Here is a 56,351-nt window from a genome sequence, read left to right on the forward strand (position 1 = left end):
GTCTGATGATCACCCCACCCAGCTCGCTCTCCCCCCCACCGCCCACCCCCAGCACCCGGAGCACCCCGCGCCGCCAACCGCGCCCGAGTCCCCCCCCCCCCCCGGGGGCGCGGGCTCGGGGGGTGCGGCGGGGCGCGGTCAGTCCTGTTGTTTGTGAACCACATCGACCAGTTCGTCGGGAGCGAACTCGACGACGCGGCGGACGCGCGAGTTGGCTACCGGGGCGAGGTCGACGATGATCGGGCCCGTCGGGGCATATTGGGCTATCGCGGTGATGCGGTCTTGGAGGTGGCCCCCGTCGGGGACGGGGACGCGGATGATGTCACCGACCGCCAGGGCTTCGGCGCGGAGTCGGCCGCCGGTGGCAGTCAAGTCGAGGGTGCCACAGCGGGTGTGGCCGACGGTGGCGCCGAGGCCGCGTTCGGCGATGGTCCACCAGACGGGTGCGTCGGGTTCTTCGGGTCCGATGCGCCTGTGCCAGGACAGGATTCGGTCGCGTTCGGCTTCGGCGTCGGCGCGGGTTTCGTGCAGGGACAGCTGACGGCGGACTGGGGCGTTGCGGGGACGGGTGGTGCCCGCGGCGCCGTCGACGACCAGGATCCAGCGCGCGCCGACGGCTTCGTCGCGGCGGGCGGTGACTCGTTTGGCCAGAGCCAAGCCCGGGGTGGCGCCGAGGCGGTCGGCGGCTTCCTCGATGCTCTCGACCAACCCCAGTGCGCGCAGCAGTTCGGCGACCGACAGTTCCGAGGTGGCCAGTTCCTGGGCGAGCGCGGGCATGGGGGTGCGTCTGCGCCAGCCGATGCGCGCGCAGTGCTCATGGCGGGTGAACCACAGGCCGCTGCGGGAGCGGCGGTGGTGGTCGATCACCACCGCCCACCAGTCCCATTCCGGCTCGGCGACAAGGCGTGTGCGGATCCAGCGTTCCCGTTCGGCGGTCGGTACCCGTTCCTCCGGTGGCACGAAATTGCGCAGTGCGGTGCGCACCGCCGATTCGGTGCGCCCCACCGTGATCGCCGTGCGGGCGAGATCGGCGCCCGCGCGCAGATCGTCGGCCAGTATTCGGTATTCCGATTCCCGCCAGGTGGTTCCGTGCTGGCGTGGCGGCCGCAGATCGCCGCTGTTCTCGTCACTCATCTCGTGTGCCCCCGTTCTCGCACCGCCCGGCCACACTCGCGTCCGGGCTGGTTGTGTGACACTTCGACGATACCGAGGGGGTATGACAGAAAACGGCTCTCTGCCAGCGGCTTTCCAGCAAACGGGGCTATCCGGTGTGCACGGCCTCGCGGCGGCCGAAGGCGTAATAGCCCGCGCACACCAGTGCCGCCCAGACCGCGCCGACGACCAGTGCGGTGCGTCCACCATCGGTCCACAGCAACAGAACCACGACCAAGCCGAGGAAACCCAGTGCGGCCCAGGTGGTTATGGGCGCACCGGGCAGCCGGTAGTCGCTACCGGGCAGTTCGCCCGCTCGGACCTTGGCGCGATACTTGATGTGGCACAACAGAATCACGCTCCACACGACGATGATGCCGACGGTGCTCACCGAGGTGATGTAGGCGAAGGCCTTGTCGGGCGAGATCAGGTTCACCAGCACGCCGATCACCATCGCGCCCGCCGAGGCGCAGATCCCGGTGAACGGCACCGATTGTTTGCTCAGGGTCGCGAATTTCGCGGGCGCTTCGTCGCGCAGAGCCAGGCTGCGCAACATCCGGCCGGTGGAGTAGATGCCGGAGTTGCACGACGACAGTGCCGCGGTGAGCAGCACGAAGTTGATGATGCCCGCGGCGGCGGGGATGCCGATCTGCTCGAACACCTCGACGAACGGGCTGCGGCCCGCGTGGAAGCTGCGCCAGCTCGCCACCGACATGATCACCACGAGCGCGCCGACGTAGAACAGCCCGATACGGAAGGGCAGGGTGTTGATCGCCTTGCGCAGGGTGGTCTTCGGGTCGCGGGCCTCCCCCGCCGTCACACCGACCAGTTCCACACCGACATAGGCGAATACGACGATCTGCAAGACCAGCAGGGTCTGGCCGAAGCCGTGCGGGAACATCCCACCGTCGGCCCACAGATTGGTCACCGTCGGATCGGCGGCATGGCCGAAACCGAAAACCAGTACGCCGATGCCGATCAGGATCATCGCGAGGATGGCGGTGACCTTGATCGCCGAGAACCAGAATTCGCCCTCGCCGAAGAACCGCACGGAGATCAGGTTCGCGGCGAACAGCACCGCGAGCACCACCAGCGCCGTCACCCACTGCGGGATGTCGAACCAGTACTGCACGTAGTGACCGGCCACGGTGATCTCGGCCATGCAGGTGGACACCCACACCGCCCAGTACGACCAGCCGGTCGCGAACCCGGCGAAACGACCGAGGAATTCGTGGGCGTACTCGGCGAAACTGCCCGAGACGGGGCGGTAGGTCAGCAGCTCGCCCAGCGCGCGCATGATGACGAAGATCGCCAGACCGGCGGCGAGGTAGGCCAGGATCAGCGACGGACCCGCCTGCTCGATCGCCGCACCGGAGCCGTAGAACAGGCCGGTGCCGATCGCACCGCCGATGGCGATCATCTGGATGGTGCGCGGGTTCAGGCCGCGCTCGTATCCCTCCGATCCGGCCGTCTGGGCGGGCGCCTCGGCGGCTTCCGTGGATAGGCCGGAGCCGTCAGCTGACATCGAACAGTCCTTCCGTCGCGTCGATCAGTCGTGCACGCTACCGCCCGGCTACCGTGGCCGGTGTCACCACCACCGGTGCGCGGAAATACCGGCGGCTCGGCGCGGGTTGGCTTCGATAGGGGTTGATACACATTCGAGGAGGCTCATGAGCGCCGTCACGCTGTCGGTTCTGGATCTGGCACCGGTGCAGTCCGATGCGACGGCGGGTGCGGCGTTGCACGCGACGACGCGGTTCGCCCAGCACGCCGAGGAACAGGGCTTTCGCCGATTCTGGGTGGCCGAGCATCACAACATGCCCGGCATCGCGAGTGCGGCGCCCGCGGTGGTGCTGGCGCATCTGGCCGCTTCCACCACACGGATCAGGGTCGGTTCGGGCGGGGTGATGTTGCCCAATCATCCGCCGCTGGTGGTCGCCGAACAGTTCGGCACGCTCGAGTCACTGCATCCCGGACGGATCGATCTCGGGATCGGCCGTGCGCCCGGCACCGATCCGGTGACCGCGCGCGCACTGCGCCGCAGTGCCGAAGGACTCGGCGGTGACGCGTTTCCCCAGGAGCTCACCGCGCTGATCGGGTTCTTCCGCGGCGCCGATCCGAACGGGATCGTGGCAAGCCCAGGACTCGGCGCGGAACCGGAGGTATGGCTGCTCGGTTCCAGTGGTTACAGCGCCCAGGTCGCCGCGGTGCTCGGTCTGCCGTTCGCGTTCGCCCACCACATCGCGCCGGACAACACCGTCGCCGCGCTGACGCTCTACCGCGACAATTTCCGGCCCTCGCAGACCCTGAGCGAGCCGTACACGATCGTGGCCGCCTCCGTGATCTGCGCCGATACCGACGCGGAGGCCGACCGCCTCGCCGCGCCGCGCGATCTCGCCTTCGCCAACTTGCGCTCGGGTCGTCCGCAGGCACTGGCCACGCCGGAGCAGGCCGCCGGCTTCCCCGGAAACGACGCCGAACGCCACTTCGCCGCCCAGCGCAGGGCCGGGCAGTTGCAGGGCTCGCCGGAGACGGTGCGTGCCCAGGCGGCGCACTTGCTCGACGCCACCTCCCCCGACGAGCTCATGCTCAACACCCTCGTCTACGACCTCGACGCCCGCATCCGCTCACTCGACCTGACGAAGAAGGCGATCGACGGCTGAGGGGTCCCGCCCGCTCAGCGCAGCCGGAATCCCCTGGCGGCCAAGGACTCCCGCAGACGGTGACGGCCGTTGAGGGAGGCCGCCGAGGCCAAGCGGGCCAGGGTGCGCTCGGTCCACGAGAACGGCAGACCCTGATCGGTGTAGATCTCGCCGATCCGCTGTTCGTACTCGGCGACCGGCTCGCGCTGGGCGGCCAGCTCGTAGGTCTCGTGGTGCAGCACCGCCGCCTGCGGTAGGCGCGGCTTGACCCTGGTGCCTTCCGCCGGGTCCGGGTGGCCGACAACCAGGCCGAAGACCGCGAAGACGTGATCGGGCAGATTCAGCTCGGCCGCCACCGCTTCCGGATCATTGCGCAACGCGCCGATGTAGACCGTGCCCAAGCCGAGAGATTCAGCGGCCACCACCGCGTTCTGCGCGGCGAGCGCGGCGTCGACGAAGCCCACGTAGCTGGATTCGAGGTAGTCGGCGCCCTCCAGCGGGGCGCCGTGATCGTCGGCGAGCTGACGCAGCCGGGCGAAGTCGGCCGTCCACACCAGCAGCACCGGCGCCTGCTCGATATGTGCCTGGCCACCCGCAATCGCGGCCAGCCTGGCCCGGCGCGCCGGATCACGCACCTCGATAACGCTCCACACCTGCAGGTTCGACGAGGTCGCCGCGGATTGCGCGGCCGACACCAACAGCCGAATCGTCTCCGGCGACACGGCGTCCGGAAGATAGCGGCGCACCGACTTGTGCGCGTGCAGTACCTCGAGCACCGGATTCCACTGGGCGGGAATCTCGGTGGCCTGGTCCGCGTAACGCTGCTGGACGGGGTGGGCGGGGCTCGGTGCGGTCTGCGTCATAGGAGACATCGTCGGACACCGCGCGGTCGGCGTCTGCGGTAACCCTCACCGTGAACCGAACGGCGGTCCCGATTCGACCGGTCGATACAGTGGATACGGGGAGCTCACCGACTGGTGGGACAAGAGAGTGCGTCATGGGCAAGGTGTTCGATCGGATCGACGACAAGCTGCGGGCATTCATCACCGAACAGCCGATGTTCTTCATCGGCACCGCGCCGTCGGTCGGCGGCCACGTCAACGTCTCTCCCAAGGGCTATCGCGACACCTTCGCCGTGATCGACGACCACACCGTCGCCTACCTCGATCTGTTCGGCAGCGGTTCGGAAACGATCGCCCACCTGCGCGACAACGGCCGGATCACCGTGATGTTCTGCTCGTTCACCCGCACCACCCGCATCCTCCGGCTCTTCGGCACCGGCCGGGTCGTCCGCCCCGACTCCGACGAATTCGACACGCTGCGTGAGCATTTCGGCACCGGACACCCGGGTATCCGTGCGGTGGTGACGATCTCGGTGGAACGCATCGCCGACTCGTGTGGCTGGTCGGTGCCCAAACTCGACCTCGTCGAGGAGCGCTTCATCCTCGACGAGGCCCACACCCGCCGCACCGATGCCGATTTCGCCCGTCGCATCGCCGGTGACAACGCCACCAGCATCGACGGGTTGCCCGCGCTGGAGCCGGACCATCCGGTGCCGTCCAGCGTTCGCCGCTGAGGTCAGGTCGCCGGTACCGAGGTCACCGCGATCGCGGGTTCGGACAGACTGCCCAGGTAGAGGGTGCCGTTGTGTTCGGCCACCGCGGTGACCAGGGCGTAGTCGGCGCCGTCGCGCTGCAGGTCGTGCACGATGGTGCCGTCGAAATCGAGCGCGAGCACCCAGACCGATCGGACGGGCGCGGGCGTCAGCCGATCCGGCAGCGCGTCGACGATTCGCCGCACGATGCCGGGGAGCGGGAAGAGCTTGTCCAGCAACGGGTTACGCGGCGAGACGATGCCGACCCAGACCAGTCCGTCGCTGCCGATCAGCATATTGTCCGGTGAGCCGGGCAGGTTCTCGGCGATGTAGTCCGTGGTACCGGCGCGCGGACCCGTCATCCAGTATCGCGTGATCCGGTAGGCGCCGGTCTCGGCGACCAGCACATTGGATCGGTCCGGGGCGAGCACCAGGCCGTTGGCGAACTGGAGACCGTCGACGAGCACCTCCAGGCGGCCGTCCGGATCGCGGCGTACCAGCTGTCCGCTGCCGGAATGTTCCAGAATGTCGGTCATCCACTCTTCGAACGGCCACCGCCGCGACGAGATCGTGAAGTAGATCGTGCCGTCGTCGTCGCGAATCACATTGCTGGGGAACGCGATCGGGACACCGTCGAGCTCACCGACGACGACTTCCAGGTCGGCGCCCGCCTCGGCCAGGCGAAGGATGCCTCGACCGGCGACGCAGATCAGCAGTGAGCCGTCCGCATCGGCGTGCATGCCCAGTGGCCGACCTCCGGCGTCCGCGATCCGCTCGACCGCGCCACCCGCCGGATCGACCCGCCAGATCGCGCCGTCGTCGGTCCCGGTGACAAGGTGGCCGTCGGGCAGCACCACGACGTCCTCCGGACCACTTCCCGGCAGCGGCAGCAGTCGGGTCGGCGGCATCGGCGGATCGCTGTGGGTCTGGCGCGCACGAGCGGTGGGGCGCGGCGGAGTCCAGCGGTGAGGGCGCATCTGCATTGCCCATTGCTATCACGACGAGCGTCGCCACGGGGCCGATGCGGGAACGGCCGCGACCAGGAGCCTGCGCCACGAGCCCACCGACGGCTAAAGTGCGGCGGTGAACACCGGATCCGCCAGCTCGCTGCTCGACCGTCTCCTCGCACCCCAGCCCGCGCCCGCCTGGTGGCTGGTGCTCGCCACCGCCGCGGTGGCGCTGATCCTGGTCGGGTATCGACCGCTGTGGCGGCTGACCAGAGCCGCGGTGACAGTGGCACACGAGGGCGGCCACGCGGTGGTCGCGCTGCTCACCGGACGCAGGCTGCACGCGATCACCCTGCACACCGATACATCGGGGCTGACGGTATCGAGCGGCAAACCGAGTGGGCCCGGCATGATTCTCACCGCGGCGGCCGGGTATCCGGCCCCCGCGCTGCTCGGGCTCGGCTATGCGGCACTGCTCGGGACCGGCCGGGTCACGGTGATGTTGTGGGCGACGCTGGTGATGCTGGCGGCGGTGCTGATCAAGGTGCGCAATATGTACGGGCTGCTCACGGTGGCGGTGCTCGGCGCGCTGGTGTTCGGGGTGTCCTGGTTCGGCAGCGATCTGCTGCAGGCCGCGTTCGCGTATCTGGCGGCGTGGTTCCTGCTGGCCGCCGCGGTACGGCCGGTCTTCGAACTGCAACGGAGTCGACGCCGTCAGCCCGGTCGCACGGATTCCGATGCGGACCAGCTGGCTCGGTTGACGCACCTGCCCGCGGTGCTGTGGGTGTTGTTCTTCACCGCGGTCTGCCTGGCGGCACTGGTCTTCGGCGCGATGCTGATGCTGGCGCCGGTCGAAGAGCTGCATCCGCTGCTTCAGCGGTGAGCGGCGATCCAGGCGTCGACGGCCTCGGAGACGAGCACGCTCGGCGGCTGTAGCGCGTTGAGGGTGACGCCCACTTCGTCGGATTGCAGCGGTTCGAGGGTGTCGAGCTGGGAATCCAGCAGGATCGTCGGCATGAAATGGCCGAGTCGGCCGGTCATCCGGCGCAGCAGTTCCTCGCGGGTGGCTGCCAGGTGCACGAAGTAGGTCTGCGGCGCCTTCGCGCGCAGGCGGTCACGGTAGACCCGCCGCAACGCCGAACAGGTCGCTACCCCACCGGTTTCCTGGTGTTCGGCGAGCCAGTCCGCGACGGTGTCGAGCCAGGGCAGCCGGTCCTCGTCGGTGAGCGGGATGCCCGCGGCCATCTTCTCGATATTGGCTTGCGGATGGAAGTCGTCACCTTCGGCGTACGGGACCTCGAGCCGGTCGGCGGTCAGCGCGCCGACCGTCGTCTTCCCGCATCCCGACACCCCCATCACCACGATGACAGGTTCGACCACAGCGACCTCCTCGTCGAAAAGAACTCCGCACAGCATGCCTGCGCATCCTGCTCGATCGAGGGTAGTGGGCGGCGAGTCTCCAGCGTCGATCAGGGAATCGGACGGTCGGTGGGCAGGTTGACGAAACTCGGCGCGGCGGGGTCGAGGCGAACGTGCTGGGGCTCGAGGCCGCTGGCGTTCAGCATCGGCCGGAACGGTAATGCCTTGGGCGCGTTGCCCGCGAAGACGTCGATGCGCAGCCGGTGTCCCGGTGCCAGTACCGCCTGGGTCGGGATGACGGCGACGTCGATCGCGGTGGGCGCGCCGGGTACCACCGGGAGCAGCCGGTCGACGGTGAGCGGGTTGAAGGGCGCGGTGAAGTCGCCGTTGATCGAGCGTGCGCTGCGGCGTTCGTCGACGGCCCGCATCGACGAGGTGAGCTGGCCGGTGGTGAGCACGGTCGAGGTCCCGTCGGGTGCCACGTCGTTGACGGTGACGTTCCAGAATCCGTCGGTGGCGTCATGGATCGTGTTGAGCCGCACGTTGATCGGGCCCGAGATGACCGTCTGTTCGGTCAGCGGGGCGCTGGTGAAGGTGAGGCCGTTGCGTTCGGCGATGCGGGAGTCCTTCGCACAGGTATCGAAGGCGGCCGTCATGCCCGCCGAGCCCTGCGCCGCGTCGCGCGAGCAGACTTGATTCAAACCTGGTGCCACGGTGAGCGTTTCGACACCGGCCGGTCCGGTGGCGCTGAGCGATCCATCGTGCAGACTGTCGTCGGTGCTGCCGCTGGGCGCGGCGGACAGGTAGACGCGGCGATGCGTGACGCCGGGCTGCGGGAACTCCTCCAGCGTAACCCAGCTACCGCCTTGCTGTTTCACCGTGACGGGCCCGAATCCTTCGACGCCGCTGTCGATGTCCTTGAGCCATTTGTCGAACCAGGCCCGCTGCAGCACGTCGAGGCGCGGGGGTGCGCCGGGAACACCGGTGCCTGCACCGGGATTGGCGTGATAGGTGTCGCCGACGACGAGCTGCTTGCGTCCGGCGGGCAGCGGGATCTGCTCGTAGAGCTTGGTCGCGCTGTTGGCGAAGATGTCGTGCCAGCCGCCGTAGACGAAGGTCGGCACCGTGACGTTCTCGGGGTGGCCCATGATCGCCTCGCGGAAGTCCGAGGTGTCGTCGAGTGCGCCGTCGAGCGCGGGCGGCATATTCGACAGCGACGGCGTGAGCAGCGACTGGGCGAGCAGGTCGAAATTGGTGGTCGGATCGGCGAGGCGGTCGTTGAACCAGGTCCAGTCGAAGCTGCCGTCGACCATGGAGGCCACGTCGGGAACGAGTTTGAGCTGGTTGACCGAGTTCAGCCACAGCGGCAGGAAGGTGGTGCCCACGCCGCCACCGGGGGCGACCACGTCACGCATGAGGTCGCTGCCCGGCTCGACCGGGAAGATCGCCTGCAACGCGGGCGGTGCGTTCTCGGCGGCGCGCAACTGGTTGATGCCGGAGTACGAGCCGCCACTCATCCCGATGCGGCCGTTCGACCACGGCTGCGTGGCCGCCCAGTCGATCACCTCGCGGGTGTCGAGCTGTTCGCGCGTTCCGAGGGTGTCCCATTTGCCCTGGGACATCCCGGTTCCGCGTACGTCGGCCACGACGACGGTGTAGCCGGCGCTGACGAGTTTGCGGTCGACGCCGAGCATGGTCTGGATCATGCCGCCGTCCAGTGCCTGCATGAGGTCACCGAAACCACTGATCGGGGTGGCGGACAGGTTCAGCCTGCGCACGATGTCGACGGCGGTGGACTGCAGGCCCGGAATCGCGGCAGCCTGTTCGATCAGCCCGGTCATGAGTTTCGAATAGGGGGTCAGGCTGACAATTGCCGGCAGCGGCTTCTGCTCGATCACGCCGGCGGCATCGGCGGGGCGGTAGACGTCGGCCTTGAGCACCACGCCGTCGCTCATCGTGATCTGGACGCCACGCTCCACCCGAACCTCGGGATAGGCGCCCGGCCCGTCGTGCAGGGCGGTCCACTTCGCGGCCGACGCGTCCGGTGGCTGACCACCGGCGGGACCACCGCCGCAGCCGAGCACGACGACCACCGCGACGATCGTCGCCAGCATCCGGACTAACCCATGTTCCGAGCCTTTACTCACCATGAATCGCTCCCGACCGGTTCGTCTCCAACGTTGACCAAGCCACCGCACGATCGGCGCGGAAACCATAACAGCGGTAACGAGCTGGTCAGGCGATCCTCGGCCCGCTCGGGCTGTCGCTGTGAACACGCGTTGTTCCAGTTCAGCGCGGTTCCGGGTTCCTTCTTCTTGTCGGTGACCGGTGGTTGACTTGCCTCGTGCCGGTGCGATTCGGGCCGGCCTTCATCCATCGCCGAGGAGGACGTTCGACATGCCGACACGCGACGAAGCTTGGCCGCAGGGAACTCCCTGCTGGATCGACTGTCAGGTGGACGACACCACCGCCGCCCGCGATTTCTACAGCACCCTGTTCGGCTGGGAGGTCCAGGACAGTCCCGCCGAAGCCGGTGGCTATCTCATGGCCACGCTCGACGGCCGACCGGCGGCGGGCATCGGCCCGAAACCGCAGGGCATGGAAACGATGCCGTCGGTGTGGACCACCTACTTCGCCGCGCAGCGCGCCGACGAGATCGCCGAACGCGTGAGCTCCTCGGGCGGGCAGGTGTTCATGCCACCGTTCGATGTGCTCGACGTGGGACGCATGTTCATCGCCGCCGACCCGGCAGGCGGGGTGTTCGGCGTGTGGGAAGCCAAGGCGCACAACGGTTCCGGCATATTCAACCAGAACGGCGCCTATTGCTGGAACGAACTGCACACCCCTGCCTACGATCAGGCGCACGAGTTCTACAACAAGGTGTTCGGCTGGCAGTACAACGAAATCGGCGACGGGGAGACCTTCACCTATTCCACCTTCGCACTGCCCGGTGAGAGCCGCGAGGTCGGCGGCATGATGGACGCCTCAGCGCTGAGCACCCCGCCCTACTGGCTCACCTGGATCCAGGTCGACGACGCCGACGGATCCCTGGCCAGGGCCACCGAACTGGGCGCCTCGGTGATCATGGGCCCCGACGACAGCCCGTTCGGCCGGATGGGCATCCTGGCCGCGCCACAGGGCGAGGTGTTCGGCGTGATCGATCCGGCCAAGGCGGTCGGCGAGGTACCCACCGGGTCCTGACATCGTCACGGGGTGACGATGGCGAAGTTCGGGTCCGGCTTGTCGATCAGGCCGGGCAGCTTCGCCAGGGCGGTGACGTCGCCATCGATGGCGATGTCACCGCTCGCGACGCCCTTGCGCAGGTCGGCGCCGCCGACCAGGGTGGCGATCAGGGTCCGGCGGGTGAGGGTGATCGTCGCGTCGGGCGCAGGCAGCGCGTCATCGGGGAACCGGTCGTGGTGCACGAGTACGCCGTTGCGCAGTTCCACGCGGTGAACGCGGTTGTCCTCGTCGGTGATCCGCCAGTCCGTGCTCATCCGGGCATCCCAGGCTTTCGGACCGTCGATGCGCAACGACACCGCGTCGAACACCTGCTCCACGCTCAGCGCGGCGGCCATCGCCGCGGAGTTGGCCGTGGTCGGCGTGCCGAAGGAACCATGGCGCAGTTCGTGGGCGCCGCTGAGATAGAAGTTGCGCCAGGTGGCGTTCTCCGCGCCGTAGGCGAGTTGTTCGAAAGCGGCGGCCTGCAAGTCTTTTGCCGTCTTGTTGGCCGGATCGGCGAAGATCACGTAGTTCACCAGCTGCACGACCCAGCGGAAGTCGGCGGCATCGTAGGCCTTCTGCGCGGTCCGCAGTGCCGCGTCGGCACCGCCCATCGCCTCGACGTGGCGTCGGGCGTTCTCCACCGGCGGGTGTTCCCACAGGTGTGCCGGGTTGCCGTCGAACCAGCCCATGTACCGCTGGTACACCGCCTTGACGTTGTGGCTCACCGAGCCGTAGTACCCGTGCGTCGACCACGACGCGGTGAGCGCGGGTGGCATCCGCAGCATTTCGGCGATCTCGGCGCCTACGTACCCCTGGTTCAGCAGTCGCAGCGTCTGATCGTTGAGGTAGCCGTACATGTCGCGCTGTAGCGACAGGAACTCCACGATCCGATCGGTACCCCAGACCGGCCAGTGGTGCGAGGAGAACACCAGATCGGACCGGCGCGCGTAGCGGTTGATCGAATCGGTGAGATATTTCGACCAGACATGCGGGTCGCGGACCAGCGCGCCGCGCAGGGTGACGATGTTGTGCATGGTGTGGGTGGCGTTCTCGGCCATACACAGAATGCGCCGGTCGGGGAAGTAGAAGTTCATCTCCGAGGGCGCTTCGGTGCCCGGGGTCAGCTGGAAGACCATCCGCACACCGTCGACCGTCTCTTCCTGGTCGGTGCGGGTGACGTGCACGGTGGGCGGGATCAGGCTGATCGTGCCGACCGAAGTGGTCTGTCCCAGACCGGATCCCACCTGACCTTTCGGGCCGCGGGGCAAGGCGGCGCCATACATGTAGGCGGCACGACGGGCCATCGCCGTGCCCGTGTAGATGTTCTCGGCGACGGCGTGTTCCATGAACCCCGAGGGCGCGATCACCGGGCAGCGTCCGGCCGCGACGTCCTGCGGGGTGATGACGCCGTAGCTGCCGCCGAAGTGGTCGACATGGGAGTGGGAGTAGATCAGGCCGGTGACCGCCGGTCACCGCGATGTTCGCGATAGAGCCTCAGGCCGGCGGCTGCGGTCTCCGCGGAAACCAGCGGATCGATGACGACCACGCCGGTCTCGCCTTCGATCAACGTCATGTTCGACAGGTCGAGACCACGGATCTGATAGAAGCCCGGCGCGATCTCGTAGAGGCCCTGCTTGACGGTGAGCTGGGACTGGCGCCACAGGCTCGGGTTCACCGACTGCGGACAGGACCCGGCGAGGAAGTCGTAGGAGTCGTTGTCCCACACCACTTTCCCTGACTGATCGGTGACCCTGCCGGGTTCGAGGGAGGCGATCCAGCCGCGGTCGGCATCGGCGAAGTCGGCGGTGTCGCCGAAGGGCAGCGTGTCGGCCAGCGCGCGGTTGGCATCCAGGATGGCCTCGGTCGGCTCGGTCTGAGTGCTCGACGGGGTGACTCCACTCGGTTGGTCACCACATCCGGTGACGGTCGCGCCGACCGCGACCGCGGCGGCAGCGCCGACCCCGACACCCAGCATCCCGCGCCGCGACAGCTCGCCGCGACCCCTGTGTGCACTGTTCACCGCTACTCCTTCGTTCCACGACCGTCCGACCCGGACAACTATTGCAGACTAACTGCAATATCTGTGCTACCTCTGAGCAATCGGAATTGTCGGCAGCGCGGCCAGCTGGATATCGAGCAGCAGCCGATCCTCTGGATCGGTCAGATCGATGCCCAGCACCGTCTCCACCCGCCGCAGCCGGTAGCGCAGCGTGTTCGGATGCACGCGTAGCGCGGCCGCGGCGGCACGCACCTCACCGTGTGCCCGCAGAAACGCCTGCACCGATACGCGCAGGTCGGCGGCGTGGGTTCGGTCGTAGGCGTCGAGGGCGGCCAGGCGCGGATCGTGCAGGCGCGGACGCTCGCGAATCAGCTCCATGATCTCGGCCAGCAGCACCGCGGTCCTGGCGTCGGCCAGCGTGGCGACCCGGCTGCCCGCGAGATCGGCGACCGGGCTGTCCAGCACCCGGTCGACCTCGGCGCGCGCGCCCGCGACCGCGGTGAGACCGGCGACCGGCGCCGCGATCGCGGCCCGCACGACCAGTTCGCGCGTCTGCTCGAGCTGGGTGACCAGCTTGCGCACCCACGAGCCGACGCTGCGCTCGGAGTGGTAGGCGGGCAGCAGGACATAGACCCGCTCACCGATCGACTCGGTGACCGAATCATCACGGAAAGCACTGGCGTGCAACCGGATCAAGCCACTCGACGCGGCCGGCCCCGCGGCGGGCCCCACCGGCGCGAAGCCGATCACCGCGGCGGGACCGGTCGTCGGCAGGTTCAGCGCGGCGGCGACCGAGGGCACGTCGACGCCGTCACCGTGCGCGCCGAACAACCTGCGAACCAGCAACGCCTCGGTGGAGGGCGCGTCCAGCCGCCGCGCGATGATCCTGGCCGCCACCGCCGACGCGCCACGCAACACCTGCGCCGCGTCAGGGCGCAACTCTCCCGCGCCCTGCTGCAACCAGATGGTCCCGAGCATTCTCGATTGCGCGCCTTCCCCACGCCGGATGCCGACGACGAGCCTGCGGCGAATATCGAGCTCGGGATGTTCCGGCACGTCGACGACCTCGTCACCGCGCCGCACCCGGTCGAATACACCCCATTCACGCAGGATCCGCAGGTAGTCGCTCGGGCCTTCCCGGCCGAGGATGGACTGGATGCGCAGCTGGTCGGCCGACGCGTCGGAGGCCGAGTAGGCCAGGACGTGCGACTGGGGGTCTTCGATCGAGACCATGCCGCCGGTTTCCCTGGCCAGCACCTGAGCCAGGCCGAACAGGTCGGTGTCGGGGGCGAGCAGGTCGTGCTCGTCGGAGGCGGCGCGCTGACCGGGTGAGCGGGCCAGCATCCGGCGGATCAGCGAGAAGACCTGGTCCCAGCGCGCCTGCCGGTGGACGTGCACCAGCGCGATTCCCGCGGCATGGGCGGCGGCGCGCACCGCGGGCGAGTCGTTGGCGCTCTTGGTCATCAGCACTCGCGGGCGCTGAGCGGGGTCGCGGTCGACGACCTCGCGCAACCAGCGCGCGGTCGCGGCGGCATCGACGCCGACGAGCAGATACACCTCGGGCAACGCACCCTCGTCGTCGAGGTGTTCGGGCAGGTCGGCAGGCTCGGCCAACGCCACCGTCCGCACCGCGACCTCGTGGCCCGCGGGCGCGTCGACGAGGGTGGCGACCGTGTGGTCGAGAGCGGTCAGCAACTCGCGCAGCGTTGTGGCCCCGTCAGCCATCGAGCACCTCCATGTTGGTCGATCGGACAAAGGATCGCGCCGATCTTCATCCGATCAGACGATTATGACTGCTCCCGATCGGTGTTGACTACGTCACATCCCGCCATCCCTCACGACGCAGGAGCCGCACTCATGGACGCCATCGCGACCACCCCACCACCGGTCAACGAACCCGTCGGCACCTTCGCTCCGGGCAGCCCGGAACGTAGTCGCCTACAGACCGCGCTCGCCGAGTTGTCCGCCTCCCCCACCGAGATCGCCCACGTGATCGGCGGCCGCCACCTGCCCGGCGACGGCCCCGCGTTCGACGTGGTCCAACCGCATCGCCACGCCGCCGTCCTCGGCACCCTGCACGACGCGAGCACCACCGAAACCGCCGCCGCGGTCGAGGCCGCCTGTGCCGCGGCGCCCGCCTGGCAGGCGATGTCGTTCGACGATCGAGCCGCGATCTTCCTGCGCGCCGCCGACCTGCTCTCCGGGCCGTGGCGCGCGAAGATCGCGGCCGCGACGATGCTCGGGCAATCCAAGTCCGCCTATCAGGCCGAGATCGACGCGCCGTGCGAACTGATCGACTTCTGGCGGTTCAATGTCTCGTTCGCCCGCGAGATCCTCGCCGGGCAGCCGCTCTCCTCGCCGGGTGTGTGGAATCGGATGCAGTACCGCTCGCTCGAGGGGTTCGTCTACGCGGTGACGCCGTTCAACTTCAGCGCGATCGCGGGCAATCTGCCCACCGCGCCCGCGCTGATGGGCAACACCGTGGTGTGGAAGCCCGCAAGGAGCCAGTCCGTTGCGGCCTATCTGACGATGCGGCTGCTCGAAGCCGCCGGACTGCCGCCCGGGGTGATCAACCTGGTCAACGGGGCGGGCCCGGTGATCTCCGATGTCGTGCTGGCCGACCCGCGGCTGGCCGGCGTGCATTTCACCGGGTCGACGGCCACGTTCCAGCACCTGTGGCGCGAGGTGGCACAGCGCCTGGACGGGTACCGCACGTATCCACGGCTGGTCGGCGAGACCGGCGGCAAGGACTTCGTGCTCGCGCACCCGTCGGCCGATCCGGCGGTGCTCACCACCGCGCTGGTGCGTGGCGCGTTCGACTACCAGGGCCAGAAGTGTTCGGCCGCCTCCCGCGCGTTCGTCCCACGTTCGGTGTGGGCGGCGATGTCGGAGGACCTGATCGAACGGACGTCGAACCTGCGCTACGGCGATGTCACCGACTTCACGAATTTCGGTGGGGCACTGATCGATCGACCCGCCTTCGACCGCAATACCGCCGCACTCGAGCGCGCCAAGGCGACACCGGGTCTGACCGTGGTGGCAGGCGGACACAGCGATGACAGCGTCGGGTGGTTCGTCGACCCGACCATCGTGGTCGGTGACGATCCGGCCGACGAGATCTTCCGCACCGAATACTTCGGCCCGATCCTGGCGGTGCACGTCTACGACGACAGCACCCCGACCGCGTTCGCCGATGCCATGGACCTCGTCGACAGCGGCAGCCCCTACGGCCTCACCGGCTCGGTGATCGCGCAGGACCGCACCGCGATCGCCGCGGCGACCGAGCGGCTCACCTTCGCCGCGGGCAACTTCTACATCAACGACAAACCGTCCGGAGCCGTCGTCGGCCAGCAGCCGTTCGGTGGCGGACGCGCGTCCGGCACCAACGACAAGGCGGGTTCCCCCCAGAACCTGCTGCGCTGGACCTCCGCGCGCACGATCAAGGAAACGTTCGTCCCGCCGACCGAGCACGGCTACCCCCACCAGGCACCGGAGGTCGGCTGATGTCTGCTCTGCTGCGTTCGACCATGCTCGCCGCCGCCCGCTCACCCCGGCTGGAACGCACCATCACCGGCCTGCCGGTCAGCCGGGCGGTGGTGGCTCGCTTCGTCGCGGGCACCACCACGGAGCAGGCGGTGCTCGCCACCGAAACCCTTTTGCGCTCAGGGCGTTTCGTCAGCATCGACTATCTGGGTGAGGACACCACCGACCTGGCCAGCGCCGAGGCGACCGTCGCGCAGTACCGGACCCTGATCGCCGCGCTCGGCGAACTCCCCCAGTCCGAGGTCGCGGCGGGAGCTGTTCGGCCACTGGAGGTTTCGGTGAAACTCTCCGCACTCGGACAGGCCCTGCCGCGCGACGGTCACGCCATCGCCCGCGAGCACGCCCGCCAGATCTGTGCCGCCGCCGAGGCCGCGGGGATCTGGGTCACCGTCGATGCCGAAGACCACACCACCACCGATTCGACGCTGTCGATCGTGCGCGAACTCCGCGCGGACTACCCGTGGCTGGGCACGGTGTTGCAGGCGTATCTGCGCCGCACCGAGGACGACTGCCGCGCCATGGCAGGTCCGGGGTCGCGAATCAGGCTGTGCAAAGGCGCCTATGACGAACCGGAGTCGGTCGCCTTCCGCGACAAGGCCGAGGTCGACGCGTCGTACCTGCGATGCCTCGGCGTGCTCACCGCGGGCGCGGGCTATCCGATGATCGCCTCGCACGACCCGGCGGTGATCACCGCGGCCGGGGTCGGCATGCAGTCCGCGCAGCGCAAGACCGAGGAGTACGAATACCAGATGCTGTTCGGCATTCGCGCCGACGAACAGCAGCGACTCGCCGCCGCGGGCAACCATGTCCGCGTGTATGTCCCCTACGGTGACCAGTGGTACGGGTACTTCATGCGCAGGCTGGCCGAAAGGCCCGCCAACCTCGGGTTCTTCCTGCGCGCACTGGTCGGCGCACGCGGAAGATAACCGGCTCGGCCGAACAATCATCGCCGCTGAACATTATTCACTCTCGACGCCCGCGATCGCGCGTGGCGGTGTACTCGGATGAGCCCACCGTGACGCGGCGGTGTGCGCCGATGGAAGGAAACGCGAATGTCTTTCGCAGAGCTGCGCACCCAGATGTTGCGCCGCAAACCCCTGATAGAGGTCGACGACGAGATCCCCAGTGACGAGCGCCTCGCCAAATCACTCGGGCTCTGGCAGCTCACCGCCATCGGCGTCGGCGGCATCATCGGCGCGGGCATCTTCACCCTGGCCGGCTCGGTCGCGCACTCGGTCACCGGTCCGGCGGTACTGATCTCGTTCCTGATCGCCGGTGTCGCCAGTGCCGCGGCAGCGCTGTGCTACGCCGAATTCGCGGGCATGGTCCCGAAAGCCGGTTCGGCCTACACCTACGGCTATGTCTCCCTCGGTGAGCTCGCGGGCTGGTTCATCGGCTGGGACCTGCTGCTCGAATACATCGCGGTGGCGGCGGTGGTCGCGATCGGGGTGTCCGGGTACTTCGGGTTCCTGCTCGATCAGGTCGGCCTGACCCTGCCGGAGTGGATGCTCGGCGCGCCCGATACCGGCGACGGCCGGGTGATCGACCTGTTCGCGGTGCTGTTCTGTCTCGGCACCGCATGGGTCCTCTCCCGCGGTATCGGCAGCGTCGGCCGATTCGAGACGGTCGCGGTCGGCATCAAGGTCGCGCTGGTAGTGCTCATCGTGGTACTCGGGGTGTTCCACATCGACAGCGCCAACTACGACCCGTATTTCCCGTTCGGCACGGGCGCGGTGTGGACCGGCGCGGCGACGGTGTTCTTCGCCGTTTTCGGTTATGACGCGATGAGCACCGCGGCCGAGGAATCCATCGACGGACGCAAGCACCTGCCCAAGGCGATCATCTACTCCCTTGCCATCGCGATGGTGCTCTACGTGCTGGCCACGCTCGTGCTCACCGGTATGCAGAAGTACACCGAGATCAGCCCCACCAGTGGGTTCTCCACCGCGTTCGAGTCGGTCGGGATGCCGGGCGTCGCCAATATCATCGCGGTCGGCGCGATCGTCGGCATCATCACCGTCGTGCTCACCTTCATGCTCGGCGTCACCCGGGTGTGGTTCGCGATGAGCCGCGACGGGCTGCTGCCCATCTGGTTCGCCAAGACCCACCCCACCCGCAAGGTGCCGACCAGGGTCACCTGGATCGTCGGCTTCGGCGCGGCGATCCTGGCCGGCGTGCTGCCGATCAACACCGTCGCCGAGCTCACCAATATCGGCATCCTGATGGCCTTCATCGTGGTGTGCATCTCGGTGATCGTGTTGCGGCGCACCAGGCCCGACGCCCCGCGCTCGTTCCGGCTGCCGCTGATGCCGGTGATCCCGCTGATCGGTATCGGCTTCTCGGCCTACCTGATCTGGTCGCTGCCGTGGGAGACCTGGGTGCGGTTCGCCGGGTGGCTTCTGGTCGGCCTGATCGTGTACTTCGCCTATTCGCGCAAGCACTCGCTGATGAACCGGGCCGCGCCGGAGCCGGGCAAGTAGGTCGTCGGCCGACTGTGCTGTGATGGGCCGATGAGATCGGAGCGGGACGCCGCGGCGGCGGGCGCGAGGCAGGCGCGCGCGCCGCGGCGGCGGGATCCGGCGAAAACGCGCGAAGCCATCATCGACGGGTTGCTCGCCGCCGTCACCGCGGGCGATTTCGCGCCGACCGCGCGCGCGATCGCCGCCAGAGCGGGCACCTCCGAACGCAGCGTGTTCGTGCACTTTCCGGACCGGGAAGCGTTGCTGGTGGCCGCGACCGAACGCCAGTCCGAAATGGTCGAGGCGTGCCTGGTGACCCCCGATCCGTCGGCGCCCGTGGCCGAGCGGATCACGATCGCGGTCCGGCAGAGCGCCGCGATCTTCGCCCTCCAGCGCGTGCCCCGCCTGCCCGGTCTCCAGGAATCCCGGTCGATCGCCGCGGTCGACGCGAGGATGCGGCGCACCGACGAACACATCCGCGCCGTCCTGGCCGCGCTGTTCGCACCCGAACTGTCCCGACCCGACGGTACGCACGACGACGTGCTCCTCGATCTGGTCGACGGCGCCCTCGGCTGGCCGATGCGCCACCATCTGCAGGATCGGCGCGGACTGCCGGGCGAGCAGGCGTCGGCGACGATCGAGCGGGCGGTGGGTGCGCTACTCGCTCAGCACTGACCCAGGCACGAGCACCCGCTTGAGGATCTTGCCGGTCTCCCCGCGCGGCAGCGCGGTCAGGAACGTGACGTCGCGCGGGACCGAGAATCGACTCAGGCGGTTGCGGATATAGGTCCGCACCATGTCCGAATCCAGTCCAGCCCCTTCGCGTTTCACCACGAACGCGGCCAGCCGCTGACCGAACTCCCGGTCGGGAACGCCGACGACCGCGACTTCGCTGATCTGGGGCAGGTGGGCGAGCGCCTCCTCGACCGGTCGCGGGAAGACGTTCTCACCACCGGAGATGATCATCTCGTCGTCACGGCCCGCCACGAACAGCCGCCCCGCGGCGTCGAGGTAACCGAGGTCGCCGGTATCGAGCATGCCGTCGGCCTCCTCCGGCGGCGCGGCGTTGACGTAGCCGTCGAAGAGCATGTGGTTGGCGACGAAGATGTGCCCGGTGGCGCCGACCGGCACCGGACGCAGGTCGGGACCGAGCACCGCGACCCGGGTGCCCAGCGGTGGGCGGCCCGCGGTCGTGGGCGATACCCGCAGGTCGTCAGGGGTGGCGACGCTGGCCCACGACACCTCGGTCGAGCCGTACACGTTGTAGAGCAGGTCGCCGTAGCTGTCCAGGAATCGCAGCACGGTGGCCCCGGCCAGCGGTGCACCACAGCTCACCACGAACCGCAGGCTCGACAGATCCAGGCCGGCCCGGACCTCGTCGGGCACCTCGAGCAGGCGTTCCACCATCGTCGGAACCACGATCAACGTGGTGATCCGGTGCTCGGCCACCGCGCGCAGGCAGTCCATCGCATCGAAACCGTCCGACAACACCACGGTCGCGCGCAGTGCCGTGCTGAGCTGCAACCCGGCCAGACCCCAGGTGTGGAACAGCGGCGCGGGAATGAGCAGGACCTCCTCCACGCGCAGCGGGATCCGCGAGAGCAGCGCGGCGATAGTGCCGAAACCCTTGGCATGCGGGCGGCGCGCGCCCTTCGGCGAACCGCTGGTGCCGGAGGTGAGCACGATCAGTCGGCCGGGATGCGTGGGGACCGGGAAGTCGTTGTGCGCCTGGGCGATCAAGTCGTCGACCGTCGTGCGATCCGGGTCCGGCGGGCAGTCGTCGGTGGTGTAGCGCGGGATCTCGCTGTGCAGGTAGCGGATCAGCGTTTCCAGCGCACCGTCGACGAAGACCGCGCTCAGGCGGTGCCGCTGCACGATCTCCTCGATGCGACGCCCCGACAATCCCGCGTTGAGCAATGCCACGTCGACGCCGAGTTTGCCCGCGGCGACCATGGTTTCGACCATGCCCGCGTGGTTGCGCGCCAGCAGACCGATGGCGTCACCCTTGCGCAGACCGATCGAGTACATCGCCGCGGCCAGCGCGGTGGATCGGGAGTCGACCTCGGCGAAGGTGCGATGCCCGCGCGCATCGATCAGCGCGAGCCGATCGGGTTCGTACGCCGCGCCCGCCGCGTAACCACCGGCCAGGTTGAAACCCCACTTCGACAGGGAGCGAAGCTGTCTCACGATCGACACCGGCTCGGGCCGCATCAGCCCGGTGGCCGCGATACTGCGCGCCACCCCGGCATTGCGGCGCACCATCGAACGCTCGGCATTGACCACCACCGAGGAACGGGTGCCCGCGATCGCGTCGGCGGTACGGCGCAGCCCCGCCTTCACCCAGTCGGTGACCAGCGAGTTGGCGCCCTGCTCGATCAGCGGATGGACACGCGCGGCGGCGAACAGGGTGATATCGAGCCGGGTCCGCTCCTGATCGCCACGCAAGCGGATCGCGGCGAAGCTGCCGAGCACCGGGCTACGCAGCTCGAAACTCTCGTACCAACGGCCGATGACGAGGATGAACTCGTGGGTCCTGATCCCGCCGCTCGCCGAGCCGACCCGCACCTGCCAGTGGACAGCACCGTCGGGGCGTTCCACCGGTTCACAACTGCCGATGCCGGTGAACATCCGTGGGTAACTCTGGGGATCGAGCAGCACATCCCACAACGCTTGTCGCGCGATGGTGAAATCCGCGCTCACATCGATGACGTCGTTGACCAAGCTCCGTGCTCTACTTCCCGTCGGCCTGTTCGACCCAGCTGGTCGGCGGGCAAAAATGGGCGCTGCGGTCGTTACCACCTCGCGGGTCGCCACGCTACCCGGCCGCGGCGCCCCTTCATCAAGAATCAGACAAAACCGGTGGTTCGGGACCGTTTCGGCCGGATTTTGGTTTGTGGGCTACACCTGCCGACATCGCCGATGTGAAACTATCCAATCGCTTGCACGCGCCCCGAGGATGCCGAAGTATTGCTGGCAGTACCGACCCGATCTGCAGGAGTCGCCGTGACACACGGCGCGACGAGCGAAGAGGTGTGGACATGACAGCGAGCTTTCCGAGCTCTCGGGACCCATTCGACGACATCTTCCAGCGGTTTTTCGGTTCCGGAATGTCATCCAAACCACCGGTACAACGCATCGACCTGGGCAGGTTGATGACCGACAACGCGAAGTTGCTGGTCGGCACGGCCCGTGAGGCGGCCAGGGAATGGGGCAACCCTGAAATCACTCCCGAACACCTGCTCTACGCGGCCACCGAGGCAGAACCCGGACGCAGCATCGTGGCCGAGCTCAGCCTGGATCCCGACCAGGTCGCCGAGCAGATGCAGGACTACCTCGACACCGGCGAACCCAGTGCCGACGACCTCGCCGACATCACGCTCGGCCCCGCTGCCAAGGTCGCGCTGCGCGCGGCTCAGCGGCAGGCGGCTCAGTCGGGCAGCAGCTACATCGGCCCGGAGCACATTCTGCTCGGCATCGCCTCGCTCCCGGACAGCGTCGCGGCGCAGGCGCTGGTCGCCGGGATCGCGGCCACTCAGAGCGGCGGTGTGCCCGCGCCGGGAACGCCGATGGCGACCGCGCCCTCGAAACGCAGGCAGCCGGAATCCGGCACACCCACCCTCGACGAATACGGTCGCGATCTCACCGCCGAAGCCCGCGAGGGCCTGATCGACCCGGTTGTCGGCCGCGCGGAGGAGATCGAGCAGACCATCGAGATCCTGTCGCGGCGGCGCAAGAACAACCCGGTGCTGATCGGTGATCCCGGGGTCGGTAAGACCGCCATCGTGGAGGGGCTGGCCCAGCGCATTGTCAACGGTGATGTGCCGGTGACCCTCGCCGACCGCCGCGTGATCGCGCTCGATGTCGGCTCGCTGGTGGCGGGCAGTAAGTACCGCGGCGAATTCGAGGAGCGGCTGACCAAGATCCTCGATGAGGTCCGCGCGCACAAAGACGAGCTGATCGTCTTCATCGACGAGTTGCACACCATCGTCGGCGCCGGTGGCGGCGGCGAGGGCTCGATGGACGCGGGCAATCTGCTCAAGCCCGCGCTGGCCCGCGGCGACCTGCACGTCGTCGGCGCGACCACCATCGACGAGTATCGCAAGCACATCGAGAAGGACGCGGCGCTGGAACGCCGGTTCCAGCCGGTGATGGTCTCGGAGCCTTCGGTGGCGGACACCATCGAGATCCTGCGCGGTCTGGCCGATGTGTACGAAGAACACCACCAGGTGCGCTACTCCGACGAATCGCTGGTCGCGGCCGCGCAGCTGTCGGATCGCTACATCACCGACCGGTTCATGCCCGACAAGGCGATCGACCTGATCGATCAGGCGGGTGCGCGGATCCGGCTGCGTTCGGGCACCCCCGATCCCGAGGTGAGGGCGCGGGACGAGGCGATCGCGCGGCTGTATCGCGAGAAGGACGCCGCGGTCGACAACGAGGACTACGAGAAGGCCAAGGCGATCAAGGCCGACATCGCTGCCGCCGAGGAGGAGCTCGAAGAGTCCGGTGCCACGTCCTCGGAGCCGATCGTCGACGTCGTCGACATCGCCGAGGTGATCTCCAAGCGCACCGGCATTCCGGTGGCCGATCTGACCGCCGAGGAGAAGCAGCGTCTGCTCCAGCTCGAGGACGTCCTGCACAAGCGGGTGATCGGGCAGAACGAGGCGATCGTGGCGGTCGCCGAGGCGGTGCGCAGGGCAAGGGCCGGGCTCAAGGATCCGAACCGGCCGATCGGGTCGTTCCTGTTCCTCGGCCCCACCGGTGTCGGTAAGACCGAGCTGGCCAAGGCCCTCGCGGAGGCGGTCTTCGGCGACGAGGACCGGCTGATCCGGTTCGACATGAGCGAGTTCCAGGAGAAGCACACGGTCTCGCGGCTGGTCGGCGCGCCGCCCGGATACGTCGGCTACGACGATGCCGCGCAGCTCACCGACAAGGTGCGGCGGCAGCCGTATTCGGTGATCCTGTTCGACGAGGTCGAGAAGGCGCACCCCGATGGGTTCAATGTGCTGCTGCAACTGCTCGACGACGGGCGCGTCACCGATTCCAAGGGCCGCACCGTCGATTTCAAGAACACGATCGTGATCATGACGTCCAATATCGGTTCGCACGTGATCCTCGACGCGCCTCCCGGCGACCTCGACGCGATCGTGCCGCAGCTCGAAGAGCTACTGCGCCAGCACTTCCGGCCCGAGTTCCTCAACCGGATCGACGAGCAGATCGTGTTCCATCGCCTCGACTCCGAGCAGCTGGAACAGATCGTCGAGCTGATCCTGGATCGCACCCGGCGCATGCTCGCCGCTCAGGACATCGAACTCGAGATCAGTCAGTCCGCGGTGGACTGGTTGGGCGAGCGGGGTTTTCAGCCCGAGTTCGGTGCACGGCCGTTGCGTCGCACCGTGCAGAAGGAGCTCGACAACCGGGTCTCGCGGTTGCTGCTCGACGGCGGGTTGGAACCGGGTGGCACGGTGAAAGTCGATACCGGCGACGACGATCTGGTCGTCACAGCGGTGCACCCGGCGGGCAAGCCCGAAACCAACGGGTCGGCGCCTGCGCCGAAGAAGGCGCCGAAGAAGCCCGCCAAGAAGGCCGCGGGCAAGAAGGGCGAGGGCAAGAAGCTCGCGTCGAAGTAGCGGATAGAAAGCGGTGGCCCGGTTCGCGCGAACCGGGCCACCGTTTTGTCGCCTGGGTCAGCCGCCGGTGACCACGCAGGATTCCCCGAAGCGGAAGCCCCGGCCGACTGTCACATTCGAGCTACTGGCGATGCCGTCCTGGACTGCGGTGAGCGCGTGGGCACCGGTGTAGGACGGCACCCAGTTGAACATGGCGACGCCGTCGGTCGGGGCGACAACGGCCAGGAGCGCGCCGTTGTCGTAGAAGGCGACAGGAACGATGCCGATGCTGAGCCTGGCCAGCAACTGATGGGTGCATCCGGTGCCGTAGTCGGTTGCCGAGCCGACGCTGAGGTTGGGTTTCACGGTCAGCTGCGAAACACCGGCCGAGGCGGCGGGAGCGCCGAGGGTCGTGGCCAGCATTGCCGTCCCGACGGCCGCGACGGCGATGGCGAATTTCCTGTCACTCATATCTCACGTCCTTGTGCTGCGGGGCCGACCGAACGCGAGGCCGGCGAGTCGGTCTCATCCTCACCCCATCGCGGGACCGATGGTGGGAGAACACACGAACCGTTTCGCCGACCTCGGTGCGCCGACTACACCCGAGACCAGAGTGCGGGAGTGTTCGGCGGTGTCCAGTTCGGGTCGTGCACCGTGTGCGCCTGCCTGCAGCGATAGGTTGTGCCCTGGTAGGTGACCTTGTCGCCGATGGCATAGGTGGCACCCTGACGCCACGGCGATCCGGAAGGGGCAGTCGTGGTCGTCGGGTGCTCGTGCCCGGGGGTGGTTGTCACCGGCGGTTTCGTGGTCGTGGCAGGGGGTTTCGTGGTCGTCGCGGGCGGAGCGGTGGTGGTCGGCCGGGAAGTAGTCGGCTTCGGGGTGGTCGTAGCCCCAGGTGTGCCGCCTACCTCGAGATCGACGCAGCTGTAGAACGCCGCCGCGGTATCACCGATATTCCATACCGCCCGCAATTTCTGCCTGCCGGAATAGTTCGACAAATCGACGGTATGGGTCACTTCCATGGACGGCTGTTCGTTTCGGCCGTCGAACACGGCAACCCTGGTATTTCCGATGAAGTATTCCCAATTCAGCGTGCGATGGTTCGCGGTGTTCTTCCACGTGAAACTCGCACGGCCGGAGACTTTCTGCGGTACCCAGCCCAGGCTGTCGTCATCGAGCTCGGGATATTTGTTCGCACTACAGTTGGTGAGCCCCTTCGGACCCTCCACACTCTGCGGTTCGTATTTCACCGCACCGCAGGGCACGAGGCCACGGGCGCATTGCTCCTGCCTGCTCGCCGGTCCGTTGATCCAGCCGTGCGCGGTGGCACTCCCGGCGGGGACCAGCGCGGTGACGATCGGCGCCAATGCCATTACTCCGGCGAAGAACAGAATTCGACTTCTCACTATCAATACTCCTTGGAAACGCACACGGAGGACGGCAGGGGCCGGCTTGCCGTCCGGGAAACATTTCGAGCGATGACACCGAACACTTCGATATCGAACTGTGACAAGGAGATTAGGGTGGCGAAGATCAACCGTCAACCGTCCTGGTAGCGAAAAATACCGCTACCGGCCGGTATTCGCGAACCGTCCCGCAGGTGTGCGAACTCAGCGAATGAAAACGTTTCAGACCAACCGGTTCCCACTCGGAGCAAATGGTGAGTTAATTGACCAGCTATCGCGGGTGCACAGATTTGCCAGCAGCTGACGATAGGTAGCCATGTTGGCAACAAGCCGCCTTACTATTCGAGCGCGGGCGCCGCCGGAGCGGGCCTGGCGAACATTGCGCGACTCCTCCGAAATCAGCTGGCGGCGCTCGGCGAATCAGCCGAGGAACGCGAGGATTCCGGCGGTGATGAGCTCGGCGTAGCGGGCCCGCCCCGCCGGGGTCTCGATGAGGGCGGCGTCGGTCGCCGAGCGCATGTTCCCGCATTCGACCAGGGCGCTCGGCCGTTCGGCCAGATTGAGTCCGGCCAGATCCGCCCGCGGATCCAGTCCCGCCGACCCCACATAGGTCGACGGCACCGCGCCACCGGAGACCATGGCATCGCGCAGCGCGGTGGCCAGTCGTGTCCCCGCCTCGGCCTGCACCGGGTTCAGCGGGGGTTCGGCATAGGCGATGTGGAATCCGTGCGCGCCCGCGCCGGTATTGCCGTCGGCGTGGATCGAGACCACCGCGTCGGCGCCCGACTGATTCGCGATGGCGGCGCGCTGGTCGACACACGGTCCGACGCCGGTGTCGTCGGAGCGCGTGAGGATCACCCGAATACCTTGTGCGGCGAGCGCGTCGCGCACCCGCAGGGTGACGTCCCAGGTGAACTCGTGCTCGGTGTAGCCACTGTCGGCCGAGGTACCGGTGGTGTTGCAGGCCTTCGTCCCACCGCGCCCGTCGGGCACCTGCGCGTTGATCTGCGCTAGATGGGTGGCGTTTCCCCCGTTGTGACCGGGATCGAGGACAACGGTGCGGTTCGCGGCAGTGGAAGTCGGCGGCACGACACTCTCCGAGGAAACGGCCGTCGCGGTCGGCATCGTCGGGTTCGCATCCGTGGACGCGCATCCGGCGAACAACGCTGTCGTCGCGAGCAGGCAGGCGGGCAGGAACAGACGGGGGCGCACTCCGACACCGTGCCACATCCCGTCCAGGTGGCGACTCCGCCCGTGCCGTGTCACACCCCGCGCCGATCGCCGCCCGACCGTGCCCTCGGGCGGACGCGGCACCGCCCCAGGAGACTTCAGCACCGCGAGGACCGGCGTCGAACCGTACTCAGGAGCGGGTAATGCGCAGGGGAAGAGTCGCGTGGCGGCGGGCGAACAGGCTGGGTACCCATCGTGGCGGTTCGACATCAATGAGGCTGAACCGCTCGGTGCGTTCGAGCAGCAGGGTGATCGCGGCGGTTGCTTCCAGTCGAGCCAGGGCGGACCCGATGCAGAAGTGGGCGCCCGCGCCGAACGCCACGTTGGCACGTCCACGCGGCCGGTTCAGGTCGACGATGTCCGGATCCGGGTAGGCGGCCGGATCGCGGTTGGCGGCTCCCCACAGCAGCAGCAAGTGGCTCCCCGCGGGCAGGTCGACGCCGTCGAGCTGGGTATCGGCCACGACGTGGCGGTGGTGGCCGCGGAAGGGCGACTCGAGACGTAACGCCTCGTCGAGGAACGAGGGAACGAGCTCAGGGCGTTCGCGCAGCCGGGTCTGTAGTTCGAGGTCGGTGGCGAGTAGTCGCGCCGCCGAGGCGATCAGGCCCGCGGTCGACTCCCCGCCCGCGCCGATCAGCTGCACCACGATCAGCACCGCCTGCTGTTCGTCGATCGTGCCCGCCGCCATCGCCGCAACGAGGACCTCGAGCAGCGTGCGCGGCGAATCCTGATCGGCCACTCGCTCTTTCGCACCGCTGATCGCCAGGTACGCGTAGTGGGCCAGCTCGGCCGCCGAGGTGATCAGCGCAGTCATCCGCCCGTCGGCGACGACACCGCCCAGCATCTCGGTGGAGTCGTAGGCCAGGCCGAGCAGTCTCGGCACATCAGCCCGTGGCAGACCGACGAGTTCGGCGATCAGCGCCAGCGGCAATCGATCGGCGACCCCGGTGGCCCAGTCGATCCGATCGCCGTCGAGTTCCTCCGCCCACAGCTGTTCGGTGAGTGCGGTGACGACCGGGCCCAGCGTGCGAATCCGTTTGGCCAGCGCCGGTCCGACGATGCCGCGGTGCGCGGCATGGACCTCGCCGTCGGCCGTGGCGAGCACGTGGACGCCCTGCCCTGTCGCGTCGAGGTCGAAGGTCGTCGGCGCCGCACCCGGCTGGGCGACGAGCACGCCGGTCAGATGCGAGGAGAAATCCGCCGGGCGGCGGGTCGCCTCGGCGACCGCCGCCCACGAGGCGACGAGGAAGAAGTCGGTACCGGGTACCCGGTAGACGGGCGCTTCCTCGCGCAGAGTGCGATACATCGGGTAGGGATCGTCGAGCACCGCCGCGTCGAACAGGTCGATCGCTCCGAGGTCCGTGGTCATGGCCGCCGCCTTTCCTGGTCAGGCTGTCGGCGCACACCGTGCATCGCCGAGAAGCACCCGGTCAATGTCTGTCTCAGTGTGAGACGGCATGACGATGTTGTCGTCGTCGGAGCGACCCACACACTTCTTCGAAAACCCCCTCTGCCTAGCTGGATTCGACTAGACAGATGTCATCGAACGTCTCACTCTGAGACAGACCCTGCTGGAGGATTCGCCGATGACCGACCATGCGGACTGGTTGACCGGCGGTGACCGACGCACCATCGCGGTCGACCGCATCGAACGCGCCGCCCTCGCGCTGTTCCTCGAACGCGGCATCGACAACGTCACCGCTGAGGACATCGCCGCGGCCGCCGGCTGCTCACGCGCGACGCTGTATCGGTACGTCGGCGGCAAACCACAACTGGTGCGCGCGGTGATGGTCAGGGCCGCCGCGTCCGTCGTCGCGCGCGTCGAGGCGGTCGTCGACTCGGTCCCGCCCGGCCGACGACCCGTCGAAGCCATCCTGGCCGCTGTCGCCGCGATTCGCGCCGATCCGGTGCTGCGCCAGTGGCTGATCCGGCACCGCTCCCCCGATACCGACGAATTCCTCGCCGGCGCACCGGAACTCGGTCACATCGCGACCGCGCTGACCAGGATCGCCCCCGACGACGAGGCCGCGGGCTGGGTCGTGCGCGTCGTCCTGTCGCTGCTCACCTGGCCGCTGCCCGACGCCGCGGCGGAACGTCACCTGGTCGAACGATTCGTCGGGCCCACCCTCCGTGCGGGCTGACTCCCCCGTTCGGTCTGCGCGACCTCGACCTGTTGCGCGCGATTCAGCCGCGGTGGTGGCGAGTCTCGTAGGCAACGCGCTCGACTTCGGCCCGACGGCGTTCGGCCTCGTTCGCCAGCTCGGGATCGAAGCCATGGCTGACCAGGCGGTGCCGCCGGTACACGTAGGCCAGCGCCACGGTGAAGTAGACCAGCGGCAGGTACAGCAGCGCCAGCATCGACAGCCCTATCCACAGCGGGCCCGGCACCAGCAGGAACAGGCACAGCACGGGAAGCACGGGCAGCAGGAAGCGCATCAGGTATCGGCGGGTCGCGCCGGGGCCGGTGAGGTCGGCCAGCACCCAGTCCGCCATCGAGGGCGGCAGGGTGCCGCCGGTGATGTAGCGAAAGCGCTGCCAGAGATTCGGGGTCGAGGTGCTCATTACTTCTCCCTCACGTCGGATGCGCGTCGCGCGGCCGCGTTCACTCGGCCGAGGACATCGCGCAGTTCTTCGAGATCCGCCAGGCTCACGCCGAGGCGTGCCACGACGGCGGGCGGGATCCGCTCGGCCTGTTCACGCAGGTCACGGCCCACCTCGGTGAGGTCGATGTGCAGCGTGCGCTCGTCGTGCGGATCGCGGCGGCGGGTGATGAGACCGGCGGATTCGAGCCGCTTGAGCAGCGGTGACAACGTCGCGGAGTCGAGCTGGATCGCCTCGGCGACGGCCTTCACCGACATCGGCGCCTCACCCCACAGGGCGAGCATCACCAGGTACTGCGGATGGGTCAGGCCGAGCGGTTCGAGCAGCGGCCGGTAGACCGCCAGCACCGATCGATTGGCCACCGCCAGGGCGAAGCACACCTGCCGGTCGAGCTGCAACGGGTCTTCGAGCTCCTGCATCGTCCACCACCTTCCTTAGCCCACACACTATTACGCCACTAATAGTTAGTGCAATAACTATTAGTGGCGTCACAGATGGACGGGAGGACGGTGCGGGTCAGTCCTCGTCGACGACCAGCGGCTCACCGGCGGCGGCGCGGCGCACCTTCTCGCGGCCGTTGTCCTCCTCGGTACGGCCCTGACGCCAGTAGCCCGTGAAGGTGATCGCGCGCTTGTCGACGCCACGGTCGCGGACGAGATTGCGCCGGGTGAGCTTCACCAACTCGGCCTCACCCGAGATCCACGCGTAAGGCGCGCCAGCGGGGAGCTCGGCGGCGCAGACCGCGTCGACCACCGCGTCGCCGTGCGGGCGATCGCCGCGATGCACCCACTCGATCCGCACGTCGCCGCGGGTCTCGAACCGCTGCTCGTCGGCCGGGCCGTCGATCTCGATGAACGCTCGCACCAGCGCACCCACGTCGAGGCGCTCGATGATCGCGCCGATCGCCGGAATCGCGGTCTCGTCACCGACGAGCAGCTGCCAGCCGGGATCGCCGGACGGGGCATAGAGAGCGTGCGGCGGGCAGAGCAGGCCGATCTCGTCGCCCGGCGCCGCGGTCGAAGCCCAGTCCGAGGCGGGGCCCGCGTGCTCGGCATGCAAGGCGAAGTCGATGTCGAGCTCGCCGAGTTCGGGCCGCTGCGCGCGGATCGTGTAGGTGCGCATCGACGGGCGGACCTCGTCAGGCATCGCGAGATACCGCTGGTACCAACTCATTACGCTGTCGGAGTCGTCCAGCGGCGGCGGCACGACGGGACGCGGCTGACCCGGGAGCGGGAAGAAGAGCTTGGTGTACTGGTCGGGCCCGATGTCGGCGAGGGCGGCCGGATCCTGGCAGCCGAGGGTGATCCGCACCATGCGCGGCGTCAGCCGTACCGCGCGACGAACCACCAGCGGCGCGTAGACCATGGTCGGTCGGTTCACAATCCCAGTCGTCATTAGGCAAGGCTAACCTACAAGCGAGCCGGAATGCATGCCCTAATCGACGGCGAGACCGGAGATGAGCTGCTCGACCACCGCTCGGATAGCGACGATATCCCCCGGGTCCTCGGAGTTCGCCAGGTATTGCGCCGCCTCGTCCAGCGCACCGACCACCACCAGCGCCAGCGGCCGCACCGGCTGCTTCCTGATCCGACCGGCGGCCATGGCACCGGCCATCGCGTTCTCCACCAGGCCGATGGTGTGCCGAAGTTCGATCTCGCGCCACCGGCTCCACCCGAGCACCGCGGGCGCGTCGAGCAGCGCGATCCGCCGCACCTCGGTCGCGGTCGAGGCCTGCAACCACGCCAGGCAGCCCACGATCAGGCTCGCGATCGGATCCTCGGCACGCGCCTCGGCAACAGCAGTGGCGATGACCTCGACCAGGCTGCGCTCGAGATCCTCGAACACCGCCTCGAACAGATCCCGCTTCTCACTGAACTGGTGATAGAGCGCGCCGCGACTGACCCCGGCGGCCTCGGCCACCGCGATCGTACTCACCGCGCCATAACCGAACCGCCCGAACAGCTCTCGCCCGGCACGGATCACCGCGGCACGTGTCGAGGCCGAGCGTTCGGCTTGGGTCCGGCGATCAGGGTTCATGGCGACGTCGAAGTCTAGGGCAGGACGACGGCCGCGGCGGATTCGAGGCCCTTCGCCCCTTGACCGGCCACACCCGATTCGGGAACATACAGTCATCCTGTTTGTATATTGGAAGGGCTTGGCGACCATGTCCGATGCCACCAAGGATCTGTTCGAGCGCTATCACGCCTGCTGGGCCGAGCGCGACCCCGACCGGATCGCCGCACTACACACGCCCGATTCGGTCTTCCACCTGCACTCCGGGGGCGCACCCGCGCACGGGCGGGCCGAGATCCGCACCGCCGCCGCGGCGAACTTCGCCCTCGTCCCCGACCTGACCTTCACCCAGGTCGACCTGCGCGTCGGCGACGACTTCTGGGTGGTGCGATGGAAGCTGTCCGGCACCTCCGTCACCGGCCGCACCGTCGATGTCGATATCGCGGACATGGTGACTGTCGAGGACGGCGCGGTCAAGGAGAAGCACACCTACGTCGACGGCGTGGCCATGCAGGCCGCGCTGAGCGTGCCCTCCGAGATCGCCTGAGCCACAGCGCGTTCGCCGGTGTCATGGCATCGGCAGCGGCGGTGTCTTCGGGAATCTCACGGGCAACGCCGCGAGCGACCGATGGAACGGGCCCGGCCGCCACACCAGGTCCTCGACGGGCACGGCCAGGGCCAATTCCGGGAGGGCATCGAGCAATTGGTCGATGGCGTCCTGCACGATCAGGTACGCCACCGGCTTTGCCGGACAGCCGTGCGGACCCGCGCTCCAGGCCAGGTGCGCCCGGTTGTCGACGACATCACGCCCGGCGATCGCCGGATCGTTGTTGCACGCCGACATGCTGATGACGACCGGTTCGTGCGCGGGCAGCCAGGTGTTGTCGACCAGGATCGGCTGACGAGGGTAGGTCATGCAGAAGTTGGCCAGTGGCGGGTCGGTGAACAGCACCTCGTCGAGCGCGTCGCGGGTGGACAGGCTGCCGCCGAGCACATTGCCCGCGAACCGGTCGTCGGTGAGCATCAGCCGCAACGTGTTGACCACCAGGTTCAGCATGGGCTCGATGCCCGCGCCGTAGAGCACCAGCAGCTGATGCACCATTTCCTCGTCGGACAGGGCGGCATGGTGCTGGAGCAGACGGGTCGCGACATCGTCACCGGGCTCGCGCTGACGCAGCCCCACCAGATCCGCCAATGCCGAGGCGAGCAGGTTGTTGCCCGCCTCGGCGTCGTCACCTTCGAAGATCTGCGCCATCCCGGTGGCGACCTGCTGCCCGATCTCGGGGGTGCACCCGAGCATCGAGTTCAGCGCCTGGAACACCAGCGGAAACGCGTACTGGCTCAACAGGTCCGCGGATCCGGTCACGCAGAAGCTGTTGATCAGCGGGATAGCGAACTGCTCGACGGTGCTGTGCATCGCGTACAGATCGACCCCGGCGATCCCGGCGACATTGGCCTGCCGGTACCGGGTGTGCTCGGCGCCGGTCGTGCGCAGCGCGGCAGGCCGGAACTGCAGCATCGGCAGCACCGGGCAGTCCAGCGGGATGTCGCGTTCCCACATGCGTGGGTCGGCCGGGAAGTGCTCCGGGTCGTTGAGGATGCGCACGGCGGTGTGATAGCCGATCACCAGCGTGGCCCGGATGCCCGGCGACAACTCCACCGGCACCACGGAGCCGAACCGGCTCCGCATCCGTTGGTAGGCCGCCTGCGGATCGGCGGCGAACTCGGGTGCCCACATCGCCACCCGCTCGTCGGCGGCGATATCGACCGTCATGACGCTGTTGCTTCCTGTCTGCGAAAGAGGTATTCCGCCAACGTGATCAGTGCGCGCAGACCCTGGTCACGGCGACGTGCGTCGAGCGCGATCACCGGGGTCTCGGGGGCGAGGTCGAGTGCCTCGCGCACCTCCTCGAGCGGGTAGCGCCGGAAACCCTCGAATTCGTTCACCGCCACCGCGTACGGCACGCCACGCTGTTCCAGCGCCGAGAGCACGTCGTCGGCCTTCTCGATGCGCCGGGTGTCGACGAGCACCAGCGCACCGAGGGCACCGCGAGCCAGTTCCTCCCACAGCGGGGCGAACCGTTCCTGACCCGGCGTGCCGAACAGATACAGCGCCAGCTGGGGATTCAGGGTGATGCGGCCGAAATCCAGTGCGACAGTGGTGGATACCTTGGTGCCAAGCCCGGCCATGTCGTCGACGCCGATGCTGGCCTCGGTGATCGTTTCTTCGGTGCGCAGTGGCCTGATCTCGGACACTCCGCACACGAAGGTGGTTTTGCCGACACCGAAATTGCCTGCGACCAGGATCTTCACCGACCGTGTCACGGTTTCCGCGACGTAGTCGACCTCATCCCGCAATGGCGCGGAGGCCATGCAGCACCTCCTTGATCAGTGCGAGTTCCGGCTTCACCTGTGCCGGGGTGGGGCAGTGCAGGTGGCCGCTGTCGAGCAGATCGGACACGATGATCTTCACGACGGAGGCGGGCAGGTCGAGATAGGCCGACAGTTCGGCGATCGACAGCGCGCCGCGGCGGCTGGTGAGTGCCAGCAGGCGGCGCTCGTCGGGGCGGTGGTCGGGACGCGCGTCGTCGGCGGACCGGACCAGCGTCACCAGATCCAGGTCATGCGCGGCACGCACCCGCCCGCCGGTGCGCACATAGGACCGCACCAGGTCGGGATCGCGCCTGCCGCGGCTCAATTCCTCCCGCCTAGGCGGGGCGCGCTACCGATCTCGTGTCCGACGCGCGAAGCCAGTTCGTTCATCCGATGCGCCACCAGCGCGACATCGACATCGGCGGTGGTCGCGACGCCGAGCAGCGCGCCCGCTCCGGCGGCGGTGATCATGATCATGCCCTCGTCGTACTCGGTCATGTTCTGGCGCACCGTATTCGACGGGCCGCCACAGAATTCACCGAGCGCCTTACCGAGCGAGCGCAGGCCCGAGGCGGCCGCGGCGAACCGTTCGGCGTCGTCTTTGACCACGCCACGGGAGTGGGCGATGCGCAGTCCGTCTTCGGACAGCAGGACCGCGAAGCGGACGCCGGGGATCTCGAGATCCTCGAGCAGCCACGCCAATCGGTTGGTGCTATCGGCTACCGGTGTGCTCATCGGCTGTTCCTTCCGTGGTTCGCTCGGCCGCAGCGGCACGACCGCTGCGGGATCCGCTGCGCCAGGCAGCGGCGAGGTCGGGACGCGCCTGCCCCGACTCGATCGTTACCCCCGCCGAATCCGGGGCAACCGGTCTGCGGCGGCGCTTGGGCAGCCCGCCGCTGGTGATCTCGTGGACATCGGCACCGGGCGATTCGATCTCGGCGACCGGTACGGGAATATGGGCGGGCGCGGCGAGTTCGGGCTCGGGCAGCCGCGGCGCGTCCCCGCTCACCAGCAGCGCCGACGGTACATACACCATGGCCCGCATGCCACCGAAGATATTGGGCCCGTCGACGTGTACGGAGAATCCGTAGCGCCGGGCGAGCGCGGCGATGCCGGGGAAGCCGACCTTCGGCGCGGGACCGAGATCGTGGATGTCGACCGGGCGTTCGCCGCTGAGCACCAGGCGCGCGTCCTCGAGCTGCTCGGGGCTCATGCGCATGCCCGCGTCGTCGATGATCACGGTGACGCCGTGATGGCCCTCCTGGAAACCGATCTCGACGAACGACGACGGCGGCGAGTAGCGCAGCGCGTTGTCGAGCAGGGTCGCCATGGTGTGCACGAGCGGTTCGACCGCGCGGCTGATCACGATCCGGTCGGACTGCGACGCCCGCACGCGCAGGAATTCCCTGACCCGCCCGGTGGCGCCGCCCGCCACATCGGTGAGCGACTGTTGTGGCCATCGACGACCGGGCAGACCGCCGGAGACGATCACATAGGACTGCGCCTGCCGGATCATCTGCTGCACGGTGTGGTCGATCCGGGTGAGCGTTTCGTAGATCGCGTCGTCGCGATGTTCGCGCAGCGCCGCACTGACGACCTGGCCGAGGTCGGTGCCGAGGCTCACCACCGAGGTGCCGAACGAGCGCACCGCGGCGCTGGTAGCCGCCCGCGACGACGCCGAGAGCTCACCGCGGGTCTGCTCCTGCGCGGCCTGAATATCGCTCACGCGGCGTTGCTCGACATAGCGTTCGACCATCGCCCTGGTTTCCTCGGTGACCACACGCAGATCTTCGGCATGGCCCGTGGCGATCCACTGCAGCGCTTGGCCGAACTGCGAATCACCGAGTTCCACCGGCAGATCCACGACGACCGACGGGATCTCGTGTCGGCGCACGGCAGTGGTGATCGCGGGCAGTGTGGTCTGCGCCAGCTGCATCAAGGCGTTCTCGCAGGCGATGCGCTCACGGATGGCGGCATCGGCCCGCTGCCGCTGTCGGCGCTCGTTCCGCATGGCAAACACACTGACCGCGATCGCGAGCAGTAACAGCGGCGCACCGATGACAAGCAACAGCACCGCGATTCCTGAGTTCATCAGATCTTTCGTCGTCCTCGACCACACGGCACTGTTGCCGGTGGCCCTCGCCGGCCGGCCCGCCGAGGCATTCGCCTTCTACCGCGGGGTGATTTCGGATACCCGATTCACACGCCCCGCTTCCAGCGACTCGCACACATTAGCAGCACGCATAACGATCGCGACACGGATCATCCTGTCAGACATCATAATTCCCGCTCGAAACAGGCCACACTACTGGACGGCTGATCTATTCTGGTTCGCTATGTCTCGAGCCGCCGCTTGTGGAACCCCGGGTACCGGATAACATCCCCGGCGTGGCGAAACTGAAGCTCTCCGTCGATGTCCCCGTCCCGCCGGACCAGTCATGGGCGCACGCGTCCGACCTTCCGCACCTCGGCGATTGGCTGTCCATTCACGAGGCGTGGCGCGGCACGCTGCCCGAGGAACTGACGCCGGGCACCGTCCTCGTCGGCATCGCCAGCGTGAAGGGCTTCCGCAACAAGGTCACCTGGACCGTGCGCACCGCCGAGCCGCCGCGCGAACTCGCCCTCAGCGGCAAGGGCATGGGTGGCACCAAGTTCGGCCTCAGCCTGCGCGTCGAACCGAGCAGCATCGGTTCCAAGGTGATCCTCGACATCGAACTGGGCGGCGCACCGCTGTTCGGCCCCATCGGCTCGAGCATCGCCAAGGCGTTGCGCGGCGATATCGAACGCTCGCTCGAGACGTTCGTCAAGCTCTACGGTTGAGATCGCGTATTCCCGTGTAAACAGCGTTCCGCTGAGTGGTGCGCGAAAGCCCGGACGAAACATGGCGTTGGCGTCCGGGCTTTCGGGTGGCAGGGGTCAGATCATCATCGAGGCTTCGGCATCGACCGGAGCCTTGGGTTTGTTGCGGGGTAGGAAGAACGCGGGGACCAGGGTCAGCGCTGCGAGGATCACGGTGACCCAGTAGGTGTTGCTGAACGCTTTCGCTGCCAGCTCGAGTCCCTGCTCGATGACCGACGGCGGAATCTGCGCGGCGAGGTCGGGCCTGGCGGTGGCTCCGATCGCGGCCTTCGCCTCCGGATGATCGTTGAGCTGGGCGGCCAGCACGACCGACATCGTCGCCGTGCCGATCGACGCCGCGGTCTGGTTGACGATGTTCATCAGGGTCGAACCGCGTGCGACCTGTGCGTGCGAGAGCGTCTGGATGGCGGCGGTCATCACCGGCATCATGGTGGCGCCCATGCCGAGACCCATCACGAACAGCGCGCCACCGATCAGCAGGTACGAGGTGTCGGCGCCCAGCTGCGTGAACCCGGCGAGGCCGATGGTGATGAAGGTGATGCCGAACATGACGATCTTGCCGGGGCCGATCTTGTCGACCAGGAATCCCGCGATCGGCATCGTCAGCATGGCGCCGATACCCTGTGGCGCCATGAGCAAGCCGGAGTCGAACGCCGTTTCACCCCGTACCTGTTGCAGGTAGTTCGGCAGCAGGAAACCGGCGCCGAAGAACGCCGTCGCGAACAGCGACATGGTCAGCACGGAGTAGCGCAGCGACGGGTTGGAGAACAGCCGCAGGTCGATCAGCGGATGCTCGGTGCGCAGCGCGTGGAACACGAACGCCACCAACAGCGCAGCGCCGATGATCGCCGGAATCAGCACGCGCGCGGCCATGACGGTGCCCTTCTCCGGAATGGAGGAGACACCGAACAGGAACAGCGCCAGGCCCGGCGAGGCCAGCAGCATACCGACGAAGTCGAACGACTCCGACGGCTTGGGCTTGTCGGGAGCGAACACGACATAGGCCAGGATCAGCGCGATGATGCCGAGCGGCAGATTGATCAGGAAGATCCAGTGCCAGCTGAAGGCGTCGATGAGCCAGCCACCGAGGATGGGGCCACAGATCGGGCCGAGCAGCATGGGCACGCCGAGCACCGCCATCACGCGACCGATCCGCTGCGGGCCCGCGGCGTGGGTCATGATCGTCATGCCCAGTGGCATCAGCATGCCGCCGCCGATGCCCTGGATGACGCGGAACGCCACCAGCGACTCGATACTCCACGCCATCGAACACAGCACCGACCCGATGATGAAGAAGGTCAGCGCCGCCATATAGAGGCGTTTGGTGCCGAAGCGGTCAGCGGCCCACCCCGTCATCGGGATGACCGAGGCCAGCGCCAAGGTGTAGCCGGTCATGGTCCAGGCGACGACCTCGACGGAGGCGTTGAAGTCCTGCATGAAGGTCGGGATCGCCACGGTGACGACGGTGATGTCGAGAATCGACATCACCGCACCGAGGACGACGACACCCGCCACCTTCAGCACGGCGGCATCCAACTTGTCGGGAGTGCGATCGGGCGCGGCGGCGCCGATATCCGGAGGTTTCGTCACCGGTTAACCCAAGCACTTTTCGGTACCGAAGACCAGTGAAATCTACTGTTCGTAATCCCGGCGCCGTCGATACCGAGACCTCGGTGTCACACCCGCGTGATCGTCGCCGCCTCGCTCGCCACGAGCGCCGCCTCGGTCGCGGCGCGCGAGGCGGGCAGCATCGGCAGTCGAACGGCCGCGCTGGAGATCTGGCCACGCTCGGCGAGTACCGCCTTGATGACGGTGGGGTTGGGCTCGGCGAACAGGGCCGCGGCGAGTGCGTCGAGGCTGTTACCGATGGCGCGGGCACGGACGACGTCACCGGCGTGCCAGGCCTCGATGAGATCGGCGTATCCGCGTGGCGCGATGTTGGCCGCAGCCGGGATCGCGCCGTGTGCGCCGAGGGCGAGCAGGGCAGAGGCGAATCGGTCGTCGCCGCTGAGCACCGTCGCCGGAGTCTGTGCGGCCATCAATTCGACACTGGCCGCGTCGATTCCGCCTACGGCGTGCTTGAAGCCGGCGATATTCGGTGTGTTCGCGAGACGAATCAGCGTGCTACCGCTCAGCGGGCGCCCTGTGCGGTGCGGCACGTCGTAGACCATCAGCGGAGCCGGGCTGATCGCCGCCAGCTGCGTGAAGTGCGCGATCACGCCTTCTTCGCTGGGTCGCACGTAGTACGGCACCACTGCCAGCACGGCCGCGACGGGTCGCGCGAGTTCGGCGATCGCCCGGACCGATTCGGCGGTGGCGTTGCCCCCCGCACCGGCGATCAGTGGTGCGCTGCGGTCGGCGCAGACGCTCGCACAGACGTCGAGGACTCGGGCGCGCTCGGCGCCGGTGAGCGCGGAGGGTTCCCCGGTGGTGCCGAGCGCGACGAGGCCGGTCGCGCCCCCGTCGAGGACGGCGTGCGCGTGGCGTTCGAGTGCGGCGGGATCGAGTGCCCCGTCAGCGGTGAACGGCGTGATCAGGGGGACGAAGAGGCCGTGTAGCGATGTCATGGCTCCATCATCGAGCCGGACCTATCATCAGGTCTAGTTCACATTCATAACGTCGACCGTAAGCTGAACTGATGCTCGATGTCCGCAAACTTCGCCTGCTCCGTGAACTCGCCCACCGCGGCACCATCGCCGCGGTCGCCGAGGCGCTCAGCTATACGCCCTCGGCGGTGTCCCAGCAGCTCACCGCCCTCGAACGCGAAGCGGGCGTCCCGCTGCTCGAACGCTCGGGCCGCCGCGTCACTCTCACACCCGCCGCCCATCTCCTGGTCGGCCACACCGAGACCATCCTGGCGGCTCTCGAACACGCCGACGCCGAATTGTCCTGCACCCGTGACGAACTGGCGGGAACCCTGCGCATCGGTACCTTCCCGACCGCCGCGCGTACCCTGCTGTCCCCCGCCCTGGTCACCCTGAGCACCGACCATCCGCGCCTGGAACTCACCGTCACCGAAATCGACCCCGCCGACATCCCGAACGCCTTACGCGCGGGCACGTTGGACATCGCGCTCACCCACGACTACGACCTGGTCCCCGCCGACGCCGACGCGTCCTTGCAGACCGAACCCCTGCACACCGAAACCGTCTATCTCGCCACACGAAACCCCGTGCCCACCAAGGACTCACTGGCCGCGCACCGCCGATCCGCGTGGATCGCGGGAACTCCCGGCACCCTGTGCCACACCTTGACGATCCGAGCCTGTCAGGCAACAGGATTCACCCCCCACATCCGCCACCACGCCGACGACTTCGACACCGTTCTCACCCTCGTCGCGGCGGGCGCGGGCACCGCGATAGTCCCCGCCCTTGCCCTCTACGCGCCCCCCGAACACATCACCCTCACTCCCCTGCCGATCCGCCGCCACACCCAACTCGTCTACCGAAACGGCACCGGCCTACATCCCGCCATCCACGCCGCCCGCGTCGCCCTGCACGCCGCGGGATAGCGATACCCGACTCTCGCCGACCGGTGGGACAATCGAGGTGGTCGCGTGGAGACCGGACGAGCGGCATCGAGTAGTGGGAGAAACCCATGGCACGAGTCAAGACCGGAATTGTCGATCCAGGCCTTCATTCCCGCTATGCGCCCGATTTCACCCAGCGCACGGCGAAGTTCGTCGCCGCGACGACCGGTGCCGATTCGCTGTGGGTCATCGACCATTTGATCGGGCTGTTTCCCTCGTCGGTGTGGAAGCCGAGCCATGTCGGCGGCGCGCGGATCGCCCCCGCCGCGGACGCGTTCTACGAACCGTGGACCCTGCTCGGGCGCGCGGCGGCACGGAATCGGTGGAGTCGCCTGCGGCTCGGGGTGGGCGTCACCGACGCCGGTCGCAGGCATCCGGCGGTGACCGCACAGGCCGCCGCGACCTTGCATCTACTCAGTGGCGGCCGAGCTATTCTCGGGATCGGTCCGGGGGAACGCGAGAACAATGAGCCCTACGGTGTCGATTGGCAACGCCCGGTGGCGCGCTTCGAGGAAGCTGTCGCGACGATTCGGGCATTGTGGGAATCCAACGGTGAGCCGATCTCCCGGGATTCGGAATTCTTCCCTTTGCGCGACGCGGTCTTCGCGCTGCCGCCGCACCGCGGCACCCGACCGGAGCTCTGGATGGGGGCGCACGGGCCGCGCATGCTCAGGTTGACCGGTCGATTCGCCGACGCGTGGCTGCCTGCCTTTCCGAGCAGCCCGGCCGAATACCGCGACAAGCTCGACACCATCCGGGCCGCTGCCTCGGATGCGGGGCGTGACCCGGCTGCGGTCAGAGCGGCCGGATGGCATTGGATCATTACCGCGAAGTCGCAGACGATCGTCGACGAGATCCTCGACTCGGCCGTGATCCGCGCCTACGCGCTCGCCGCGTCCGCGCAGGCTTGGGCACGCCACGGTGTCGAACATCCGTTGGGCCCCACGTTCTCCGGTGCACAGGACATTCTCCCGCAGACCATCGATGAAGCCACCGCGCTGGAGTACGGTCGTCGCGCACCCCGGTCGTTGATCAGGGATGTCTTCCAGGTCGGCACACCGGAAGAGGTGCTCGACCAGTTCGCCGAACGACGCGACCACGGCCTGACCTACGCCGTGATGGTCGACCTCGGCGCGTGCCATCCGAAACTACGGACAGGACTGGGAACCGGGTCATCGTTCGCCAAGGTCGCGCGCGGAGTCCGCCGGTTGTGACACCGATCAAGGTATTTCAGGCGCTCTTGCCGCGCTGGCGGGTGCGGGTAGCCGACACGGGGTCGATGGTGGGCATGGACCATTGCGCAGAGAGGGCAAGACTGGGTTCACGACCGGAAGCCACGTGGCGATAGGCGATTTCGGCCGCCGAGTCGGGGTCGTTGGCGGCGATGGCGGCGTAGAGGGCTTCGTGTTCGTCGCATTGGGTGCCCGGGTCGCGTTCCTTCGTCAGGTGGAACAGCCAGCGGACTCGGGATTCCAAGGGGCGCAATAACGATTGCAGCAGCGGATTGCCGGAGACCTCGACGATGACCGCGTGGAATCCGGCGTTCGCGGCGGCGATCGAGGCTTGGTCGCCACGGGCGGTGGCCTGTCGGGCCGCGGTCAGTTGTGCACGGAGGGCGGCGAGGTCGGCCGGCTCGGCGCGTTCGGCGGCGAGGCGGGCCGCGAGGACCTCGAGGCTCTCGCGAACATCGAAAAGGTCGCGCACATCGGTCACCGTGAACGGGGCGACGATCGCGCCCTGCCGCGGCACGATCACCACCAGACCTTCTCGTTCGAGCATCTGCAGGGCCTCGCGCAGCGGGATCCGCGAGATGGCCAATTCGGTGGCGAGGTCGCGTTCCACCAGCCGCTGACCGGGGCTCAGGCGCAGATCGATGATCCGGTCACGCAGCTCCTCGTAGGCCTGATCCCGCAGCGACTTCTTCGCCGGTTCGTCTGCCACCGCATCATCCTTCTGCTCCTGCACGCCCACAACGGTAGCCCGCTCGCTGCGTGCGACCGTTTCTTACTTTTCCGTAATCCGCCTGTCATCTACGAGCCCCAGGCTGACACTTAACGGTATACCGCTAAGTGAGCGGTTCGTTCGAACAAGGAGTACCCCGTGCACAAGTCCACTCGGCGCGCGATCGCCTTCGGCTCGGCCGCCCTCGCCGCCCCTGCCCTCCTGTCGGCCTGCGGTTCCGCCGACACCTCGGCATCGGGGGGCAAGCTGAAGGTCGGTGTGTTCTTCCCCGGCTCGCTGTCGGACACCGGCTTCATGCAGTCGGGGTATCTCGGCTACCAGCGCATCGCCGACACGCTGGGCGACAAGGTGGAACTCAGCAAGGTCGAGCAGGTCGCCGCCAGCGACTACCAGCAGGCACTTGTCCGCTTCGCCTCCACCAACGACCTGGTGATCTCGCTCGGCGGCCAGACCGACGCCGATGTGCGCAAGGTGGCGCCGCAGTTCCCGAACGTGAAGTTCGTCGAGATCGGCGGCCCGGCCGACGCGAAGCCCCTGGCCAATCTCGCCTACTACGACCCGCAGCAGGCCGAAGCCGAATTCCTCAGCGGCGCGGTATCGGCGGCGGGCTCCAAGTCCGGTGCGGTGGCCTTCGTCGGTGGTGTCGAGCTGCCCGCGATCGTCAACGCCGCCAACGCTTTCAGCAACGGCGCCCGTTTCGCCAAATCTGACGTCAAGGTACTGACCCCGCAGTATGTCGGCGATTTCAACGATCCCGCCAAGGCCAAGCAGGCCGCACTGGCCGACTACGGCGCGGGCGCGGGCACGCTCGGCCAGATCGTGAACCTGGGTAAGGCGGGCATGGAGCAGGCCGCGACCCAGTCGGGCGCCACGATGGTCGGCGGCCCGATCCCCGGTGACTGCACCAACCCCGTGTACCTGGGCTATGTGCACACCGATATCGGCGCCGAGGTCGAGTTCGCGGTGAATGCCGCGCTCGACAACTCCTGGAAGGCCGAGAACGTGCGATTCGGTCTCACCTCGCCCAACGACGGCACCGATTTCGTGTTGTGCAGCAAGGATTCCGGAGTCGTCGACGCACTCGCGAAGGCGAAAACGGCCTTGTCCACCGGCGCGGTCAAGCCGTACTGAGCACCATGAGCACTCCCGCATTGACCCTGCACGGGGTCGGTAAGCGCTTCGGTGACGTGCAGGCACTGCACGATGTGGACGTCACCGTCGAATCCGGCACTGTCCATTGCATTCTCGGCGAGAACGGCGCGGGCAAGTCGACGCTGTGCAATCTCGTGTTCGGCGGTTACCGACCCGATTCCGGCCGAATGCTACTGGGCGGCAACGATTTCCGGCCCGACTCCCCCGCCGCCGCGATGGCCTCCGGTGTGGCCATGGTGCACCAGCACTTCAGCCTGGTCACCACCATGACCGTCGCGGAGAACCTGCTGCTCACCCAGCACGGACTCCGGATGCGGCGCAAGGACCTGACCGACCGGCTCGACGAGATCGCCCGGCGCTACCGCCTGCGCATCGATCTCGACCAGCAGGTCGCCACGATGCCGGTCGGCGCACGGCAGAAGGTCGAGATCGTCAAGGCATTGCTGCGCGATCCGGCGCTGATCCTGCTCGACGAACCGACGGGAGTGCTCGATCCGTCCGAGATCGACGCACTGATCGACACCTGCCGCGCCATCGCCGCCGACGGCAAGGCGGTGGTCCTGGTGACGCACAAACTCGGCGAGGTGGCCCGGGTCGCCGACGCCGCGACCGTGCTGCGACGCGGCACGGTCGCCGGTGGCGGACGAATGTCGAACACGAGCATCGCCGGGCTGCTCACCGCCATGGTGGGGCGCACCGCTGCCGACCTCGACCCAACGGTCGCCGCCACTCTCGGCATCGACGCCGCGTCGGCGGCACCGAAACCTGCAGCGAAAGGGACGATTTCGCTCGATACGACCCCCGTGCTCGCAGTGGACGGACTCAGCGCGCGACGTGCCGACGGCAGTACCGCACTCGACGAGGTGCGTCTGCTGGTGCGCCCCGGTGAGATCGTCGGCATCGCCGGCGTGGAGGGCAATGGCCAGAGCGAACTCGTCGCGGTCCTGGCGGGCAGCACCCCCGCGTCCGGCGGCACCGTCACCCTCGACGGCACCGACATCACCGCCGCGCGCCCCGCCACCCGCACCGAACTCGGACTCGGTGTCGTCCCGGAGGACCGCCATCGCGACGCGATGGTCGCCGACATGACCATCGCCGAGAACCTCTTCCTCGGCCGGCTCGGCCGATTCCGGCGCTTCGGCCTGCTCGACAAACGAGCCATCGGCCGCGCGGCGCAGTCCGAGCTCGACAGGTTCGATGTGCGAGCGGCGGGACCGTGGGTGCGGATGGGCTCGCTCTCGGGCGGCAACCAGCAGAAGGTGGTGCTGGCCCGCGAACTGTCCGCCGCGAACCTGCGCTGCCTCGTCGCCGCCCAGCCGACGCGCGGATTGGATATCGGCGCAGTCGATTTCGTGCTGACCCAGCTGCGCCGCGCGGCCGCAGACGGCTGCGGCGTGCTGGTGGTTTCGAGCGAGGTGCCCGAGCTGCTCGCCCTGTGTGACCGGGTGTTCGTCGCCTATCGAGGCGCACTCGCGGGACCGGTGGAAACCTCCGACCCCGCAGCGGCACAACAGATCAGCGAAATGATGATGGGAGTTTCGGCATGACCGCGGCGAACGAGAACCGCCCCGCGCGGCGATCGGCCATCACGGCCGGACTCGGCCGGATCGACCTGCGGCAGTGGGTGCGTCAGCCGATCGTCGTCGCCGCCGCGGCCATGGTCGCCGCCGGTGTGATCGGTCTGATCCTGGCCGCCGTGGCGGGCGCCGCACCGGGCGCGACGATGACCGCGCTGTGGGAGGGGATGTTCGGCAGCGACTACGCCATCGGCGCCTCGCTCAATGTCGCGGCCACGCTGATGCTGGTCGCGGTCGGTTTCACCATCGCGCACCGCGCCGGACTGGTCAATGTCGGTGGCGAGGGGCAGATCTGCGCCGGCGGCATTGCCGCCACCGCGATCGGCACCACACTGACCGGCGCGCCGACGGCGATCACCCTGCCCGCTGTCCTGATCGGCGCCGCGGCCGCGGGCTGGCTGTGGGCCGCGATCGCGGCGTATCTGCGGGTCCGGCGCGGCACCAGCGAGATCATCACCACGCTGCTGCTCAACTTCGTCGGCCTGGCGCTGGTCCTGCTCGTCGTGCACGAGCCCGCGCTGCTGCGTCAGCCGGTGACCTCCTCGGAGACGCTCCCACAATCCGAGCAGCTCACCGCGGCCGCGCATCTTCCGCTGCTCGGCATCGAACGCTCCCCCGCGACCATCGCCTTGTGGATCGCGGTGATCGCGGCACTCGGTACCGCGATCCTGGTGCGCCACACCGCGCTCGGCACCCGCCTGCGCGCGGTCGGGCTCAATCCCGACGCGGCCGCCCGGCTCGGGCTCCCCGTCCAGCGGTTGCGTTTCCTGAGCCTGTCGAGCGCGGGTGCTTTCGCCGGTGTGGCGGGCGGATTGCTGGTGGCGACAGCGCCTTTCGTGCTCGCCGAAGGATTCTCCTCCGGCTACGGCTTCTCCGGCCTTGTGGTCGGCCTGCTCGCCCGCGGCTCGTTGTCGGCGGTCGTCGCGGTCTCGCTGTTGCTCGGCTTCCTCGTTTCCGGCGGGATCAACCTGCAACTGGCGGCCAACGTGCCCGCCTCGACCATCGCCGTCGTGGAGTCGCTGATGATCGTGTTCATCGCAGGCGCCGCCATCTGGACCAGAAGCGTCCGCAAGTCCGAACCCGCTGCACCACAACCGGTTTCCTCCGTGGACACCGCCGATCTGGCAGGAGCACCGCGATGAGCCTCGACACGGTCACCGACATCGCCACCAGCGGAATCGGTTTCACCCTGCCCATCCTGGTGGCCGCGAGCGGCGAGTTGGTGAGCGAGCGCGCGGGCGTGCTCAATCTGAGCCTCGAGGCGATGATGCTGACCGGCGCGTTCGCCGGTGTGCTCGGCGCTGTCACCACCGGCTCGCCGGTCCTCGGTGCCGCCACCGCGGTGGTCGCCGCCCTGATCTTCGGTGCGCTGCAAGCGATCTGGAGTATCGGCTTGCGCGCCGACCAGATCGTCGTCGGTATCGCCAGTAACGCGCTGGCGCTCGGCGCCACCACTTACGGTGCGCGGCTCCTGCTCGCCGACGGCAAAGGGCACAGCGTGCCGGGCTTCGACCCGCTGCAAATCCCTCTGCTGCACCGCATCCCGGTCATCGGACCAGCCCTGTTCGGGCAGACCGCACTCGGCTATCTGTGCATCGCGGTCGTCGCCGTTCTGGCGTTCGTGTTCTCCCGCCGCACCAAGCTGGGCCTGGTCATCGACGCGATCGGTGAAGACGCTGTCGCCGCCGACCGCACCGGTCTGTCCGTGCGAACCGTCCGTTACGGCTGCGTGCTGCTGGCCGCGTTCGCCGCGGGCCTCGGCGGTGCGCAACTCGCGCTCTCGGAAGTGCATTCGTTCAGCGACAACATGACCGGCGGCATCGGCTATCTCGCCGTGGTCGCGGTGATCGCGGGCCGCTGGCGCGCGCTCGGGGTGATCTGGGCATCGGTGTTCTTCGGCATCGCCCAGGCGCTGCAGTTCGCGTTGCCCGCACTCGGTGTCGACGTGCCGTTCGCCCTGCTGGTGATGCTGCCCTACCTGATCGCGATCGTCGCCGTCAGCGGCCTGGTCGGTAACAGCCGCTCGCCGCGCGACCTCACCGTCGCCTTCGCCCGAACCTCTTGACCTGCCACTACTTTCGTAGGAGCCACCGTTGACTCTGATCCTGTCGCACTCCGATGTGACCGCCGTACTCGATCGCAGCGAGGTACTCGCCGCCGTCGAGCGCGCGCACGCCGACCTGGCACTCGGCACCGCGTTCGTGCCCGCCCCACCGGCGATGGCACTCGGCGGCGCGGCCTTCGTGCCGATGGTCGCCGCCGCCGAATCCGCCGGGGCCGCCGCCGTGAAACTGCTCGCCGACCTGCCTGCCAACCGCGAGCGCGGACTGCCGGTCCAACGGTCGGTGATCGTGGTGACCTCGGCGGCCGACGGTGCGTGCGAGGCACTGATCGACGGCCGCCTCGTCACGGCCGTCCGCACCGCCGCCGCCAGCGCCGTGGCCACGAAACATCTTTCCCGACAGGCCAGTTCGGTACTCGGCGTGATCGGCGCCGGCAATCTGGCCGTCGAGCACACCCGCGCGATCGCGACAGTGCGTGAGCTGGAGACCGTGCTGGTCTGGTCGCGGACCGCGGCCACGGTCGACCGATTCCGCGGTGCGATAGCCGATCTCGGACTCGAGGTGCGCGCGCTCGACAGCCCGGAGGCAGTCACCCGCGCCGCCGATGTGCTGTGCACCCTGACTCCGTCACGCGAACCGATCGTGCGCGGCGCCTGGTTCGGTGACGGCCTGCACGTCAACGCCGTCGGCGCACCGCCGCGTGCGGATCACCGCGAGGTGGACGGCGAAGCCATGCGCCGGTCCATGGTCGTCGTAGACTCGATCGGCACCACGCTCACCAAGTCCGGGGACACCCTGCTGGCCATCGCCGAAGGCGCGATCACCCAGGACGCGGTGGGCACCGAGCTGGGCGAGGTGATCGCGGGCCGGGCACCCGGCCGTCGCGGCGATCGCGACATCACCCTGTTCAACTCGGTGGGCATCGGCCTGCAAGACCTGGCCGCGGCCCGCCTGCTCATCGACAAGGCCCGCGCCAACGGCATCGGAACGGAAGTGGATCTCACCTCATGAGCGAGCTGACCGATATCGACATCACCCACCTGCGCCGTGCCATCGACCTCGCCGGGCACGCCACCGCGCTCGGCGACCGGCCGTTCGGCGCGGTCGCTGTCGGCGACGACGGTGCTGTCCTGGCCGAGGGTGTGAACGCGGTGAACACCACCGGCGATGTCACCACCCACGCCGAGCTGGTCGCGATCACCCTCGCGACCGCGGCGGGACGCGCCGCGCATCTGCGTGGCGCCACCGTGTACGCCAGCGGCGAACCGTGCCCGATGTGCGCCGCCGCGATGGTGTGGGCCGGGGTCGGCCGCATCGTCTTCGCGGCGGCCGCAGCCGAATTCGGGCCGATCCTGCCCCCTGGGACCAGCTTCGCGCTCACCTGCGCCGAGGTCGTCGCGAGCTCGAACGTGCCGGTCGAGATCAGCGGACCGCACCTCGGCGAGGAAGCTCTCGCCGTGTTCCACGCGGCGGCGAAGAACTAGTCCCGGACACACCGAGGGCGCGGCGCCGTCTCGACGCCGCGCCCGCAGGTGTTCGGCTCACTTCACCGCGACGACCTCTTCGGGCTCGCCCAGTTCACGTTGTTCCTCGATCGCCTCGGGAGTGCCGGGCACCTGCGTGCCGCGCAGCGATACACCCTTGGTCTCGATGAGGAAGAACGACGCGATCAGACCGACCGCGCACGCACCGAACATGTAGTACGCCGGAATCATGTTGTTTCCGGTCGCGCTGATGAGCGCCTCGTTGATCACCGGCGCGGTACCACCGAACATCGAGGTGGCGACGTTGTAGCCGATTGCCACACCGGCGAAACGCACGATCGTGGGGAACATCGCGGGGAACGTAGCCGAGATCGTCGCCAACTGTGGTGCGTAGAGCAGGCCGAGGATCGCGAAGCCTGCGATCGCGCCGACGAGCGAGGAACCGATCAGGTGGTAGACCGGGATCACCGCGATCATCATCGCCGCGCACGAGAACATCCACATGGGTTTGCGCCCGATCCGGTCGGAGAGCGCACCGAGGAACGGCAAGGTGCACAGCATCGCGACCTGGCCGATCAGCGGCACCAGCAACGCATCGGATTCCTCCATGCCGAGAGTGGAACCGAGGTAGGTCGGGGTGTAGCTGAGCAACGAGTAGTTGACGACGTTCAGCGCGATCACCAGGCCGAACAGGGTCAGCACCGGACGTAGGTACTTTGTCACCAGATCGCGGTAGACGCCGGAGACTTCCTCGGTCTCGTCCTTGCGCTCGACCTCGCGGAACACCGGGGTGTCCTCCACCCGGCTGCGCAGGTACATGCCGATCAGGCCGAGCGGACCGGCGATCATGAACGGGATACGCCAGCCCCACGAATTCATCGACGCGTCGTCGAGCACATTCACCAGCAGCAGGGCGACCAGATTACCGAGGGTGAAACCGGCGAGCGTACCGACCTCGAGGAAACTGCCATAGAATCCGCGCTTGCGATCGGGCGCGTATTCGGCCATGAATGTCGCGGCACCACCGTATTCGCCACCGGCGGAAAGCCCCTGGATCATCCGCAGCAGGTACAGCAGAATCGGGGCGCCGATGCCGATCATGTCGAAGCTCGGGATGAGGCCGACGGCGAGTGTCGATCCGGCCATCAGAATAATCGTGGTGGCCAGCACCCGCTTTCGCCCGATGCGGTCGCCGAGCGGACCCCAGATCATCCCGCCCACCGGCCGGATCAGGAACGATACGGCGAAACCCAGGAGCGTGTAGACCATCCCGGACTCGCCGTCACCGGGGAACAACGACTTCGCGATATATGTCGCCAGATAGGCATAGACACCGTAGTCGAACCATTCGACCGCATTACCGATCGCCGACGCACCGATAGCCCGGTGCAGCACCGATTTCGATTCCCTTGCCATCCACAACACCCTCTCGTCGTCGCCTTTCACGAATACCCGGCCTCTTTACGAGCAAACGTTACGAGCGCGCGAAGACCCGCGTTTATGGCCGCTGACCTGCGAATATGAACATTCGTCCGCGCATTCGCCCCGCTGTCGACCGAACGGAATCCAGGTCAGGCGAGGGCGGCGAGTTTGTTTGCGAGGACGGCCTTTTCGCGTTCGTTGCCGCACCGCCGGATGGCGTCGGTGAGCTCCGCGCGAGCTTCGGTGGTGCGGCCGAGCCGGGTCAGCAATTCGCCGCGCACGCTGGGCAGCAGGTGCGAGGCGGACAGGGCGCCGGATGCGGCGATCTCGTCGACGATCGGCAGGGCCGCGGCGGGCCCGTCGGCCATCGACACCGCCACCGCACGGTTGAGGTCGACCACCGGCGAGGGCGCGAGCCTGCCCAGCGCCTCGTACAGCACCACCACCCGTTCCCAATCGGTCCGCTCCACCGAGGGTGCCACCGCATGACATTCGGCGATCGCGGCCTGCAGACCGTAGGCGCCGAGTCCACGCCCGACCTCACCGGCTTTCACCAGAGCGGCACGGCCGCGCCGGATCGCCGAACGGTCCCAGCGGCGGCGATCCTGCTGTTCGAGCAATACCGGCGCACCGTCGGGACCGGTGCGGGCGGGAAACCGCGCGGCGGTCAGTTCCAGCAGCGCGAGCAGGCCGTAGACCTCGGGTTCGGCGGGCATCAGCCGTGACAGCACGCGGGCCAGCCGCTGCGCTTCCCCCGCGAGATCGAAGCGGATGAGGTCGTCGCCGGTGCTGGCCGACGATCCCTCGGTGAAGATCAGGTAGATGACGCCGAGCACCGAACCGAGTCTGGCCCGGCGCTCGGCGGCGGGCGGCACCTCGAAGGCGACCTCGGCCGCGCCGAGCGTCTTCTTCGCCCTGGTGATCCTGGCCTGCACGGTTGCGGTGGGCACCAGGCACGCCTTGGCGATCTCGTCGCTGGTCAGACCGCCGACGACGCGCAGCGTCAGGGCCAACCGCGCCTCCCGCGAGAGCACCGGGTGGCACGAGATGAACATCAGCGCCAGCACGTCGTCGTCGATCTGATCGGGATCCCACAGCACGTCCTGCGCCGCCCGCACGGGGTCGCCGCCGGTGAGCGCATCGCCCTCGCCGAGGTCGGCGGCGAGGGCGGTGTAGCGGTCATCGAGGGCGGCGCGGCGCCGGAACGCGTCGATCGCCCGGCGTCTGCCGACGGTGAGCAACCACCCGGCCGGCTGACGTGGCACGCCTTCGCGCGGCCACGTCACCAGCGCCTCGGCCAGGGCCTCCTGGGCGAGGTCCTCGGCCATCGCGAAGTCGCGGGTGTAGCGCGCGAGCGCGCCGACGATGCGGGCCGATTCGATCCGCCAGACGGCGGCGACGGCCTCCCGGCCGGTGTGGTCGCTCATCGTGATTCAGATCTGGCCGGTGGCCTCACGCCACGCGCGCTCCTTCACGACCCAGACATTGTCCTGCGGGAATTCATCGATGCTCGGGACTCGTCGGATCTCGGTCTTGGTGCCCGGCACGACGACCGGCATGCGCTTGGCCCACTCGATCGCCTCCTCCTTGGAGGCCACGTTGAGAATGTAGAACCCGCCGAACAGTTCCTTCGTCTCCCCGTAGGGCCCGTCGGTGACGACCGGAGTCTCCGACGAGTAGTCGACGACGACGCTCTGGGCCGCGTCGTCGAGCCCCTCGGCGGCGACCAGCACCCCGGCGCTGATCAACTCGTCGTTGAACTTGCCCATGGTCTCGAGCATCTCGTTGAAGTCGATGTCGGCCGCCGCGGCCCAGGCTTCGTCGGTGGCGCGCATGATCAGCATGTACTTCATGGTTTCTTCTCCTCGGATCGGTGTGGACCCGCCTGCCGGGCCCTGCCTTCATCCCTAGGTCGAACGGGCACCGCTGCGGATCGACACCCGGCCGAAATTTTTTTTCGCGAGTGTTCTGGCAGCCTACGACGAGTGGCGTGCGCGCGCCGGTGACGGACACGAATGCCCGATTCGGGTATTCGAGATCGTCCGGCGTGATACAGATCGAAGAGGTTTGTCATGCGGGCAGACACAACAGAAGGAGTCACTCGTGAGCGCAGTTCTCGTCGAGCAACGCGAGCATGTGCTCGTGATCGTGCTGAATCGGCCCGAGGCCATGAACTCGGTCAACGCCGAAGTGAGCACGGGGGTCGGCGAGGCGCTCGAGCGAGCCGAGGCCGACCCGCAGATCCGCGCGGTGGTTCTCACCGGAGCAGGCGAGCGGGCGTTCTGCGCGGGCGCGGATCTGAAGGCGCTGAGTCGCGGTGAGTCGATTCTCGCCCCGGGACATGAGGATTGGAACCTGGCCGGGTATGTCCGGCACCCGATCAGCAAGCCGACCATCGCGGCGGTGAACGGTTTCGCGCTCGGCGGTGGCACCGAACTCGTCCTGGCCAGCGATCTCGCCGTCGCCGCCGAGACGGCCACCTTCGGGCTGCCCGAGGTGGCCCGCGGCCTGTTCGCCGCGGCCGGTGGCGCGTTCCGCCTGCCCGAGCAGCTGCCACGCAAGGTCGCGATGGAGATGATCCTCACCGGTGAGCCGATCACCGCGGCACGTGCGCTGGAACTGGGCTTGATCAACCGTGTAGTCCCCGCCGCCGAGGTCCTCGACGCCGCACTGGCACTGGCAGGCCGGATCGCCGAGAACGCGCCGCTGGCGGTGCAGGCGAGCAAGCGGGTGGCGCTGGGCATGATCGACGGCAAGCTCGCCGACGACGACGCCTGGGACCAGACCAACCGCGAGATCATGGCCGTCGCCATGACCGAGGACATGCGGGAAGGCGCCATCGCTTTCGCGCAGAAGCGCAAGCCGAAGTGGCAGGCGCGCTGACACGATGCGGATCCTGATCCTCGGCGCCTCCGGTTTCGTCGGCAGCGCACTGCACGCGCAGTTCGCCGAGAATCATGAGGTCGTCGGGACCAGCCGGGGCGGGCACGGACTCGCCCCGGTGGATCTCGCCGACACCGGCGCGGTGCGGGCACTCGTCGGGCGGGGGTTCGACATGGTGGTCCATACCGCCGGTGTCGTGGATCTCGGTGCCGCGCAACGTGATCCCGCCGCGGCCTACGCGGCGAACGTCGCGCCGATGGTGCCGCTGCTCGATGCCGTCGGCGCTACGGGCGCGAAACTCGTCTACCTGTCGACCGACAATGTCTTCGACGGCACGGCCGAGAACTACGACGAAAGCGCAACGCGCGCACCGATCAACGTCTACGGCGAAACCAAGGTCGCTGCCGAGGATCTGGTCCTCGAACACGGCCGCCACCTGGTTGTCCGCCTCCCGCTCGTCTATGGCCGCAGCCCACTGTCGAACAAATTCCTGGCCCGCTTCGCCGCACCCGAGATCCAGGCACGCACCGATATCGTCTGCAATCCGCTGTATCTGCCGAGCCTGGCACCCGCGCTCGAGCAGCTCGCCGACGAATCGGGCGTCGTGCACATCGCGGGCGCGGAAACACTGAGCCGCTACCAACTCATGACCCGTGTCCGCGACCACCTCGGCGCACCGGCGCGCATCGTGGCGACCGATCGCTTCTCCGCCACCCAGGACTGCCCGCGCCCATTGCGCCTGGTCATGCGTAGTAATAGGCACAGCCTCAGCGGCCCGGACGTGGACACTGCCCTCGCCGATCTCCGCTGATCTCCTGTCGGGTGTTGACGCTCCGCAAAGAGTGAGTGTACAGTCACTCACATGAGCAAGCGCGGTGCCACCCTCTCCACCTCGGACGTCCGGCGGGACGCAGTTGTCGACGCCGCGATCATCGAGTTCGCCAAGACCGGCTACCACGGCACCCCGATCAACACGGTCGCCGCGCGCGCCGACATCTCCCCCGCCTACGTCTTCAAACTCTTCCCCGGCAAGGTCGCCCTGTTCGTGGCCGCGCTCGATCACTGCTTCGAACTCGTCGAACGCGCGATGTCGACGGGCGCGGCCAATTCCACCGCCGAGGATCCGGCCGGAATCCTGCACGACATTGGCGGCGCCTACGCCGAACTCATCGCCGACAAGAGTCTGCTGATGCTGCAGGTGCACGCCCAGTCCGCCACCGACATCCCGGAAATCGCCGACGCGCTGCGCCGCGGCCTGGCCAAGGTCACCACGTTCGCGCAGCGCCGCTCCGGTGGCACCCCCGAGCAGATCCAATACTTCATCGCCTACGGCCAACTCTGCCACCTCGTCACCACCCTCGGGCTCGACGGCAACGACAGCGCCTGGGCCACCGCCCTGACCACCGGAATGCGCCACCCGAAGGCCCACTGACCCTCTCGCTCCAGCCTTGTCAGGTTGGAGCTTTCTTTTCCACCAAGAGTGATTGACCAGTCACACACCATGGAAGGCACCCTGATGAACACCACCACAGCCACCGAAATCGTCCTGCCCGGGCGAGTGGACCCCAGCGGCCTGCTCGTCACCCAACGCGAACTGCCCGCACCGGGCCCCGGCCGCGCGCTGGTCCGCGTCGATGCCTCCGGGGTGTCCTTCGCCGAGCAGCAGATGCGCCGCGGCAAGTACTACGACCAGCCGCCGTTCCCCTTCGTGCCCGGCTACGACCTGGTCGGCACGGTGATCGCGGCCGACGACGCGACGCTGATCGGGCAGCGGGTCGCCGCGTTGACCAAGACCGGCGGCTGGAGCAGCCACGTCGACCTCGACGCCGCCGACCTCATCCCGGTGCCGGACTCCGTGACGGCCGCCGAGGCGGAAACCTTTGTCGTGAACGGCATTACCGCGTGGCAGATGCTGCATCGGGTCGCCGGCGTCCGGCCGGGCGCGACAATCCTCGTCCACGGCGCCAACGGCGGTGTCGGGTCGACATTGGTCCAATTGTCCCGTGCCGCAGGCATTCACGTGATCGGCACCGCGTCCGCTCGCCATGCCGACGCGGTCGCCGCACTTGGCGCCACCTGGATCGACTATCGCGGCGATGTGCCCCAACAGGTTCGGGCGATCGCGCCGCACGGTGTCGACGCCGTGTTCGACCACGTCGGCGGGCCCGGCATCGCCGACTCGTTCGGCCTGCTCGCCGACGGCGGCACGCTCGTTTCCTACGGAACGGCGGCCACCAAGAACGACGAGGGCGACTCCCGGCTGCCCGTCCTGAAACTGCTCGCCCGCCTGCTGTGGTGGAACACGCTGCCCAACAAGCGAAGTGCGCACTTCTACAACCTGTGGGCGGGCAAGCGCAACCTCACCCGCTTCCGCGCTCGTATCGCCGAGGATCTCGCCCAGGTCTTCGCGCTCGCCACCGCGGGCACCGTAACCGCCCAGGTCGCGGCCCGTATCCCCCTCACCGATGCCGCCCGGGCGATGGAGCTCGCCGAATCCGGCACCGTCACCGGCAAAGTCGTCCTCGTCAGCGCCTGACCCGCTCACATACTGGAGATCGATCATGTACGTTTCCCAGCCCGTTCGCACCGTCCTCGACAATCGGCCGATCTATCTGAGCTTCGGGCTCGCCTGGCTCGTCGGCCATGGCGCCTTCGCCCTCAGCCACGGCCCGAACCCACTACTCGACCTGCCAGGTTTCGTGCCGGGCGCACTCCTCGGCATCGGTCTGCTAGCGGCCATGATCGTGACAACCGTCGTCTCCATCAGAGCTCAGCGGGGCGCGACGGGACACGAAGCGGTCCTGGGTAATCTGCTCGGCGCCTCGTGGCTGATCGGTTTCGCGGCACTGTTCTTCCTGATCACCGCGCTCGGTTCGACGCTGAGTCCGGAAACCGCCGCGACACTGTGGCCGACCGGGTCCGGGCTGATCGTCGGACTGCTCTACCTGGCGGGCGGTGCCGCCTACCGCGACGTTCTGCAGTACACCCTCGGCGCATGGCTTGCCGTAAGTTCCACGGCCGCACTGTTTCTCGACGGCGCGTATCTGTACTGGGCGCTGGCGCTGGCCGGTGGCGGCAGCTATCTACTCGCCGCCGCGATCGAGCCGCGCAGGATCGCCGCGGCGAGCTGAACGATCCCGCGGGTGCCCGTCCGGTATTTCCGGGCGGGCACGCTCGGCGTTCAACTCCCCTGCTGCGCGCCGATCGCGGATCCCATCCACCGGCGCAGGTAGCGGCGCAGTTCGTCGTCGGAGCGTGCCGGGTTGCC

At 68.1% G+C, this 56,351-nt stretch carries 53 protein-coding genes and 1 pseudogene (1 of these 54 cut by a window edge); 25 read left to right on the forward strand and 29 right to left on the reverse strand.

Going from position 1 to position 56,351, the window contains the following annotated elements; all coding sequences use genetic code 11:
* Positions 1 to 138: 138 nt before the first annotated feature.
* Positions 139 to 1,134: a hypothetical protein gene (locus tag ACFWPX_RS30960; RefSeq protein ID WP_378931452.1), complete on the reverse strand. Its 996-nt coding sequence runs from the start codon at positions 1,132 to 1,134 to the stop codon at positions 139 to 141.
* Positions 1,135 to 1,261: 127 nt separating this feature from the next.
* Positions 1,262 to 2,677 (reverse strand): amino acid permease, encoded by a 1,416-nt coding sequence (locus tag ACFWPX_RS30965; RefSeq protein ID WP_378931454.1) that lies wholly within the window; start codon positions 2,675 to 2,677, stop codon positions 1,262 to 1,264.
* Between the two features lie 145 nt (positions 2,678 to 2,822).
* On the opposite strand from ACFWPX_RS30965, the gene ACFWPX_RS30970 reads away from it, so the two are divergent.
* Positions 2,823 to 3,815, forward strand: coding sequence for an LLM class flavin-dependent oxidoreductase (locus ACFWPX_RS30970; RefSeq protein WP_378931456.1), 993 nt, complete (start codon positions 2,823 to 2,825; stop codon positions 3,813 to 3,815).
* A 14-nt stretch (positions 3,816 to 3,829) separates the two neighbouring features.
* Here the strand turns inward: ACFWPX_RS30970 and ACFWPX_RS30975 are convergent, their stop codons facing one another.
* Complete coding sequence (locus ACFWPX_RS30975) at positions 3,830 to 4,657, reverse strand: NADPH-dependent oxidoreductase (protein ID WP_378931458.1); 828 nt, start codon at positions 4,655 to 4,657, stop codon at positions 3,830 to 3,832.
* 134 nt (positions 4,658 to 4,791) lie between these two features.
* On the opposite strand from ACFWPX_RS30975, the gene ACFWPX_RS30980 reads away from it, so the two are divergent.
* Positions 4,792 to 5,370, forward strand: a complete 579-nt coding sequence (locus tag ACFWPX_RS30980) for a pyridoxamine 5'-phosphate oxidase family protein (RefSeq protein WP_378914433.1) — start codon at positions 4,792 to 4,794, stop codon at positions 5,368 to 5,370.
* Between the two features lie 2 nt (positions 5,371 to 5,372).
* Here the strand turns inward: ACFWPX_RS30980 and ACFWPX_RS30985 are convergent, their stop codons facing one another.
* Positions 5,373 to 6,371 (reverse strand): SMP-30/gluconolactonase/LRE family protein, encoded by a 999-nt coding sequence (locus ACFWPX_RS30985; RefSeq protein ID WP_378931460.1) that lies wholly within the window; start codon positions 6,369 to 6,371, stop codon positions 5,373 to 5,375.
* Between the two features lie 100 nt (positions 6,372 to 6,471).
* On the opposite strand from ACFWPX_RS30985, the gene ACFWPX_RS30990 reads away from it, so the two are divergent.
* Entirely contained in the window at positions 6,472 to 7,218 is a 747-nt protein-coding gene (locus ACFWPX_RS30990; protein WP_378931462.1) for a M50 family metallopeptidase, read from the forward strand.
* On the opposite strand, the gene ACFWPX_RS30995 is transcribed toward ACFWPX_RS30990, so the two are convergent.
* A complete protein-coding gene (locus ACFWPX_RS30995; RefSeq protein ID WP_378931464.1) occupies positions 7,209 to 7,751 on the reverse strand; it encodes a gluconokinase in 543 nt (180 codons plus the stop codon). The genes ACFWPX_RS30990 and ACFWPX_RS30995 overlap by 10 nt on opposite strands.
* A 53-nt stretch (positions 7,752 to 7,804) precedes the next feature.
* Complete coding sequence (locus ACFWPX_RS31000; RefSeq protein WP_378931466.1) at positions 7,805 to 9,808, reverse strand: CocE/NonD family hydrolase; 2,004 nt, start codon at positions 9,806 to 9,808, stop codon at positions 7,805 to 7,807.
* Positions 9,809 to 10,091: 283 nt separating this feature from the next.
* Between ACFWPX_RS31000 and ACFWPX_RS31005 the strand changes: the two genes are divergently transcribed.
* Entirely contained in the window at positions 10,092 to 10,895 is an 804-nt protein-coding gene (locus ACFWPX_RS31005; RefSeq protein WP_378931468.1) for a VOC family protein, read from the forward strand.
* 5 nt (positions 10,896 to 10,900) lie between these two features.
* On the opposite strand, the pseudogene ACFWPX_RS31010 reads toward ACFWPX_RS31005, so the two are convergent.
* Positions 10,901 to 12,894: pseudogene (locus tag ACFWPX_RS31010) on the reverse strand (alkyl/aryl-sulfatase).
* Positions 12,895 to 13,005: 111 nt separating this feature from the next.
* A complete protein-coding gene (locus tag ACFWPX_RS31015; RefSeq protein WP_378931470.1) occupies positions 13,006 to 14,643 on the reverse strand; it encodes a PucR family transcriptional regulator in 1,638 nt (545 codons plus the stop codon).
* A 132-nt stretch (positions 14,644 to 14,775) separates the two neighbouring features.
* Between ACFWPX_RS31015 and pruA the strand changes: the two genes are divergently transcribed.
* From pruA to ACFWPX_RS31035, 4 genes are all read left to right on the forward strand, one after another.
* Positions 14,776 to 16,422 carry an L-glutamate gamma-semialdehyde dehydrogenase gene (gene pruA / locus ACFWPX_RS31020; protein ID WP_378931472.1) on the forward strand — a complete coding sequence of 549 codons (1,647 nt, stop codon included), beginning with the start codon at positions 14,776 to 14,778 and terminating at the stop codon, positions 16,420 to 16,422.
* Positions 16,422 to 17,387, forward strand: a complete 966-nt coding sequence (locus tag ACFWPX_RS31025) for a proline dehydrogenase family protein (protein ID WP_378931474.1) — start codon at positions 16,422 to 16,424, stop codon at positions 17,385 to 17,387. The genes pruA and ACFWPX_RS31025 overlap by 1 nt, the downstream gene beginning before the upstream one ends.
* A gap of 126 nt (positions 17,388 to 17,513) precedes the next feature.
* Positions 17,514 to 18,941: an amino acid permease gene (locus tag ACFWPX_RS31030; RefSeq protein ID WP_378931477.1), complete on the forward strand. Its 1,428-nt coding sequence runs from the start codon at positions 17,514 to 17,516 to the stop codon at positions 18,939 to 18,941.
* A 30-nt stretch (positions 18,942 to 18,971) separates the two neighbouring features.
* The gene (locus tag ACFWPX_RS31035) at positions 18,972 to 19,595 is read left to right on the forward strand and encodes a TetR/AcrR family transcriptional regulator (protein ID WP_378931480.1); all 624 of its coding nucleotides are present in this window, start codon (positions 18,972 to 18,974) and stop codon (positions 19,593 to 19,595) included.
* Here the strand turns inward: ACFWPX_RS31035 and ACFWPX_RS31040 are convergent.
* Positions 19,578 to 21,641, reverse strand: coding sequence for an AMP-binding protein (locus ACFWPX_RS31040; protein WP_378931482.1), 2,064 nt, complete (start codon positions 21,639 to 21,641; stop codon positions 19,578 to 19,580). The two genes, ACFWPX_RS31035 and ACFWPX_RS31040, sit on opposite strands and share 18 nt — an antisense overlap.
* A gap of 317 nt (positions 21,642 to 21,958) precedes the next feature.
* Here ACFWPX_RS31040 and ACFWPX_RS31045 point away from each other — a divergent pair, with 317 nt between their 5' ends.
* The gene (locus tag ACFWPX_RS31045) at positions 21,959 to 24,550 is read left to right on the forward strand and encodes an ATP-dependent Clp protease ATP-binding subunit (protein WP_378931484.1); all 2,592 of its coding nucleotides are present in this window, start codon (positions 21,959 to 21,961) and stop codon (positions 24,548 to 24,550) included.
* A gap of 57 nt (positions 24,551 to 24,607) precedes the next feature.
* Here ACFWPX_RS31045 and ACFWPX_RS31050 read toward each other — a convergent pair whose 3' ends face one another.
* The 4 genes from ACFWPX_RS31050 to ACFWPX_RS31065 all read right to left on the reverse strand — a co-directional run bounded on the left by ACFWPX_RS31050 (position 24,608) and on the right by ACFWPX_RS31065 (position 28,534).
* A complete protein-coding gene (locus ACFWPX_RS31050; RefSeq protein WP_378914420.1) occupies positions 24,608 to 25,000 on the reverse strand; it encodes a hypothetical protein in 393 nt (130 codons plus the stop codon).
* 125 nt (positions 25,001 to 25,125) lie between these two features.
* A complete protein-coding gene (locus tag ACFWPX_RS31055) occupies positions 25,126 to 25,935 on the reverse strand; it encodes a carbohydrate-binding protein (RefSeq protein WP_378931486.1) in 810 nt (269 codons plus the stop codon).
* A gap of 420 nt (positions 25,936 to 26,355) precedes the next feature.
* Positions 26,356 to 27,165 carry an N-acetylmuramoyl-L-alanine amidase gene (locus ACFWPX_RS31060; protein WP_378931539.1) on the reverse strand — a complete coding sequence of 270 codons (810 nt, stop codon included), beginning with the start codon at positions 27,163 to 27,165 and terminating at the stop codon, positions 26,356 to 26,358.
* Between the two features lie 130 nt (positions 27,166 to 27,295).
* Positions 27,296 to 28,534: a cytochrome P450 gene (locus ACFWPX_RS31065; RefSeq protein ID WP_378931489.1), complete on the reverse strand. Its 1,239-nt coding sequence runs from the start codon at positions 28,532 to 28,534 to the stop codon at positions 27,296 to 27,298.
* Between the two features lie 217 nt (positions 28,535 to 28,751).
* Between ACFWPX_RS31065 and ACFWPX_RS31070 the strand changes: the two genes are divergently transcribed.
* Positions 28,752 to 29,306 (forward strand): TetR/AcrR family transcriptional regulator, encoded by a 555-nt coding sequence (locus ACFWPX_RS31070; protein WP_378931491.1) that lies wholly within the window; start codon positions 28,752 to 28,754, stop codon positions 29,304 to 29,306.
* Positions 29,307 to 29,349: 43 nt separating this feature from the next.
* Here the strand turns inward: ACFWPX_RS31070 and ACFWPX_RS31075 are convergent, their stop codons facing one another.
* From ACFWPX_RS31075 to ACFWPX_RS31090, 4 genes are all read right to left on the reverse strand, one after another.
* Positions 29,350 to 29,727, reverse strand: coding sequence for a DUF5313 family protein (locus tag ACFWPX_RS31075; RefSeq protein WP_378931493.1), 378 nt, complete (start codon positions 29,725 to 29,727; stop codon positions 29,350 to 29,352).
* Complete coding sequence (locus ACFWPX_RS31080) at positions 29,727 to 30,185, reverse strand: MarR family winged helix-turn-helix transcriptional regulator (protein ID WP_378914416.1); 459 nt, start codon at positions 30,183 to 30,185, stop codon at positions 29,727 to 29,729. The genes ACFWPX_RS31075 and ACFWPX_RS31080 overlap by 1 nt, the downstream gene beginning before the upstream one ends.
* Before the next feature lie 97 nt (positions 30,186 to 30,282).
* The gene (locus tag ACFWPX_RS31085; RefSeq protein WP_378931495.1) at positions 30,283 to 31,161 is read right to left on the reverse strand and encodes a siderophore-interacting protein; all 879 of its coding nucleotides are present in this window, start codon (positions 31,159 to 31,161) and stop codon (positions 30,283 to 30,285) included.
* A gap of 39 nt (positions 31,162 to 31,200) precedes the next feature.
* Positions 31,201 to 31,803, reverse strand: a complete 603-nt coding sequence (locus ACFWPX_RS31090) for a TetR/AcrR family transcriptional regulator (RefSeq protein ID WP_378914414.1) — start codon at positions 31,801 to 31,803, stop codon at positions 31,201 to 31,203.
* 127 nt (positions 31,804 to 31,930) lie between these two features.
* Here ACFWPX_RS31090 and ACFWPX_RS31095 point away from each other — a divergent pair, with 127 nt between their 5' ends.
* Positions 31,931 to 32,326, forward strand: coding sequence for a nuclear transport factor 2 family protein (locus tag ACFWPX_RS31095; RefSeq protein WP_378914546.1), 396 nt, complete (start codon positions 31,931 to 31,933; stop codon positions 32,324 to 32,326).
* Between the two features lie 21 nt (positions 32,327 to 32,347).
* Here the strand turns inward: ACFWPX_RS31095 and ACFWPX_RS31100 are convergent, their stop codons facing one another.
* Genes ACFWPX_RS31100 through ACFWPX_RS31120 form a run of 5 tightly spaced genes read right to left on the reverse strand, consistent with a single transcriptional unit; the run spans position 32,348 to position 36,244 of the window.
* Positions 32,348 to 33,553 carry a cytochrome P450 gene (locus ACFWPX_RS31100; RefSeq protein WP_378914413.1) on the reverse strand — a complete coding sequence of 402 codons (1,206 nt, stop codon included), beginning with the start codon at positions 33,551 to 33,553 and terminating at the stop codon, positions 32,348 to 32,350.
* On the reverse strand, positions 33,550 to 34,152 hold the full coding sequence (locus tag ACFWPX_RS31105; RefSeq protein WP_378914412.1) for an ATP/GTP-binding protein: 603 nt from the start codon (positions 34,150 to 34,152) through the stop codon (positions 33,550 to 33,552). Before ACFWPX_RS31105 ends, ACFWPX_RS31100 begins: the two co-directional genes overlap by 4 nt.
* Positions 34,127 to 34,477, reverse strand: a complete 351-nt coding sequence (locus ACFWPX_RS31110) for a DUF742 domain-containing protein (protein ID WP_378914411.1) — start codon at positions 34,475 to 34,477, stop codon at positions 34,127 to 34,129. Before ACFWPX_RS31110 ends, ACFWPX_RS31105 begins: the two co-directional genes overlap by 26 nt.
* Positions 34,474 to 34,887: a roadblock/LC7 domain-containing protein gene (locus tag ACFWPX_RS31115; RefSeq protein WP_378906014.1), complete on the reverse strand. Its 414-nt coding sequence runs from the start codon at positions 34,885 to 34,887 to the stop codon at positions 34,474 to 34,476. The genes ACFWPX_RS31110 and ACFWPX_RS31115 overlap by 4 nt, the downstream gene beginning before the upstream one ends.
* Entirely contained in the window at positions 34,865 to 36,244 is a 1,380-nt protein-coding gene (locus ACFWPX_RS31120; protein WP_378931498.1) for a sensor histidine kinase, read from the reverse strand. Before ACFWPX_RS31120 ends, ACFWPX_RS31115 begins: the two co-directional genes overlap by 23 nt.
* 296 nt (positions 36,245 to 36,540) lie before the next feature.
* On the opposite strand from ACFWPX_RS31120, the gene ACFWPX_RS31125 reads away from it, so the two are divergent.
* Complete coding sequence (locus tag ACFWPX_RS31125) at positions 36,541 to 36,972, forward strand: SRPBCC family protein (protein WP_378931500.1); 432 nt, start codon at positions 36,541 to 36,543, stop codon at positions 36,970 to 36,972.
* A 96-nt stretch (positions 36,973 to 37,068) separates the two neighbouring features.
* Here the strand turns inward: ACFWPX_RS31125 and ACFWPX_RS31130 are convergent, their stop codons facing one another.
* Together ACFWPX_RS31130 and dapA are read right to left on the reverse strand one after the other, a co-directional pair.
* On the reverse strand, positions 37,069 to 38,601 hold the full coding sequence (locus ACFWPX_RS31130; RefSeq protein WP_378931503.1) for a DHA2 family efflux MFS transporter permease subunit: 1,533 nt from the start codon (positions 38,599 to 38,601) through the stop codon (positions 37,069 to 37,071).
* Positions 38,602 to 38,687: 86 nt separating this feature from the next.
* The gene (dapA, locus tag ACFWPX_RS31135; RefSeq protein WP_378931505.1) at positions 38,688 to 39,578 is read right to left on the reverse strand and encodes a 4-hydroxy-tetrahydrodipicolinate synthase; all 891 of its coding nucleotides are present in this window, start codon (positions 39,576 to 39,578) and stop codon (positions 38,688 to 38,690) included.
* A 71-nt stretch (positions 39,579 to 39,649) separates the two neighbouring features.
* On the opposite strand from dapA, the gene ACFWPX_RS31140 reads away from it, so the two are divergent.
* On the forward strand, positions 39,650 to 40,522 hold the full coding sequence (locus tag ACFWPX_RS31140) for a LysR family transcriptional regulator (RefSeq protein WP_378931508.1): 873 nt from the start codon (positions 39,650 to 39,652) through the stop codon (positions 40,520 to 40,522).
* Positions 40,523 to 40,608: 86 nt separating this feature from the next.
* Complete coding sequence (locus tag ACFWPX_RS31145) at positions 40,609 to 41,754, forward strand: LLM class flavin-dependent oxidoreductase (protein WP_378931510.1); 1,146 nt, start codon at positions 40,609 to 40,611, stop codon at positions 41,752 to 41,754.
* A 16-nt stretch (positions 41,755 to 41,770) separates the two neighbouring features.
* On the opposite strand, the gene ACFWPX_RS31150 is transcribed toward ACFWPX_RS31145, so the two are convergent.
* Positions 41,771 to 42,505, reverse strand: a complete 735-nt coding sequence (locus ACFWPX_RS31150) for a GntR family transcriptional regulator (RefSeq protein WP_378931512.1) — start codon at positions 42,503 to 42,505, stop codon at positions 41,771 to 41,773.
* Positions 42,506 to 42,640: 135 nt separating this feature from the next.
* On the opposite strand from ACFWPX_RS31150, the gene ACFWPX_RS31155 reads away from it, so the two are divergent.
* From ACFWPX_RS31155 to ACFWPX_RS31180, 6 genes are all read left to right on the forward strand, one after another.
* Positions 42,641 to 43,633: a BMP family protein gene (locus ACFWPX_RS31155; RefSeq protein WP_378931514.1), complete on the forward strand. Its 993-nt coding sequence runs from the start codon at positions 42,641 to 42,643 to the stop codon at positions 43,631 to 43,633.
* Positions 43,634 to 43,638: 5 nt separating this feature from the next.
* Positions 43,639 to 45,201, forward strand: coding sequence for an ABC transporter ATP-binding protein (locus tag ACFWPX_RS31160; protein WP_378931517.1), 1,563 nt, complete (start codon positions 43,639 to 43,641; stop codon positions 45,199 to 45,201).
* Positions 45,202 to 45,311: 110 nt separating this feature from the next.
* On the forward strand, positions 45,312 to 46,373 hold the full coding sequence (locus tag ACFWPX_RS31165; RefSeq protein WP_378931541.1) for an ABC transporter permease: 1,062 nt from the start codon (positions 45,312 to 45,314) through the stop codon (positions 46,371 to 46,373).
* Complete coding sequence (locus ACFWPX_RS31170; protein ID WP_378931519.1) at positions 46,370 to 47,296, forward strand: ABC transporter permease; 927 nt, start codon at positions 46,370 to 46,372, stop codon at positions 47,294 to 47,296. Before ACFWPX_RS31165 ends, ACFWPX_RS31170 begins: the two co-directional genes overlap by 4 nt.
* 28 nt (positions 47,297 to 47,324) lie before the next feature.
* On the forward strand, positions 47,325 to 48,305 hold the full coding sequence (locus ACFWPX_RS31175) for an ornithine cyclodeaminase family protein (protein ID WP_378931521.1): 981 nt from the start codon (positions 47,325 to 47,327) through the stop codon (positions 48,303 to 48,305).
* On the forward strand, positions 48,302 to 48,778 hold the full coding sequence (locus tag ACFWPX_RS31180; protein WP_378914399.1) for a nucleoside deaminase: 477 nt from the start codon (positions 48,302 to 48,304) through the stop codon (positions 48,776 to 48,778). The genes ACFWPX_RS31175 and ACFWPX_RS31180 overlap by 4 nt, the downstream gene beginning before the upstream one ends.
* A gap of 57 nt (positions 48,779 to 48,835) precedes the next feature.
* Here the strand turns inward: ACFWPX_RS31180 and ACFWPX_RS31185 are convergent, their stop codons facing one another.
* From ACFWPX_RS31185 to ACFWPX_RS31195, 3 genes are all read right to left on the reverse strand, one after another.
* On the reverse strand, positions 48,836 to 50,194 hold the full coding sequence (locus ACFWPX_RS31185; protein WP_378931523.1) for an MFS transporter: 1,359 nt from the start codon (positions 50,192 to 50,194) through the stop codon (positions 48,836 to 48,838).
* A 155-nt stretch (positions 50,195 to 50,349) separates the two neighbouring features.
* Positions 50,350 to 51,627, reverse strand: coding sequence for an RNA polymerase sigma factor (locus tag ACFWPX_RS31190; RefSeq protein ID WP_378931525.1), 1,278 nt, complete (start codon positions 51,625 to 51,627; stop codon positions 50,350 to 50,352).
* A 6-nt stretch (positions 51,628 to 51,633) separates the two neighbouring features.
* Entirely contained in the window at positions 51,634 to 52,053 is a 420-nt protein-coding gene (locus ACFWPX_RS31195; protein ID WP_378914396.1) for a YciI family protein, read from the reverse strand.
* Between the two features lie 250 nt (positions 52,054 to 52,303).
* Here ACFWPX_RS31195 and ACFWPX_RS31200 point away from each other — a divergent pair, with 250 nt between their 5' ends.
* From ACFWPX_RS31200 to ACFWPX_RS31220, 5 genes are all read left to right on the forward strand, one after another.
* On the forward strand, positions 52,304 to 53,083 hold the full coding sequence (locus tag ACFWPX_RS31200; protein WP_378914395.1) for a crotonase/enoyl-CoA hydratase family protein: 780 nt from the start codon (positions 52,304 to 52,306) through the stop codon (positions 53,081 to 53,083).
* Between the two features lie 4 nt (positions 53,084 to 53,087).
* On the forward strand, positions 53,088 to 53,894 hold the full coding sequence (locus ACFWPX_RS31205; protein WP_378931527.1) for an SDR family oxidoreductase: 807 nt from the start codon (positions 53,088 to 53,090) through the stop codon (positions 53,892 to 53,894).
* A gap of 51 nt (positions 53,895 to 53,945) precedes the next feature.
* Positions 53,946 to 54,515, forward strand: a complete 570-nt coding sequence (locus ACFWPX_RS31210) for a TetR/AcrR family transcriptional regulator (protein ID WP_378931529.1) — start codon at positions 53,946 to 53,948, stop codon at positions 54,513 to 54,515.
* A gap of 84 nt (positions 54,516 to 54,599) precedes the next feature.
* Complete coding sequence (locus ACFWPX_RS31215; protein ID WP_378931531.1) at positions 54,600 to 55,619, forward strand: medium chain dehydrogenase/reductase family protein; 1,020 nt, start codon at positions 54,600 to 54,602, stop codon at positions 55,617 to 55,619.
* Positions 55,620 to 55,644: 25 nt separating this feature from the next.
* Positions 55,645 to 56,214 carry an ABC transporter permease gene (locus ACFWPX_RS31220; protein WP_378931533.1) on the forward strand — a complete coding sequence of 190 codons (570 nt, stop codon included), beginning with the start codon at positions 55,645 to 55,647 and terminating at the stop codon, positions 56,212 to 56,214.
* Between the two features lie 50 nt (positions 56,215 to 56,264).
* Here ACFWPX_RS31220 and ACFWPX_RS31225 read toward each other — a convergent pair whose 3' ends face one another.
* On the reverse strand, positions 56,265 to 56,351 hold the final stretch of the coding sequence (locus ACFWPX_RS31225) for a TetR/AcrR family transcriptional regulator (RefSeq protein WP_378914390.1). Its footprint extends 522 nt past the window's final position; only the last 87 of its 609 coding nucleotides appear in the window; its start codon lies beyond the right edge, outside the window; its stop codon occupies positions 56,265 to 56,267.

The sequence above is a fragment of the Nocardia sp. NPDC058518 genome, from assembly GCF_042719655.1.
GTDB lineage: Bacteria > Actinomycetota > Actinomycetes > Mycobacteriales > Mycobacteriaceae > Nocardia.

Coding starts and splice junctions, on each gene's coding strand:
- ACFWPX_RS30960 (WP_378931452.1), bottom strand. CDS start 1,134: ATGAGTGACGAGAACAGCGGCGATCTGCGGCCGCCACGCCAGCACGGA.
- ACFWPX_RS30965 (WP_378931454.1), bottom strand. CDS start 2,677: ATGTCAGCTGACGGCTCCGGCCTATCCACGGAAGCCGCCGAGGCGCCC.
- ACFWPX_RS30970 (WP_378931456.1), top strand. CDS start 2,823: ATGAGCGCCGTCACGCTGTCGGTTCTGGATCTGGCACCGGTGCAGTCC.
- ACFWPX_RS30975 (WP_378931458.1), bottom strand. CDS start 4,657: ATGACGCAGACCGCACCGAGCCCCGCCCACCCCGTCCAGCAGCGTTAC.
- ACFWPX_RS30980 (WP_378914433.1), top strand. CDS start 4,792: ATGGGCAAGGTGTTCGATCGGATCGACGACAAGCTGCGGGCATTCATC.
- ACFWPX_RS30985 (WP_378931460.1), bottom strand. CDS start 6,371: ATGCAGATGCGCCCTCACCGCTGGACTCCGCCGCGCCCCACCGCTCGT.
- ACFWPX_RS30995 (WP_378931464.1), bottom strand. CDS start 7,751: ATGCTGTGCGGAGTTCTTTTCGACGAGGAGGTCGCTGTGGTCGAACCT.
- ACFWPX_RS31000 (WP_378931466.1), bottom strand. CDS start 9,808: ATGCTGGCGACGATCGTCGCGGTGGTCGTCGTGCTCGGCTGCGGCGGT.
- ACFWPX_RS31005 (WP_378931468.1), top strand. CDS start 10,092: ATGCCGACACGCGACGAAGCTTGGCCGCAGGGAACTCCCTGCTGGATC.
- ACFWPX_RS31015 (WP_378931470.1), bottom strand. CDS start 14,643: ATGGCTGACGGGGCCACAACGCTGCGCGAGTTGCTGACCGCTCTCGAC.
- pruA (WP_378931472.1), top strand. CDS start 14,776: ATGGACGCCATCGCGACCACCCCACCACCGGTCAACGAACCCGTCGGC.
- ACFWPX_RS31025 (WP_378931474.1), top strand. CDS start 16,422: ATGTCTGCTCTGCTGCGTTCGACCATGCTCGCCGCCGCCCGCTCACCC.
- ACFWPX_RS31030 (WP_378931477.1), top strand. CDS start 17,514: ATGTCTTTCGCAGAGCTGCGCACCCAGATGTTGCGCCGCAAACCCCTG.
- ACFWPX_RS31035 (WP_378931480.1), top strand. CDS start 18,972: ATGAGATCGGAGCGGGACGCCGCGGCGGCGGGCGCGAGGCAGGCGCGC.
- ACFWPX_RS31045 (WP_378931484.1), top strand. CDS start 21,959: ATGACAGCGAGCTTTCCGAGCTCTCGGGACCCATTCGACGACATCTTC.
- ACFWPX_RS31050 (WP_378914420.1), bottom strand. CDS start 25,000: ATGAGTGACAGGAAATTCGCCATCGCCGTCGCGGCCGTCGGGACGGCA.
- ACFWPX_RS31060 (WP_378931539.1), bottom strand. CDS start 27,165: ATGTGGCACGGTGTCGGAGTGCGCCCCCGTCTGTTCCTGCCCGCCTGC.
- ACFWPX_RS31065 (WP_378931489.1), bottom strand. CDS start 28,534: ATGACCACGGACCTCGGAGCGATCGACCTGTTCGACGCGGCGGTGCTC.
- ACFWPX_RS31070 (WP_378931491.1), top strand. CDS start 28,752: ATGACCGACCATGCGGACTGGTTGACCGGCGGTGACCGACGCACCATC.
- ACFWPX_RS31075 (WP_378931493.1), bottom strand. CDS start 29,727: ATGAGCACCTCGACCCCGAATCTCTGGCAGCGCTTTCGCTACATCACC.
- ACFWPX_RS31080 (WP_378914416.1), bottom strand. CDS start 30,185: ATGCAGGAGCTCGAAGACCCGTTGCAGCTCGACCGGCAGGTGTGCTTC.
- ACFWPX_RS31085 (WP_378931495.1), bottom strand. CDS start 31,161: ATGACGACTGGGATTGTGAACCGACCGACCATGGTCTACGCGCCGCTG.
- ACFWPX_RS31090 (WP_378914414.1), bottom strand. CDS start 31,803: ATGAACCCTGATCGCCGGACCCAAGCCGAACGCTCGGCCTCGACACGT.
- ACFWPX_RS31095 (WP_378914546.1), top strand. CDS start 31,931: ATGTCCGATGCCACCAAGGATCTGTTCGAGCGCTATCACGCCTGCTGG.
- ACFWPX_RS31100 (WP_378914413.1), bottom strand. CDS start 33,553: ATGACGGTCGATATCGCCGCCGACGAGCGGGTGGCGATGTGGGCACCC.
- ACFWPX_RS31105 (WP_378914412.1), bottom strand. CDS start 34,152: ATGGCCTCCGCGCCATTGCGGGATGAGGTCGACTACGTCGCGGAAACC.
- ACFWPX_RS31115 (WP_378906014.1), bottom strand. CDS start 34,887: ATGAGCACACCGGTAGCCGATAGCACCAACCGATTGGCGTGGCTGCTC.
- ACFWPX_RS31120 (WP_378931498.1), bottom strand. CDS start 36,244: ATGAACTCAGGAATCGCGGTGCTGTTGCTTGTCATCGGTGCGCCGCTG.
- dapA (WP_378931505.1), bottom strand. CDS start 39,578: ATGACATCGCTACACGGCCTCTTCGTCCCCCTGATCACGCCGTTCACC.
- ACFWPX_RS31140 (WP_378931508.1), top strand. CDS start 39,650: ATGCTCGATGTCCGCAAACTTCGCCTGCTCCGTGAACTCGCCCACCGC.
- ACFWPX_RS31145 (WP_378931510.1), top strand. CDS start 40,609: ATGGCACGAGTCAAGACCGGAATTGTCGATCCAGGCCTTCATTCCCGC.
- ACFWPX_RS31160 (WP_378931517.1), top strand. CDS start 43,639: ATGAGCACTCCCGCATTGACCCTGCACGGGGTCGGTAAGCGCTTCGGT.
- ACFWPX_RS31165 (WP_378931541.1), top strand. CDS start 45,312: ATGGTCGCCGCCGGTGTGATCGGTCTGATCCTGGCCGCCGTGGCGGGC.
- ACFWPX_RS31170 (WP_378931519.1), top strand. CDS start 46,370: ATGAGCCTCGACACGGTCACCGACATCGCCACCAGCGGAATCGGTTTC.
- ACFWPX_RS31180 (WP_378914399.1), top strand. CDS start 48,302: ATGAGCGAGCTGACCGATATCGACATCACCCACCTGCGCCGTGCCATC.
- ACFWPX_RS31185 (WP_378931523.1), bottom strand. CDS start 50,194: ATGGCAAGGGAATCGAAATCGGTGCTGCACCGGGCTATCGGTGCGTCG.
- ACFWPX_RS31190 (WP_378931525.1), bottom strand. CDS start 51,627: ATGAGCGACCACACCGGCCGGGAGGCCGTCGCCGCCGTCTGGCGGATC.
- ACFWPX_RS31195 (WP_378914396.1), bottom strand. CDS start 52,053: ATGAAGTACATGCTGATCATGCGCGCCACCGACGAAGCCTGGGCCGCG.
- ACFWPX_RS31205 (WP_378931527.1), top strand. CDS start 53,088: ATGCGGATCCTGATCCTCGGCGCCTCCGGTTTCGTCGGCAGCGCACTG.
- ACFWPX_RS31210 (WP_378931529.1), top strand. CDS start 53,946: ATGAGCAAGCGCGGTGCCACCCTCTCCACCTCGGACGTCCGGCGGGAC.
- ACFWPX_RS31215 (WP_378931531.1), top strand. CDS start 54,600: ATGAACACCACCACAGCCACCGAAATCGTCCTGCCCGGGCGAGTGGAC.
- ACFWPX_RS31220 (WP_378931533.1), top strand. CDS start 55,645: ATGTACGTTTCCCAGCCCGTTCGCACCGTCCTCGACAATCGGCCGATC.